The 57,529-nt window shown below is 61.5% G+C and carries 50 protein-coding genes and 1 tRNA gene (1 of these 51 cut by a window edge); 25 read left to right on the top strand and 26 right to left on the bottom strand.

The window, feature by feature from the left end:
* From HMPREF1155_RS01895 to HMPREF1155_RS01885, 3 genes are all read right to left on the bottom strand, one after another.
* On the bottom strand, positions 1–299 hold the 5' portion of the coding sequence (locus HMPREF1155_RS01895) for an energy-coupling factor transporter transmembrane component T (RefSeq protein WP_009076726.1). It extends 409 nt beyond the left edge of the window; the window shows 299 of its 708 coding nt (coding positions 1–299); it begins with the start codon at positions 297–299; its stop codon lies off the left edge, out of view.
* A gap of 19 nt (positions 300–318) precedes the next feature.
* Positions 319–966, bottom strand: coding sequence for an MptD family putative ECF transporter S component (locus tag HMPREF1155_RS01890; RefSeq protein ID WP_006362591.1), 648 nt, complete (start codon positions 964–966; stop codon positions 319–321).
* A gap of 112 nt (positions 967–1,078) precedes the next feature.
* Positions 1,079–1,573 (bottom strand): phosphatase PAP2 family protein, encoded by a 495-nt coding sequence (locus HMPREF1155_RS01885; RefSeq protein WP_009076715.1) that lies wholly within the window; start codon positions 1,571–1,573, stop codon positions 1,079–1,081.
* A 194-nt stretch (positions 1,574–1,767) separates the two neighbouring features.
* Between HMPREF1155_RS01885 and HMPREF1155_RS01880 the strand changes: the two genes are divergently transcribed.
* Positions 1,768–3,033: an SLC13 family permease gene (locus HMPREF1155_RS01880; protein WP_009076737.1), complete on the top strand. Its 1,266-nt coding sequence runs from the start codon at positions 1,768–1,770 to the stop codon at positions 3,031–3,033.
* Positions 3,034–3,084: 51 nt separating this feature from the next.
* Here the strand turns inward: HMPREF1155_RS01880 and HMPREF1155_RS01875 are convergent, their stop codons facing one another.
* Positions 3,085–4,119, bottom strand: coding sequence for a tyrosine-protein phosphatase (locus HMPREF1155_RS01875; RefSeq protein WP_009076710.1), 1,035 nt, complete (start codon positions 4,117–4,119; stop codon positions 3,085–3,087).
* A 309-nt stretch (positions 4,120–4,428) separates the two neighbouring features.
* On the opposite strand from HMPREF1155_RS01875, the gene HMPREF1155_RS01870 reads away from it, so the two are divergent.
* From HMPREF1155_RS01870 to HMPREF1155_RS01860, 3 genes are read left to right on the top strand one after another with little or no spacing between them, the layout of a single operon-like run.
* Entirely contained in the window at positions 4,429–6,030 is a 1,602-nt protein-coding gene (locus HMPREF1155_RS01870; protein WP_006362596.1) for a molybdopterin-dependent oxidoreductase, read from the top strand.
* Between the two features lie 11 nt (positions 6,031–6,041).
* On the top strand, positions 6,042–6,836 hold the full coding sequence (locus tag HMPREF1155_RS01865) for a molybdopterin-dependent oxidoreductase (protein ID WP_006362597.1): 795 nt from the start codon (positions 6,042–6,044) through the stop codon (positions 6,834–6,836).
* Entirely contained in the window at positions 6,833–7,126 is a 294-nt protein-coding gene (locus HMPREF1155_RS01860; RefSeq protein ID WP_006362598.1) for a hypothetical protein, read from the top strand. The genes HMPREF1155_RS01865 and HMPREF1155_RS01860 overlap by 4 nt, the downstream gene beginning before the upstream one ends.
* Before the next feature lie 195 nt (positions 7,127–7,321).
* On the opposite strand, the gene HMPREF1155_RS01855 is transcribed toward HMPREF1155_RS01860, so the two are convergent.
* Positions 7,322–8,209, bottom strand: coding sequence for a helix-turn-helix domain-containing protein (locus tag HMPREF1155_RS01855; protein WP_006362599.1), 888 nt, complete (start codon positions 8,207–8,209; stop codon positions 7,322–7,324).
* Positions 8,210–8,568: 359 nt separating this feature from the next.
* On the opposite strand from HMPREF1155_RS01855, the gene HMPREF1155_RS01850 reads away from it, so the two are divergent.
* The gene (locus tag HMPREF1155_RS01850; protein WP_009076697.1) at positions 8,569–9,840 is read left to right on the top strand and encodes an ATP-binding protein; all 1,272 of its coding nucleotides are present in this window, start codon (positions 8,569–8,571) and stop codon (positions 9,838–9,840) included.
* A 111-nt stretch (positions 9,841–9,951) separates the two neighbouring features.
* Here the strand turns inward: HMPREF1155_RS01850 and HMPREF1155_RS01845 are convergent, their stop codons facing one another.
* From HMPREF1155_RS01845 to HMPREF1155_RS01835, 3 genes are all read right to left on the bottom strand, one after another.
* Positions 9,952–10,752, bottom strand: a complete 801-nt coding sequence (locus tag HMPREF1155_RS01845) for a trimeric intracellular cation channel family protein (RefSeq protein WP_009076698.1) — start codon at positions 10,750–10,752, stop codon at positions 9,952–9,954.
* Between the two features lie 288 nt (positions 10,753–11,040).
* Positions 11,041–11,586 (bottom strand): 4Fe-4S dicluster domain-containing protein, encoded by a 546-nt coding sequence (locus tag HMPREF1155_RS01840; protein ID WP_009076728.1) that lies wholly within the window; start codon positions 11,584–11,586, stop codon positions 11,041–11,043.
* Positions 11,587–11,588: 2 nt separating this feature from the next.
* A complete protein-coding gene (locus tag HMPREF1155_RS01835; protein WP_369791713.1) occupies positions 11,589–13,871 on the bottom strand; it encodes a molybdopterin-dependent oxidoreductase in 2,283 nt (760 codons plus the stop codon).
* 843 nt (positions 13,872–14,714) lie between these two features.
* Here HMPREF1155_RS01835 and HMPREF1155_RS01830 point away from each other — a divergent pair.
* Positions 14,715–15,689: a hypothetical protein gene (locus tag HMPREF1155_RS01830; protein WP_238319054.1), complete on the top strand. Its 975-nt coding sequence runs from the start codon at positions 14,715–14,717 to the stop codon at positions 15,687–15,689.
* Positions 15,690–15,831: 142 nt separating this feature from the next.
* Here HMPREF1155_RS01830 and HMPREF1155_RS01825 read toward each other — a convergent pair whose 3' ends face one another.
* The 9 genes from HMPREF1155_RS01825 to HMPREF1155_RS01785 all read right to left on the bottom strand — a co-directional run bounded on the left by HMPREF1155_RS01825 (position 15,832) and on the right by HMPREF1155_RS01785 (position 24,983).
* Positions 15,832–16,341, bottom strand: coding sequence for a CarD family transcriptional regulator (locus tag HMPREF1155_RS01825; RefSeq protein ID WP_255344603.1), 510 nt, complete (start codon positions 16,339–16,341; stop codon positions 15,832–15,834).
* 282 nt (positions 16,342–16,623) lie between these two features.
* The gene (locus tag HMPREF1155_RS01820; protein WP_009076702.1) at positions 16,624–17,445 is read right to left on the bottom strand and encodes an acyl-[acyl-carrier-protein] thioesterase; all 822 of its coding nucleotides are present in this window, start codon (positions 17,443–17,445) and stop codon (positions 16,624–16,626) included.
* 18 nt (positions 17,446–17,463) lie between these two features.
* Complete coding sequence (gene leuB, locus HMPREF1155_RS01815; RefSeq protein ID WP_009076752.1) at positions 17,464–18,525, bottom strand: 3-isopropylmalate dehydrogenase; 1,062 nt, start codon at positions 18,523–18,525, stop codon at positions 17,464–17,466.
* Positions 18,526–18,534: 9 nt separating this feature from the next.
* Positions 18,535–19,044, bottom strand: coding sequence for a 3-isopropylmalate dehydratase small subunit (gene leuD / locus HMPREF1155_RS01810; RefSeq protein ID WP_006362610.1), 510 nt, complete (start codon positions 19,042–19,044; stop codon positions 18,535–18,537).
* A gap of 68 nt (positions 19,045–19,112) precedes the next feature.
* Positions 19,113–20,381 (bottom strand): 3-isopropylmalate dehydratase large subunit, encoded by a 1,269-nt coding sequence (gene leuC, locus HMPREF1155_RS01805; protein ID WP_009076717.1) that lies wholly within the window; start codon positions 20,379–20,381, stop codon positions 19,113–19,115.
* A 157-nt stretch (positions 20,382–20,538) separates the two neighbouring features.
* Positions 20,539–22,215 (bottom strand): 2-isopropylmalate synthase, encoded by a 1,677-nt coding sequence (locus HMPREF1155_RS01800; RefSeq protein ID WP_009076685.1) that lies wholly within the window; start codon positions 22,213–22,215, stop codon positions 20,539–20,541.
* Between the two features lie 231 nt (positions 22,216–22,446).
* A complete protein-coding gene (gene ilvA / locus HMPREF1155_RS01795; RefSeq protein WP_039993169.1) occupies positions 22,447–23,658 on the bottom strand; it encodes a threonine ammonia-lyase in 1,212 nt (403 codons plus the stop codon).
* A 152-nt stretch (positions 23,659–23,810) separates the two neighbouring features.
* The gene (locus HMPREF1155_RS01790) at positions 23,811–24,602 is read right to left on the bottom strand and encodes an ABC transporter ATP-binding protein (RefSeq protein ID WP_009076708.1); all 792 of its coding nucleotides are present in this window, start codon (positions 24,600–24,602) and stop codon (positions 23,811–23,813) included.
* Positions 24,603–24,605: 3 nt separating this feature from the next.
* The gene (locus HMPREF1155_RS01785) at positions 24,606–24,983 is read right to left on the bottom strand and encodes a Rid family detoxifying hydrolase (RefSeq protein WP_009076748.1); all 378 of its coding nucleotides are present in this window, start codon (positions 24,981–24,983) and stop codon (positions 24,606–24,608) included.
* 300 nt (positions 24,984–25,283) lie between these two features.
* On the opposite strand from HMPREF1155_RS01785, the gene HMPREF1155_RS01780 reads away from it, so the two are divergent.
* Complete coding sequence (locus HMPREF1155_RS01780; RefSeq protein ID WP_006362618.1) at positions 25,284–25,607, top strand: PadR family transcriptional regulator; 324 nt, start codon at positions 25,284–25,286, stop codon at positions 25,605–25,607.
* A 1-nt stretch (position 25,608) separates the two neighbouring features.
* Positions 25,609–26,166 carry a DUF2812 domain-containing protein gene (locus tag HMPREF1155_RS01775; protein ID WP_006362619.1) on the top strand — a complete coding sequence of 186 codons (558 nt, stop codon included), beginning with the start codon at positions 25,609–25,611 and terminating at the stop codon, positions 26,164–26,166.
* A 47-nt stretch (positions 26,167–26,213) separates the two neighbouring features.
* Here HMPREF1155_RS01775 and HMPREF1155_RS01770 read toward each other — a convergent pair whose 3' ends face one another.
* On the bottom strand, positions 26,214–27,536 hold the full coding sequence (locus HMPREF1155_RS01770) for a homoserine dehydrogenase (protein ID WP_009076712.1): 1,323 nt from the start codon (positions 27,534–27,536) through the stop codon (positions 26,214–26,216).
* A gap of 72 nt (positions 27,537–27,608) precedes the next feature.
* Entirely contained in the window at positions 27,609–28,730 is a 1,122-nt protein-coding gene (locus HMPREF1155_RS08775) for a DNA/RNA non-specific endonuclease (protein WP_009076701.1), read from the bottom strand.
* Between the two features lie 449 nt (positions 28,731–29,179).
* Here HMPREF1155_RS08775 and HMPREF1155_RS01760 point away from each other — a divergent pair, with 449 nt between their 5' ends.
* Positions 29,180–29,605 (top strand): flavodoxin, encoded by a 426-nt coding sequence (locus HMPREF1155_RS01760; RefSeq protein ID WP_009076707.1) that lies wholly within the window; start codon positions 29,180–29,182, stop codon positions 29,603–29,605.
* 245 nt (positions 29,606–29,850) lie between these two features.
* Here the strand turns inward: HMPREF1155_RS01760 and HMPREF1155_RS01755 are convergent, their stop codons facing one another.
* From HMPREF1155_RS01755 to HMPREF1155_RS01740, 4 genes are read right to left on the bottom strand one after another with little or no spacing between them, the layout of a single operon-like run.
* On the bottom strand, positions 29,851–33,606 hold the full coding sequence (locus tag HMPREF1155_RS01755; protein WP_155999102.1) for an ABC transporter ATP-binding protein: 3,756 nt from the start codon (positions 33,604–33,606) through the stop codon (positions 29,851–29,853).
* 23 nt (positions 33,607–33,629) lie between these two features.
* On the bottom strand, positions 33,630–34,235 hold the full coding sequence (locus tag HMPREF1155_RS01750; protein WP_006362626.1) for an MptD family putative ECF transporter S component: 606 nt from the start codon (positions 34,233–34,235) through the stop codon (positions 33,630–33,632).
* 60 nt (positions 34,236–34,295) lie between these two features.
* Entirely contained in the window at positions 34,296–35,714 is a 1,419-nt protein-coding gene (locus tag HMPREF1155_RS01745) for an ABC transporter ATP-binding protein (RefSeq protein ID WP_009076680.1), read from the bottom strand.
* Positions 35,711–36,448 carry an energy-coupling factor transporter transmembrane protein EcfT gene (locus HMPREF1155_RS01740; protein ID WP_009076759.1) on the bottom strand — a complete coding sequence of 246 codons (738 nt, stop codon included), beginning with the start codon at positions 36,446–36,448 and terminating at the stop codon, positions 35,711–35,713. Before HMPREF1155_RS01740 ends, HMPREF1155_RS01745 begins: the two co-directional genes overlap by 4 nt.
* 104 nt (positions 36,449–36,552) lie before the next feature.
* Here HMPREF1155_RS01740 and HMPREF1155_RS01735 point away from each other — a divergent pair, with 104 nt between their 5' ends.
* Positions 36,553–37,560 (top strand): helix-turn-helix domain-containing protein, encoded by a 1,008-nt coding sequence (locus tag HMPREF1155_RS01735; protein WP_039993175.1) that lies wholly within the window; start codon positions 36,553–36,555, stop codon positions 37,558–37,560.
* A gap of 183 nt (positions 37,561–37,743) precedes the next feature.
* Here HMPREF1155_RS01735 and HMPREF1155_RS01730 read toward each other — a convergent pair.
* Positions 37,744–37,830 (bottom strand) — tRNA-Leu (locus HMPREF1155_RS01730).
* A 233-nt stretch (positions 37,831–38,063) separates the two neighbouring features.
* On the opposite strand from HMPREF1155_RS01730, the gene HMPREF1155_RS01725 reads away from it, so the two are divergent.
* From HMPREF1155_RS01725 to HMPREF1155_RS01715, 3 genes are all read left to right on the top strand, one after another.
* Positions 38,064–38,948 carry a PfkB family carbohydrate kinase gene (locus tag HMPREF1155_RS01725; RefSeq protein ID WP_009076725.1) on the top strand — a complete coding sequence of 295 codons (885 nt, stop codon included), beginning with the start codon at positions 38,064–38,066 and terminating at the stop codon, positions 38,946–38,948.
* Between the two features lie 284 nt (positions 38,949–39,232).
* Positions 39,233–40,291, top strand: a complete 1,059-nt coding sequence (locus HMPREF1155_RS01720; protein ID WP_006362631.1) for an NAD(P)-dependent alcohol dehydrogenase — start codon at positions 39,233–39,235, stop codon at positions 40,289–40,291.
* Between the two features lie 81 nt (positions 40,292–40,372).
* Positions 40,373–41,368 (top strand): GTP-binding protein, encoded by a 996-nt coding sequence (locus HMPREF1155_RS01715; RefSeq protein ID WP_009076735.1) that lies wholly within the window; start codon positions 40,373–40,375, stop codon positions 41,366–41,368.
* A 120-nt stretch (positions 41,369–41,488) separates the two neighbouring features.
* Here the strand turns inward: HMPREF1155_RS01715 and HMPREF1155_RS01710 are convergent, their stop codons facing one another.
* The gene (locus HMPREF1155_RS01710) at positions 41,489–41,692 is read right to left on the bottom strand and encodes a DUF6724 family protein (RefSeq protein WP_009076724.1); all 204 of its coding nucleotides are present in this window, start codon (positions 41,690–41,692) and stop codon (positions 41,489–41,491) included.
* A gap of 322 nt (positions 41,693–42,014) precedes the next feature.
* Between HMPREF1155_RS01710 and serS the strand changes: the two genes are divergently transcribed.
* The 12 genes from serS to HMPREF1155_RS01650 all read left to right on the top strand — a co-directional run bounded on the left by serS (position 42,015) and on the right by HMPREF1155_RS01650 (position 56,087).
* The gene (serS, locus tag HMPREF1155_RS01705; protein ID WP_009076693.1) at positions 42,015–43,295 is read left to right on the top strand and encodes a serine--tRNA ligase; all 1,281 of its coding nucleotides are present in this window, start codon (positions 42,015–42,017) and stop codon (positions 43,293–43,295) included.
* Between the two features lie 11 nt (positions 43,296–43,306).
* On the top strand, positions 43,307–44,386 hold the full coding sequence (locus tag HMPREF1155_RS01700; protein WP_238319049.1) for a hypothetical protein: 1,080 nt from the start codon (positions 43,307–43,309) through the stop codon (positions 44,384–44,386).
* On the top strand, positions 44,379–44,831 hold the full coding sequence (locus HMPREF1155_RS01695; RefSeq protein WP_009076730.1) for a hypothetical protein: 453 nt from the start codon (positions 44,379–44,381) through the stop codon (positions 44,829–44,831). Before HMPREF1155_RS01700 ends, HMPREF1155_RS01695 begins: the two co-directional genes overlap by 8 nt.
* A gap of 150 nt (positions 44,832–44,981) precedes the next feature.
* Positions 44,982–45,530 carry a hypothetical protein gene (locus HMPREF1155_RS01690; RefSeq protein WP_009076683.1) on the top strand — a complete coding sequence of 183 codons (549 nt, stop codon included), beginning with the start codon at positions 44,982–44,984 and terminating at the stop codon, positions 45,528–45,530.
* Positions 45,531–45,609: 79 nt separating this feature from the next.
* A complete protein-coding gene (locus tag HMPREF1155_RS01685; protein ID WP_009076674.1) occupies positions 45,610–46,590 on the top strand; it encodes a hypothetical protein in 981 nt (326 codons plus the stop codon).
* Positions 46,587–47,426, top strand: a complete 840-nt coding sequence (locus HMPREF1155_RS01680; protein WP_009076670.1) for a TVP38/TMEM64 family protein — start codon at positions 46,587–46,589, stop codon at positions 47,424–47,426. The genes HMPREF1155_RS01685 and HMPREF1155_RS01680 overlap by 4 nt, the downstream gene beginning before the upstream one ends.
* A 118-nt stretch (positions 47,427–47,544) precedes the next feature.
* Entirely contained in the window at positions 47,545–48,339 is a 795-nt protein-coding gene (locus HMPREF1155_RS01675) for an exodeoxyribonuclease III (RefSeq protein ID WP_009076719.1), read from the top strand.
* A 197-nt stretch (positions 48,340–48,536) separates the two neighbouring features.
* Positions 48,537–50,060, top strand: a complete 1,524-nt coding sequence (locus tag HMPREF1155_RS01670; RefSeq protein ID WP_006362645.1) for a TrkH family potassium uptake protein — start codon at positions 48,537–48,539, stop codon at positions 50,058–50,060.
* Entirely contained in the window at positions 50,050–50,895 is an 846-nt protein-coding gene (locus HMPREF1155_RS01665) for a hypothetical protein (protein ID WP_009076691.1), read from the top strand. The genes HMPREF1155_RS01670 and HMPREF1155_RS01665 overlap by 11 nt, the downstream gene beginning before the upstream one ends.
* Positions 50,895–51,863: a ribosome small subunit-dependent GTPase A gene (gene rsgA, locus HMPREF1155_RS01660; protein WP_009076690.1), complete on the top strand. Its 969-nt coding sequence runs from the start codon at positions 50,895–50,897 to the stop codon at positions 51,861–51,863. The genes HMPREF1155_RS01665 and rsgA overlap by 1 nt, the downstream gene beginning before the upstream one ends.
* Positions 51,864–52,105: 242 nt before the next feature.
* Positions 52,106–55,234, top strand: coding sequence for a Cna B-type domain-containing protein (locus tag HMPREF1155_RS01655; RefSeq protein WP_009076676.1), 3,129 nt, complete (start codon positions 52,106–52,108; stop codon positions 55,232–55,234).
* 247 nt (positions 55,235–55,481) lie between these two features.
* The gene (locus HMPREF1155_RS01650) at positions 55,482–56,087 is read left to right on the top strand and encodes an HDIG domain-containing metalloprotein (RefSeq protein WP_006362653.1); all 606 of its coding nucleotides are present in this window, start codon (positions 55,482–55,484) and stop codon (positions 56,085–56,087) included.
* 122 nt (positions 56,088–56,209) lie between these two features.
* Here HMPREF1155_RS01650 and HMPREF1155_RS01645 read toward each other — a convergent pair whose 3' ends face one another.
* Positions 56,210–57,163: a peptidase gene (locus HMPREF1155_RS01645; RefSeq protein WP_009076688.1), complete on the bottom strand. Its 954-nt coding sequence runs from the start codon at positions 57,161–57,163 to the stop codon at positions 56,210–56,212.
* Positions 57,164–57,529: the final 366 nt, after the last annotated feature.

The following is a 57,529-nucleotide window of genomic DNA, read 5'->3' as shown; positions in this document are numbered from 1 at the left end:
ACGGCCCCCATCACGGAAAACACGCTCCACATCTGATTGATCTGTATGGGCGACAGGATGAAGGGACGCACGCCCCAGATCGTATAGGCAGCGTATACGGGGCCTATGACGGCGAGGTACGCGAGCATTCCGACGGCCATTCGTTTTTGGCGCGCCAAAACCATATAGGCGATCATGGAAAGGTTCAGCGCGAGCATCGGAAGGATCCTAAGATGTTGCGACGCCGTTGCGATGGCGAGCGCGAGCACGAGGACCTTCGTCGGAACGGAGAGCCCGGTGTCGCGGTCCGTGATATGCATGCGGCTTCCCTCGATCGTCCTAGAGCGCGCCGGCGCGCGAGAAATGCCTCTTCGTGAGGACGCGCCCGACGAGGCTTCCCAAGAACCCTGCGATCATCGTGATCACGAATATGGCGGCGATCCAGACGGGGTCGCTGTAGAAATGCAGGAACGTATCGACCCATGCCTGGTCGACGCCGCGATTCGCAACCGTCTGCTCTATATAGGCATCCATGCTGCCCAGGTAGGGCACGAGGGTCGAAAGCAGGTACAGACCGCTGAATACGGTCCAGGCTGCGGTGATCCACCAGGGATTCTGTCGCTGGGACCCGGTGCGCAGGAAGACGGCGTCGATCGCAATGCCGCCTGCGACGTAAAACGGGATCAGATAGAGGAAGTTGCCTGCGACGCAGAAGAGCAGCATGGCCATCAAGCAGAAGACGAGGGTGCTGCCGAATCTGTTGACGCGCATGGTCATGAGCATGAAGACCGGGGCGGCGAGGAATACCCCGCATGCTCCCGAGGCGACCATTTGGAAATTCGTGTCGAAAAGCGTGAGCATCGCGCCGACGAACATGATGACGATCGTGAGCGCGCTGAGAAGCACGGCCGTCACGACTTCGCGCACGCCCCACTTCTCGAAGATCGTGCGCCTGCCCCGTTCGAGATGCTCCTTCTCGTCTGCCATGGATGAGCTCCTTTTAAAAATTAGACATAGGTAACTTTTAAGGATACTACCTCATGGATATATGAGAATGAAGCATAGAACGATGTTATTTCGGTGTGGGGCCGTAGAGCGGCTAAGCTATCCAGAATCCTGCGATGCCGCAGATGACGGCGACGGCGATGCCTGCGATGACATCCTTCGGGTAATGCACGCCGCCGACGACGCGGACGGCCGCCATGAAGACGCTCGCGGCCAAGAGCGCGCTTCCGACCGCGGGCATCCACGCCATCCAGGTCATCGCGATCATCGCCATCGAGAATGCGTGCCTGCTGGGAAACGATCGGCCCTTCGTGTCCTTATTAATGATCGGATCGATGCCGTCTTTCTCGTAAGGGCGCGGTGCGTCCAGTACGCGGCGGAGAAGGCTTACGGCGACGAAGGCCGCGGCAGGAATGGCCACGGCCCGAACCAGAAGAGGGCTTCCCGTTGCGGCGAGCAGAATGACGAGCAGGGGATAGGCGATGTATCCTACTGCTGTGAGCAGGGAATTCGCATGAAGGACGAGGGATTTCGCCCGAGGATCGCGACGCAGCGGCTCGCTCATCCTTCGGTATTGCTCGGCGTACATGCGGCTCCCCTCCTTCACCTTCGTTGTATGGGCGGATCCTTATGCAGGCAATTACGGTTTTATACGATATGAAACGTATCTGAAACGCAAAGTGCCTGATGGCGGATATTATAGAATATCTTCGTATACATTCTTGACGCTTCGGCCCCGGGCGGGCCGCTGTGCGCGCCAAGAGCGGGGCAGAGGGACGAGCTATGGGATTCGAACAGCTTTTCGCAATCGTGGTCTTCGTGGTGGCCATGATCCTCATCATGTCCGAGAAGGTGCATCGTACGGTGGTCGCGCTTTCGGGCGCGATGCTGCTCATCATCTTCCATGTGATGGATTTCGATACCGCCATCGGGCATATCGATTACAACACGCTCGGCGTGCTGTTCGGCATGATGCTGTTCGTGGCCGTCGTGCGGCAATCGGGCCTGTTCGAATTCCTGGCCATCAAGACGGCGAAGATCGCGAAGGGCGATCCGTGGCGCATCATGCTGCTCTTCGCGCTTCTGACCGCCGTGCTTTCGGCGTTCCTCGACAACGTGACGACGGTGCTGCTCATTGGCCCGATGACGCTTACCATCTGCGAGATCCTCGAGATCGATCCGATCCCGTTCTTCTATATCGAGATCATGTCTTCGAACATCGGCGGCACAGCGACCCTTATCGGCGATCCTCCGAACATCATGCTCGGCAGCGCCGCCGGCTACACCTTCGCCGACTTCATCGCCTACGATGCACCGGTGGTGCTGGTCATCATGGCGGCCCTTATCGTGTCGTTCTACGTTATGTTCGGCCGCAAGATGAGCGTGTCCGCCGAGAAGGAACGCGAGGTCATGGAACTCGAACCGGCGTTCGAGGACGTGCACCTGATGAAGCTGTCGATCGGCATCCTCATGCTCGTCGTCGTCGGATTCATGGTGCATGGCCAGCTGGGCATCGAGTCGTCGGTCGTGGCCATCACGGCGGCCGCGCTGATCCTGCTTCTGTCGCGTTCCGATGTGACCAAGGCGCTGCATGGCGTCGAATGGACCACGCTCGCGTTCTTCGCAGGCCTGTTCATCATCGTCGGCGGCATGGTGGAGACGGGCACGATATCCGCGCTTGCCAACGGCCTGATCGACGTGACGGGCGGCAATGTGTTCCTGACCATGATCGTGCTGGTCTTCGCTTCGGCGGTCGTCTCCTCGTTCCTCGATAACATTCCGTTCGTGGCGACGATGATCCCCATCCTGCTTGCCATGGAAGGCACCGGCATGGACGTCACGCCGTTGTGGTGGGCGGTTTCGCTCGGCGCATGCCTCGGCGGCAACGGCACGCTCATCGGCGCGTCCGCGAATGTGGTGCTGTCCGATATCTCCGCGAAGCACGGGCATGCGATCACCTTCATGCAGTATTTGAAGATCGGGTTCCCGATGATGGTCATGTCCGTTGCGATTGCGGCGATCTACCTGGTCATGCGCTTCCCGGCATAAGGAGCGGGCGTTCGGTTCGCCTACCGGATGGCCGACGCGCGCCGGGTTCGCTTATCGCCTCGCCAGAAGCTCGCTTAGCCGTTCTTGATGGGCGGGCGTGAGCCTCAGCCCCGTCTCGATATATGCCTCGAGCGTGCCGAAGGTGCGTTCCGCCTCGTCGAAAAACGCGTCAAGATAGCCTTTGCGCGCCTCGAGGAACGAATCGAGGATTTCCGTTTCTTCGGGAGACATTCCCAGGGAAAGGCGATCCCGTTCGGCGGCGATTTCCCGGGCGTTCACCCGATTGGCATCGAGGTAGTCGGCGAGGATATCATCGTACGAAGCGCCGGCGACGTAGAGCGCGACGGCGCTGAGCACGCCCGTGCGGTCCTTCCCGTTCACGCAATGGACGAGAGCGGGCGTCCCTTCGGCGGCTATCGATCGCAGGGCATATCCGATCAGGGGATACTCACGTGCATAACGTCGGTAGTTCGCGCTCATGCGTTCTCCGGGCGCCCCGTACCGCCCGATCGTGCCGGCAATCAGGCGCTTGCCGGCATCTTTTCTCCGCGATTCCGACGGCTCGAGCGTGATAGACCGCACATGCACGATGCAGGGATCGGCGGACGACGCGACCTCGTGGACCGTGCGGATGTCGTAGATAGACCGTACGCCGAGGCGTTCGGATATGAAAATCGCGTCTTCGTGCGAAAGTCCGTCCAGCGCGGCGCTCCGGAAGAGCTTCGCGCCGTAGAGCGCGCCTCCGCCGACGGCTCTGAGGTGAAACGGTCCGTATTCGCGGATCAGCGTGCCGCGTTCGTGCACGGTGAACGCGAAGTTCGTGGTGACGAGGGAAGGCGTGCCGTTCGAGCCGACTCCGCGCGCCCTGAGCACGAACGTCCCTGCGCTTGTCGGCGTGTGCTCGAAGCTCCATCGCACGCCGCGATCCGGGTCGGTCCCGACTACCGGATAGGCCGTCCAGCTTTTCCCGTCGTCAAGGGAGAACTGCACGGCCGATACGCCGCGTTCCAGCTCGTCCACGTATCCGGAGAACACGATGGGCTCGTCGACGAAATAGAGCGCTGCATTGTCGGTGTATTCGGTCATGACGCGTGAGGTCCTCCTCGATCGCGGGCGCTGAATCGAACACGCATGCCGAGGCCCACGGCACGGGGCGTTCGCCCCCGACGGCCGCGTCCGGCGGTTGCGTCGTAGGCGGCGCTTGCGTTCCATGCATAGCAAGATACCAGTTCCCGACCGCTTCCGCGCATTCGGCCCATCCGAATCGTTACGAATGCGCGGTCGATGCAGATAGCGGCATGAATCAATTGCACCCTTTGTTTTTTCTTGACTTGACCTGGACGTCAAAGTTTATGGTGCTCGCGGGGAAAAGGGACGACGAATAAAGGAGGAATTATGGGAAAGCGATGGCGCATCGTTTCCGTTGCCGCTATCACCTGCGTCCTGTCCCTGTTGGTCGGATTGAGCGCATGCGGCTCGCCGAAACAGGGGGATGCGGAAACGCAGGGTACGGAGGCGAAGAGCACGACGGCTTTGATGGGGCAGAGCGGCGAGCTCGACGAGAACGGCTTTCCGAAGCCGGCGGTCAGGACGCTCGAAGGCGGCATCCAGATTCAACGCACGCCCGACGAGGCCTATCCGGGAACGCTTGATGGGAGCGTCCCGTACCACACGCCCGAGGTGTACGTTCCCTACAACACGTATTATCTGAAGGCGGACGAGAAGGGGTGCAACGCGTGCCATGCCGACCTGGCGAAGACTATCGATTCCATGCCGTACGACCATCCCGACCTAGAGAATCCGTTCGGCATACAGGTCACGGTTCAGATGTGCATCGACTGCCATACCTACGGAGCCGGCTATCTGACCAACAATAAATCGTTCGGCACGATGGTTCACGGCATCCATAACACATCCCAGAAGGCCGAGTGCTGGAACTGCCACGTGGGAACCGGTTCCGGCGACGGCATGCAGCTATGGGACATCGTCAAACACCAGCAGCTTCGCGGCATCAAGCCGGTCGAGAACGTGAAGGGCGATTTCAGCTTCGATCAGACCAAGACCATTTCCGCCGATGAGATGTTCGACTTCTCCTGGCTGAGCTACGACGGCGACTACGACCGCAAGGCAAAGACGGCTGCGGGCGTCCCGATCGACGAAGATCTGTTCAAGACCTGGACCATCACCTTCTCCGGCGCGGTGGGCAAGGAAGCCACCTACACGCTTCCCGAGCTTATCGAGAAATACGGCAGCGTGCAGGTTCCGCTCACGATGCACTGCACGATGAACCCGGTCGGCGGCCCTCTTATCGGCAATTGCACCTACACAGGCATTCCGCTCAGCAAGATCTTCGCCGACCTGGGCATCAATGACGGGGCTGTCGGATTCACGAGCCTTTCCCCCGACGGCAACGCTGCGAACGTCATGTTCGACGATTTCAAGGAAGGCTACCTGGTCTACGAGATCGACGGGAAGCCCCTTCCTTGGAAGCACGGCTATCCCGTGCAGATGGCCGTTCCCGGCTCCGGTGCTCCGGCGTGGAATAAGAGCGTGTCCGACATCATCGTCAATACCGAGGCGGAACGCGATTCGATGTACGAATGGAACGGATGGCCCAAGGAAGCGGGCGACGGAGAGACCTATACGCCCGCCGGCTGGCCCTACGTCACGAGCAACGGCTTCCTGAACAAGCCTAACGTCGGTATTTTCAACTTCAGCGAAGGCCAGGTCATCAAGACGGGGCAGCCCTATGAGTTCACCGGTTACGCCCATGGCTACGACCGTGAGATAACCGCGGTTGAATTCTCCATGGACGGCGGCGCCACGTGGACGCGCGGAGAGACTCCGGGCACGACGAAAGACAACTGGATCGTTTGGAAGTTCGCCTATACCCCCGAAGAAGACGGCGCAGGCGTGCTGACGGTGCGCTCGGTCGCCGACGACGGCACGGTCACGGATGAGCCCGTCGAGATGCTGTTCAACGCGAAGAGCGAATAGGAGGTAGAGTCATGAGCAAGACGATCAAGACCGTCATGGCGGTCGCCACCACCGGCGCCTTCATTGCTTCAGGCACGCTGACCAGCGCCGCTCTCGCCGATCAGCACATCGATGCCGTCGGCTCGGATTCCGGTATCGCGCAGGATGACGCATCCGCGCGGACCGGCTTCACGCGGGTGAATCGCGCGGTCGAGGGGACGTTTTCCTATAACCAGGACGTGACGTTCTCGAACGCAGAGCTGAGAAAGGCCGTGTTCGAAGGTTCCGACCACCTGTGCGGCTCTGCCGATCAAGAGGAGCTGTCTGCGCAGGAGATCAAGGATATACGCGTGCAGGGCGACGTCGAGCATGCGTTCACGGCGAACATAGCCGATTATGAGAAGAAGGCTCCTGCGAAGCGCGTCATGGGCTGCACCTGTGCAGGCAATCCGAACGACGGCCGCGCAAGCGCGAATGCCGAAGTCGAAGGATTCCTGCTCAAATCGCTGATCGCCGACGCAAAGCCCTCTGCCGACGCCAATACCATCACGTTGTATTCCGCCGATGGCTACAAGGTCGCGCTTCCTCTCAGCTACGTCACCCAGCGCTATTCGATCATCGTGACGGGGATAAACGGCGAAGCCGTTTCCTCGGCGGTGGGCTCGGGCAACCAGCTGTGGCTCGGCAGCGTGTCCGCCCGATACTTCGCGCGTGACATCGTGCGCATCGATATCACGGCGGAGAGCGAGGTCCCCGAGATTCCGCAGAGCCCTGCCGATGTCAACCAACCGAACGTGGGCGTGCTCAGCGCCGAGGTGGCGCAGTGATCGGGACCGTCCTCGGCATGGTGGGGAAGGAGGTCATCCTGAAAGGCTATGCCCAGGACTTCGATTCCGCCATCGATTCGATGCAGTTCTCGAGCGATCTCGGACAGACGTGGACGGAGTATCCTGTGAACCATGTCGATGAAGATTCGAATGTGAACTGGGAATATTCATTCGTTCCCGAGCAGGTCGGCCGATACGAGATTCTTATCCGTGCGGTCGATCGGAACGGCGCGGTGACGCCGGAGCCGGCGCATGCCTACGTGGATGTGCGGGAGGACGTCGAGTTGTGATCGAGGCGCGGTGCCGCGTGTCGGCGGCGCGCTGGAACCATAGAGGGCCCGATGAGAGTCGGGCCCTTTGATTTCACGGCATGTCCAAGGCTGCGGACGGAGTGCCGGCCGTCGCATTCCTGCTCGACCCGTCCCTGCATATGCAGGGACGGGCGCTCGCGAGAAGGAGACGGGCGCCTTCTCGCTTTCGGAATCCTACGCGGTTCGGCTCCGTACGGGAATCTGCAGCTTGTAGAACATCTCTCGGCCCTCGTACAGGAATGCCGGGGTGTCGGCGATGATCTCTCCGAAATAGTCGCCGACGATTTCCAGGTCGTTCTTCTCGGCGAAATCAAGCATTTCGATGATGCCTTGATACTCGCTGTTTTCTCCCTCGGGCGTTTTATAGGAATTCCGGTACATGGTCATGTACGTGTTCTCAGGGATGGTCTCAAGCTTCCCCCTGTAGGAGCCAGGCAATCCGGCGCTCGGAATGAGAATGAACGATTTGTCCACGGAGAAGCTTCCATCCAGGAGGCTTTCCTTTTTGATATGACCTCCTACCAGCGCGAACAACCATACCGGAAAGCCGCTTTCCTTCAGGTGCCGCTTCGTGAGCCGCAGGTTTATCTCCCAGTCCTGGATGACGCGGTCGGCATCGCCGTCGAGAACCCCGGCTCCCGGATGAAGAACCTCGAAGAACAGGGCCGTGCGCTCCTCGATATGTTCGAGGATCACGTGATCGCAGATGGGATGGTCTGCAAGGATGCTGTAGTTCTTCAACATCATTTCGGCGCTCTTCTGCGCCAGGGTCAACCGGTCGATCTCCTCCTGAACGTCGTCGATCCGTTCTCTAAGCGAGGTTTCCCATAGGGATCGGTCACGTTGATGCACCAGGTGCGCGATGTCATCGAGGGAAAAATCCAGACTCCGGAGATGGTGGATCATATCGATGGTCGCGCTTTGCTCGCAGCTGTAATAGCGGTAGCCGGTTTCCTGGTCGATGCGTGCGGGTTTCAGGATTCCCTTTTCATGGTAGATCCTGAGCGCTCGTTCGCTGATGCCGTTCAATTCGGCCATCCGACCGATACTGCATTCCTCCATCGGCGTTCCCCTTTGCCAAACGGAATGGGCTCTGTCCGAATTGCGCATGCTGTGCGAAGCGTTCGGCTTTCCGCATCCGAATCGGATTGCGCACCGAGCCTCCCCCGAGTTCGATCGCTTGCAGCGCCAATTCTCAGTTGATTATTCTACAGGGGCAGATTCGCTTTACGCGTTAAACCTTTCAGCCTGGATTCGTCGGATGGTAGCCATTCTTGCGACGGAGGGATTGCCGATCTTTTCAGTGAAAATATGCCAATCTTTGTAATGAAAAGTTACCAATCTTAGTAGTGAAAAAGCGCCAATCTTTGTAGTAAGATTTAGTTCAAATAATCTAGCAGGCATTATAAAAAGAGGTATCCATGCGGAACTACCGGAAGCGCGTATACGACCAGATTCTTGAAAAAAGGCTTGCAGCCAAGGGTGCGGTGCTTATCGAGGGTCTGAAATGGTGCGGCAAGACGACCACGGCCCAACAGCATGCCAAGAGCATTTTGTATCTGCAGGATCCTCGTGCCAGGGCGCAGAACCTTCGACTTGCGCAGCTTGATCCTAGCCGCCTTCTCGAAGGTTCGGCACCACGATTGATCGACGAATGGCAGGATGCGCCTCAACTCTGGGACGCTGTGCGGTTCGAGGTGGACGAAAGGGGAGAATTCGGTCAGTTCATCCTGACCGGATCGAGCGTCCCGGCGGACATGAGCGAAATGGCGCATTCAGGAACGGGGCGAATCGCCCGCATGCGCATGGGTACGATGTCTTTGTTCGAATCAGGAGAGTCGACGGGCGATGTTTCGCTCGGTCAGTTGTTTTCCGGAAGGGACATGCCTATTGCGTCATGTGAAGACGATCTTGGAGCCATGGCTTTTCTGACTTGTCGCGGCGGATGGCCCGAAAGTATTGACCGACCGTATGATGTGGCTCTTCAACAGGCATTCGATTATCTTGACGCACTGGCTGAAACGGACGTATCCCGCGTTGATGGAGTGAAGCGCAATCCTCTGACAGCCCGAGCGCTCATGCGTTCGTATGCACGCATGAGCGCTTCGCAGGGAACGAGCGTATCCATATTCCAAGATGTAACGGAGAGCGGGCATGACGTAAGTCCGAGCACTCTGAATCAATACCTCGAAGCTCTTTCGCGGCTGTTCGTGACAGACGATTTGCCTGCTTGGAATCCGAACCTCCGTTCCAAGACGGCTATACGAACGTCCGCTACGCGTCATTTCGCCGACCCGTCCATTGCGATCGCGGCGCTGGGAGCTACGCCCGCGGAGCTCTTGGACGATCTGAGTACGTTCGGCCTTATGTTCGAGACCCTCTGCGTTCGCGATCTCAGGGCATATGCTCAGGCTCTGGACGGTGAAGTGATGCATTATCGCGATCGATCGGGGCTTGAGGCGGACGCGGTCGTTCGTCTTCGCAATGGGAAGTATGGGCTTGTGGAAATCAAGCTTGGCGGCTCGGCTCTCATAGAGGAAGGTGCGAAGAGCCTCAAGGCGCTTGCGCAGAAGATAGATATTAAGAAGATGCGCGATCCTTCGTTCCTCATGGTTCTTACGGCTACGGGCGGCTTCAGCTATACGCGCGAAGACGGGGTGCTCGTTGTGCCCGTTCGGACGCTCGGGGTGTAGTCTGGAGCGTATGGCGGGCTGCGCAGCTGCGAGGTTGCGGATTCGCTTGGCATCGGGCTGCTGCCGTATAGCACGCATGACGATGCTGCTAAGCGCCCCCCACTCTTCGTTCTAGTCGGTCTTCCGGTCGCAGTCGCATTCCGCATCGCGGGAATGCCTCCTATCCCTTCGCTCTATCCTGCGCGTCGGGCGGGGAAGACGCCCGCGATGATAGAGCCCGCGCAGCGCGTGCCCTCCGCGTGCCAGATAGTCGGTCAGGTCGCGCGGATCGTCCGAGGTGCTCCAGTTGAACCAGATGCTCGCGTATCGCAGCGCCGTGGTCAGCACGACGCATACGGCCAGTGCGATAAAGTCGTTCATAGAGGCGAGCAGCACAAATGAGAACGAGCCTGCGACGCCCGCCATGCCGTAGAACGATCCTGCCTTGAAGATGGCGGGAACTTCGCCCACGAACACATCGCGCAAGGCGCCTCCTCCCACCGCCGTCACCGCGCCGAGGATGAACGAAACCACAGGTCCGCTGTCGCAGCCGAGCGCCTTGCTCGCGCCCGCTGCGGCGAACAGCCCGACCGAAAGCGTATCTAGGAGGAATACTGCAGGTTCGAGGTTGCGGAAGATGCGTCTGAAATAGAATGCCAGCACGCATACGACTATGCTCGCCAGCACGAGGTACGGATGCTGTGTGAAATAGACGCCTTGGTCTTGGAGGAGCATATCACGCAGGATGCCGCCTCCGAAGCCCGTGATGAGCCCGAGAGAAACGACGCCGATGATGTCGAGCTTGCGGTTGCACGCGAACGTCGCGCCGCCGATGACGCCGACGACCACCGCGAGATAGTCGATAACGGCAGGTGTCAGGCCTCCGTCCGTATCGACGAGCTCGGGAATCAAGGCGGCGAGGAAGTGCTCCAACCGGCGCTCCTTTCGCATGCAAGGCGGAAGTGATGACGATGCGGCGATGATAGCGCGAGTCTGCGCGTTTTTCGAGATGCGAATGCATGCGATTCGTCGTGCGGGCTGCTTCGTTTTCGACCAAGCGTCGACTGTATGCAATCTTGGTTCGATACAAACGCATGGCGTGCGGATCCGTCAGCGCCTCATTTCCCGCGAGGCTTCCGACAGGACATGTTTCGCTTCCGTATGCACGTTCCTTACGGAAGTGAAACGCATTTCACTTCCGTAAGATGTGCGGCAACGTTGCTATGCGAGCTTCGGATCAGGTGCGACGAGCAGATTCGGAGTCGTTATGCTCGGATCGGGCAAGACATTGGCGATGGCGTCGGTCGCATCGGGATGGGATGTTTTCAGGCCGTCGATTTCGCCGTATTCAAGGTTCGCTCCCGGGCATGCTTCAACGCATGCAGGCAGCTCCCCCCGATCGAGCCGATCGCGACAGAGGTCGCATTTACGGACCTTCTGTTCACGCTCGACGTAATGAGGCGCGCCATACGGGCATGCCTTCACGCAGGTCTGGCAGCCGATGCATGCATCGTGGTCTTGCACGACGATGCCGTTTTCAAGCTTCGTGTATGCGCCTACAGGGCAATTGGCAAGGCACTGAGGGTCATCGCAATGGTTGCATGCCATCGAGACGAACGCGAACGCCAACGTGTCGTCGGTCATGACCGTGCGAACTTCGCGCATGGATACGTCGTCGAATTCCGGCAGGTTCGTGGTTGCGCACGACATGGCGCACGTCTTGCATCCATAGCAGTGGGCATTGTTGAAGAAGAATCCGAGGGTCATCGCTATGCCTCCTTTCGAATCTCGACGAGCGTCTCATTACAGCAGTGCTCGGTCGCGATGGGCCCCGCCGCGTCGTTGGTGACATAGCTTGACGACCCTCCTTGTTGCTCCCACCAGCCGTTTTCAAGGCAAATGACGCCCTTCATGACGTGCGTGGTGACGATAGCCCGAGCCTTATGCTCTCCGCGGTCGTTATAGACGACGCACGCGTCACCGTCGGCGATTCCGCGCGCAGCGGCATCTTCGTCGTTCAACATCGCGCATGCGTAGTCGCGTGAAAGCGCTTCGATGCGGGTGAGACTTGCGAAGGTGGAATGCACGCTGCGGTTCAGTTTTCGTTGCACGGCGGCCAGAGGATACGTATCTTCGAGCCCGGACGAACCGCCGACGGTTTCCGGGCAGCGCATGTAGGTGACGACAGGCTTGAATCCTTTGGCGACCCAGTTCGACATGTATACCTCGGCCTTGCCTGTTTTCGTGTAGAAGTTGCCGTCCTCGTAGGGAATGAAGTCCGCGGGATATGCGTCGATGGCGTGCTCTTTCTGCAGCTGCTCATAGGTATAGTCGGTGCCTTCCAGGGCTTTCTGTATGAAGAAGGCGTTGTCGTGCTGGAAATCCTCGCCGAAGCCCATGCGCTCGGCCAGCTTCGTGAAGATCCATAGATCGTCATGCGCCTCTCCAGGCGCTTCGACGGCTTTCTGCGACAGCTGGATGAGGTGGCTGCGTCCATTAAGAAGAATATCCTCGGTTTCGAACACCGTGGTGCAGGGAAGGACCAGATCGGCATAGAGCGCCGTGGATGTCATGAGGGAGTCGATGACGACGACGAAGGGAATCTTGTGCAGGGCCTGCTTCACAAGCTCGGTATTGGGGAATTGGGTCATCGGGCTCTCACGGGCGGAGATGAAGACCTTGACCGGGTTCGGATCGTCGTCCATGACGTGCTGTGCGAACTGGACGCGCGGGATGGTGGGGAGTCCTTCTTTCGGTTTGGGATTCTCGAACATCGGGGAAAGCTTGATGATGTTGTTGATGCCGCCGGCATCGGCGACCCCGTCGCCCTTATGCCCGATGTGTCCCGTGAACAACGCGAGATTGTTCATGGCCTGGCATGCGTAATTTCCATAGGAGATACGCATGAAACCGCCCATGTTCTGGATGATCATGGCCCGTTCCGCCGAAGCGTACGCTCGGGCGATTTCGACAACCTTTTCAGCAGGGACCGAGGTCTCGGCCTCGACGGCCTCCGGGGTCCATTCTTGGAGCTCGTCGATAGTCAGGTCGTAGACGGTCGAATAGCGTCCCTCATGCTCCGTGCCTTTCATCGAAAGAAGCGGATCGACGCCTTCTGCATCATGACGCACAAGCTCGCCGGTATTGGAATCGATGACCATCATGGACGTCGGGTCGTCGTCGGATTCCATGACCGCAGCGCCGTCGGCATCTACGAGGGCGGGGAAGGTGGTGTGTTCTTTCAAGAACGACTCATCGGTCAAGCCTTCGTCGACGATGACCTTCAGCATGCCCATGGCGAGCGCGGTATCGGTGGTGGGTTTGATAGGAACCCATTCCGTGGACTTGGCAGCGGTTTCGGAGCATACGGGATCGATGGTGACGATCGTTCCGCCCTTGTCCATCACGTGCATGAAGCGGCTGAAGTAGCCGTTCATGGTCACCGCAGGATTATTGCCCCAAACCAGCATGTAGTCGGCGTTTTCGAATTGATTGCGCAGGTCCATGAATCGCTTGCCGAAGGAAACCTTCGTCGATTCGTTCATCGCGGCGCAGCACAGGGACCCGCTGAGGGTCATGGTTCCGCCGAGCCGCGCGACGAAGGCGGACATGGCTGATCCGGGAATCGCATTGAAGTTGCCGGCATGTCCATCGATGACGATGGCCTGGTTGCCGATCGTGTCGATGGCGTCTTCGAGCTTCTCGGCGATCAGGTCGAAGGCTTCATCCCAGGAAATTTCCTTCCAGGCGTTCTCGCCTTTTTCACCATCGCGCAGCAGCGGCATGGTGAGGCGGTCGGGGGAATTCAGCCACCCGATTCGGGACATGCCCATCATGCAGGGCTTGGATTCATTCGAGGCGCCGCAGTCTACCTTGACGACCTTGCCGTTCCTGACGAGGGCGCGAAGGTTGTGATGCTGGCATTCGGGCGGGCATGCGGCGAAGAATTCTTCGCAGTCTGCCCAAGGATCGACAGACTGCTCGTGAGATTCTGCGCCGTCAGACCCTTTGCCGAAGGTGCAGCCGGCCATGCCCGCAAGGCTTGCCGCCATGCCGACGGCAGCCCCTGTTTTCACGAAATTGCGACGCGAGACCCCATGTGCCTGTCGCCGCGCATGGCTCCCCTTTGATTTGGGCATACTGGTCGAAACATCCATTACATCCCCCTTTGTTTCGTCGAAAATGATTTCGATATGGAAAATTGTCTGAATTGGCGTATGGTTGCGCAAGGGCCGCCGCATCGACCTATCAGGAAACGATGAACAGGGGATCAGGCAGGACTTATCGGTATCGGAAAACGATAGGCGAGAGCAAAGGAATAGGGCGTTTCCGTTCGAAGAACTATGATCGAGAATCAGACGGCGCTTCAGGGGGCAAGGCGGTGATGTTCGATGGCGAAGGATCGGCAGGCTGCGCAGGAGCGGAGGGCCGTGGTCCAACGGATCGGGGGTGCGCTGGCAAGGCTTCGCCATACGAGCGAAGGCATTGCGGGTTCCCCAACGACTGCAAACGGCGTTCTCGGCTCGGATTGCGATGATGCCGAAAGGGTTGCCGGCGCTGTCGTGGACGAGATCCAACATGCAATGGGTTTCGGGCTTCCATTCTGCATGGACGGCGAAGACGTGGACAGCTCGAGAAGCTTCTACGTGCTGAACGGTTACGTCGCGAATCGGCTCATGCGTTGCGGGCAGGCCGCTGTCGGGAATGGGTGGGCGAGCCGCGAGGCGGAGATGCCCGAAGGGCGTCATCTTGCGATTTCCCGGATTATGGGGGAGGTGGTCGCCTGCGTTCGCCTGACAGGTTGGGATTCTGATCGAAAGCGCGTGCTCGACCTTTTTCTTGGAAGAATCGAGCCGAGGGATGATCGTGAGCGGGTGATCAGGAAATTCACACGAATGATGGTTTCTCAGGATCCGGTCGACCTAAGCGTTGACGCCGTGCTTTCCTCATACGAGGAGCTCTATTCGGATACCGAGCAATCGGAGTCTCCGTTCGTGGAAGAAAGAAACGACCGATGTCTTCGCGCCGTCCTCGAAGAGGTTATGAGCGTCGTTCTGCATTCCGATGACGACGCTCATCCACCTTTCATCAAGGCGTTGATCGCGTTCCAGGCCATTCTGTCGCTGCGCCCTTTTCATGTGGGGAACATCTACATGGCGCGCCTGCTGTTCGCATGGTCGATGCGCTTTTCCGGCTATCCGATAGCAGGCCATGCACCGATCGTCGAGTTTTTGAAGCGGTGGAAGGCCGATGCGATCTCGAGCGACGACCCCTTCGTGCCGCGCATGGCGTTCGAGGATTCCGTAAGGATGCGTGGACGGCTGAATGATTGGACGCCCTGGTTCGAAGAGGTTCTGGGATTCATGCGAAGCGATCTTGAGCGCACGGAGGAAATGCTTTTCCGCATGCTGCTCAGGAGAATGCGCTTGCAGGATCTTTTATCGAACGTCGGGTGGATGAACGGCCGGCAACGCATGATCTTGCTCGAAGCCATCCTGCACGTCGACGCAGAGTTCACGTATGGATCGGTAAAGAAGGATTTCGACGTCGCATATGCGTCTGCCTACGCCGATCTGACGGAGCTGAGAGACGCTGGCTTTCTGAAAGTCATGCCGGCCGGCACGACATCGGTGTTCGTGGCTGAACACGACATGCGCGAACGGGTGCACGACATGCTTCGCCAGCATGCACCCGAGGCATACGCGAAGGTCTATACGGTCGAAGGCGGTTTGACCGAGGAATATCTCGAAGTGCGCGAACGCGTGCTGCTGCGCATGAGAAGGAACATGCTTTCATTCGATGGGTCGGGGTTTTCCATTCCTCTGTACAACTTAGGCGAGGCGGGCTGGATGGCAGACGAGCCTTCGTAACGCGTCGTCTTTAGCCGCGTCAGCATCGGTCGTCGTCAAGGCTCATGGACGGCCAGTCGCCTTATGAGGCGTCGGGCATGCAGGGGATCGCGATGATTTCGGCTCGATAAAACGCGCGGTCGACCATCCTTGTCTGGAAGATTCACGCCATGCGGGCAAGGGCGTCGGGGTCGCTTTCGTGCATGATCCGCATCACTTCGTCTTCCGGCATGTCGAGCGCGGCGGAGAACTCGCTCAGAACGAGCCCTACGGCCTGGTCGTATAGGCGCGTGTACATGGACGAGGGAATATGCCGCTTCGATTCCTGTTCGGCGATGCGCTCGCGCATGGTCTTGGCCACGCGCATGGCCTGCAGGCAGTCGTTCTCGCGCAGCATCTGCTTGAAGTGGTCTTCCACGGTGTGGGAATTGCTGTCTTTGAAGTCGTCCGTCTCGATGAGAGGGAAACGGTCGACGAGATCGAGCACCGCGTTTCGGGAAAGGATGGGGCGCAGGAAATCCTCATGGTCCATGGGGACATAGACGGTGCCGCCGCGTTTACGCGTCGCTTCGAGCACGTAATACCGGCGATCGGCGCCGCCGAAGGAAAGGGGCTCGTTCGTCTTCGTCACGATGCACACGCCGTAATTCGCATACACGACCCGGTCATTCACGCTGTACACGACATCGCCCCCGAAAACGTCGATTTCTGAAATCAGGGCGCACCTGGTAAAACGCCCATAACGTTGTACCAGAATATCATGTACGGCAAAAAGAATCATGAAAGAGCAGGATTCTTGATAGAAGCAATGCAATAGAGCGGTATACTACAAAATTTTTGTTCGGTTCATATTATGCATGAACCGAACATGACGGCGCATTCTTAGCAAGGCGATACGCGCGAGAACGTTCCGCCGGCGTATTCCGCGCTCCGTCGTTCGTCGAGCGATCCGCCTTCATGCATAGGCTTCGCACGGCGCCAGCGTCGCGATGCCCTCGAAGCAATGCGCTCCGTTCTGATCGCCCGAGACGTACCAGGATCCGTCTTCGAGCCGAAGGCGCGTCAGGTCGAAATCGCTTCCATAGGGAATCTCGTGCTCGAACGAGATCGCGAGCGACTTCAGCGTGGCGTCGCGCATGGCATCATCGGGCAGGGCGTCGCATATGAGGTCGGCGTATCGCGTGTTGTTGACATGCCCGTTCGCGTCGCAGTACGAAAACCCTGCATGGACGCTGCGCACGTACGTTCCCTCAAGCTTGCGGGGGATGCGTACGCGCAGCTCGCGATCGATGCTCTCGTTGAACGCAACCCATCCGTACGATTCGGGAAGGTGCCGATAGATGCTGCGGTCCTCGGTGTTCACAAGCACCCAGCGCGCGTCCATGAGACCGATCTCGTCGCCGCGCGCATCGCGGAATTCGGTGATGCGCTTGCACATGCCGCGCCGATGGGCCTCGGGGCGCGTCGTGATCGTGAGCTCCTCGTCCGCATGCGGCACGCGTGTCCACGCCAACGCCGAGCGCACGACCACCCAAGCGGTGCGCGTACGCTCGTAGAAGTCGGCATCCATGCCGGCCGAGGTGCAGTGATCGGTTGCCATCTGCTGGGCGAGGCGCATGCCTCCCCGCGGCGTCAAGAGATGATTCATGTCGCAGTCGTTGTCGAAGATCCGGAAGGTTTCCGTATGGGAGGGGGAGAAGCGCCCGCGGTGCGCAGGCGCCTCCTTTGCAGCGGCGTCTTCGATGGCGCGCATGCGTGCGGTTTCGGACCCGGTCATGAGCGATGCTTCGTTTCCCTAGATGGCGGCAGCGATCAAATCGCCGATTTCGGAGCAGGAGAGCTTCTTCTCGCCCGGCTTCGCGATGTCGCCGGTTCGATGCCCTGCTTCCAACACGCGTTCGACGGCGGTTTCGACGGCGCGCGCCTCGTCCTCCAGCCCGAAGCTATAACGGAGCATCATCGCGGCGGACAGGATGGTCGCGATCGGATTGGCGATGTTCTGCCCCGCGATGTCGGGGGCGCTGCCATGGATGGGCTCGTACAGACCGCGGCTCGTCTCGCCGAGCGACGCGCTCGGAAGCATGCCGAGCGATCCGGTGATGCAGCTCGCTTCGTCGGAGAGGATGTCGCCGAACAGGTTTCCCGTCAGGATGACGTCGAACTGGCTCGGATTCGTGACCAGCTGCATTGCAGCGTTGTCCACATAGTAATAATCCACCGCGACGTCGGGGTATTCCTGCGCCACGCGTTCGACCGTCTCGCGCCACACGCGGCTCGTTTCCAGAACGTTCGCCTTGTCGACGCTGGTCACGTGATTGCGGCGCTGGCGTGCCATCTGGAAGGCGCGATGCGCGATGCGCTCGACCTCGGCCACGGAATAGTTCATGTCGTCATGTCCCGTGCCGTCTTCGTCGCGCGTCTTGGCGCCGAAATAGACATCGCCGGTCAATTCGCGGCAGACAACCAGATCAAGGCCGTCCTTGATGCGCTCGGGCTTGAGCGGGCAGGCATCGGCCAGGGGTGCGTAGAGCACGGCGGGGCGCAGGTTCGCGAAGAGCCCCATGGCCTTGCGGATGCCGAGCAGGCCGCGTTCAGGACGGTTGTCGGCCGGCTGGGCGTCCCACGTGGGACCACCTACGGCGCCGAGCAGAACGCTGTCGGACGCGAGGCACGCATCGATGGTCTTCTGCGGCAGCGGCACGCCGGTCTCATCGATGGCGGCACCGCCGATGAGGGCGTCGGTGCAGACGAATTCATGCCCGAACTTCCTGCCGACCGCGGCGAGCGCCTTGAGCGCCTCGTCGACGATCTCGGGTCCGATGCCATCGCCCTTGAGAACGGTGATCCGGTATTCCATAGAAGCCTCCTAGTCTTCGTCGGCGTCGGCCTGGGCGCGCGCCTTCAGGGCGTTAAACAGCCCGTCGTGGTCGATGATGTTCTGGATGAATTCGGGGAAGGGCAGGGCTTGGAACGTCGCGCCCGTGGTGAGGTCTTCGATGACGCCGGTCGAGAAATCGACCGCGACCTCGTCGCCAGCCTCGATAGCCTCGGCCGCCTCCGCGCATTCGAGGATCGGAAGACCGATGTTGATGGCGTTGCGGTAGAAGATGCGCGCGAAGCTCGATGCGATGACGCAGGCCACACCGTTGTCCTTGATGACGCGGGGCGCATGCTCGCGCGACGATCCGCAGCCGAAATTCTTGGTGGCGACGATGATGTCGCCCGGCTTCATGTTCTTGACGAAGTCGGCGTCGATATCCTCCATCGCATGCGTCGCGAGCTCTGCCGGATCGGCGATGTTGAGGTAGCGCGCCGGAATGATGACGTCGGTATCCACGTTGTCGCCGTATTTGAAAACGGTTCCTTGTGCCTTCATAGGGCATCCTTTCGAAACGGCGTCCGGTCGCATGCGGTGCGGCATCCGGCCGGACGCGGGCGGCGGTGTCAGAGTAGCTCGATATCGGCAGGGTCGGTGATGACGCCCGTGATGGCGGACGCCGCCGCGACGGCCGGGCTCGACAGATAGACCTCGCTGGTCACGTGCCCCATGCGGCCGACGAAGTTGCGGTTCGTCGTGGCGATGGAGCGCTCGCCTGCGGCGAGGATGCCCATGTGGCCGCCCAGACACGGGCCGCAGGTCGGCGTGCTGATGACGGCACCTGCCTCGATGAATATCTTGGCCAGGCCTTCTTCGATGCACTGCAGGTAGATATGCTGCGTCGCGGGCATCACGATGGTGCGCACGTGCGGGCTGACGGTATGGCCCGCCAGGAGCTTGGCGGCGATGCGCATGTCTTCGATCCGGCCGTTCGTGCAGCTGCCGATGACGCTCTGGTCAACGCGGATGCCGGCCAGTTCGGTGACGGGTTTCGTGTTCTCGGGCAGGTGCGGCGCCGCGACGGTAGGCGGGATGCTGCCCAGGTCGATGTCGAAGACGCGCTCGTATGCCGCATCCTCGTCGGCGGCGAAGATGCGCGGCTCGTGCTGCGCGCGGCCTTCCATGTAGGCGAGCGTCTTGTCGTCCACGGGAAAGATGCCGTTCTTGGCGCCTGCCTCGATCGCCATGTTGCAGATGCTGAAGCGGTCGTCCATGGACAGCTTCGCCACGCCCGGGCCGGTGAATTCCATGCTCTGGTACAGTGCGCCGTCCACGCCGATCATGCCGATGATATGCAGGATGACATCCTTGCCGGACACCCAAGGCGCCGGCGTGCCGGTCAGGTTGAACTTGAGGGCGGAAGGGACGCGGAACCACGCGCGCCCCGTGGCGATGCCGGCGGCCAGGTCGGTCGACCCGACGCCGGTCGAAAACGCACCCAAGGCACCGTAGGTGCAGGTGTGGCTATCGGCGCCGATGATGGCGTCGCCCGAGGCCACAAGCCCCTTCTCAGGCAGGAGCGCATGCTCGACGCCCATCGTGCCCACGTCGTAGAAGTTGACGATCCCGTGCTTGAGGGCGAACTCGCGCACTTCCTTGCACTGCTCGGCGCTCTTGATGTCCTTGTTGGGCGCGAAGTGGTCCATGACCAGCGCGACCTTGGTCTTGTCGAAGACCTGTTCGAAGTCCGCCTCGCGAAGCACGCGGATGGATACCGGGCCGGTGATGTCGTTGGCGAGCGCGAGGTCGATATCGGCCTCTATGAGCTGGCCCGGCACGACGGAGTCGAGGCCCGCGTGCGCGGCCAGAATTTTCTGCGTCATGGTCATTCCCATGAGGGTTCCCCTTTTGGTCGTGTCATCGGATGGCGCGCTTTGCGGCGTAGGCTCCCAGGCGAACGGCTGGACGACGTTCGGAAGCCTGCGTTCCAATCGTCCGCCGGCATTGCGCCTGCCGGCTGCCCGTCTGGGCAACCGCCTTCCGACGACGTGGCTACTTGCGGCGGTTGATGGCGCTTATCAGGCCCTTGATGGATGCGGTGATGATGTCGTGGTGCTCTCCGCATCCCCAGACGGTCTTCCCATCGTCGCCCGCGATGCCCACGTAGGCGGCCGCACGGCTGTCCGATCCCGCCTCAAGGGCATGTTCGCTATAGGTTTCCACATGGGCTTTCACGCCCACCTTGGCGAGCGCGTCGGTGACGGCATCCAGGCGTCCGTTGCCGTTGCCGATCGCATCCTGCTCGATGCCGTCGACCTTGACGGTGATGAAGGCCTTGAACGCCTTGTTGTTGTCGGCGTGGGCGAAGTGGAAGTCCATGAGCTCGATCGGGGCCGCGCGGTTGACGTATTCGTCATGGAAGATGCGGTTGACCTCGTCCGGCGTGAGCTCCTTATGCTCGTGGTCGGACACGTCCTTCGTGTGGTAGCTGAGTTCTTCGCGCATGACCTTGGGCAGCACGTAGCCGAAGTTCTGCTCCAGGATATAGCCGAGGCCTCCCTTGCCGGACTGGCTGTTGATGCGGATGACGTCGGTTTCGTAGCGGCGGCCCACATCGGTCGGATCGATGGGCAGATACGGCGTGGTCCAATGTTCGGGATCGTGCTCCGCGCGCCAGGCGAGGCCCTTGGCGATGGCGTCCTGGTGGCTTCCCGAGAAGGCGGCGAAGACGAGTTGGCCCGAATAGGGCTGGCGCGGGTTGACAATCATGCGGGTGACGCGCTCATACATCTCGGCGATGGACGGCATGTCGTGGAAGTCCAGTTCAGGATCTATGCCATGCGAGAACATATTCATCGCGAGCACGATGATGTCCACGTTGCCGGTGCGTTCCCCGTTGCCGAACAGCGTGCCTTCGACCCGGTCGGCGCCGGCGAGGACGCCCAGCTCGGCGCAGGCCACGCCGGTGCCGCGGTCGTTATGCGGATGCAGGCTCAGCTCGACGCCTTCACGGAAGGCCAGATGCTTATGCATGTATTCGACCTGCTGCGCGTAGACGTGCGGCGAGCTCATCTCGACGGTCGCGGGCAGATTGATGATGGCCTTGCGCTCGGCGGTCGGCTGCCACACATCGAGGACGGCGTTGCAGACTTCGAGCGCGTATTCAGGCTCGGTGCCGGTGAAGCTTTCGGGACTGTACTCGAACCGGTAGTTCTCGTGGCCCGCTTCGTCGGTCAGCATTTTGAGCAGCTTCGCGCCATCGGTCGCGATCTTCTCGATCTGATCTTTGTCCTTGCGGAAGACCTGTTCGCGCTGGGCAACGCTCGTGGAATTGTACACATGCACGATGACGGGGGTCGTGCAGCCCTCGAGCGCTTCGAAGGTGCGCTTGATGATATGCTCGCGCGCCTGGGTCAGCACTTGGATCGTCACGTCTTCGGGGATCATGTCGTTTTCGATCAGCGTGCGGCACAGCTCGTATTCGGTTTCGGAGGCCGCAGGGAAGCCGATCTCTATTTCCTTGAAGCCGATTTCCAGCAGCTTCTTGAAGAACTCCAGCTTCTCATCGAGGCTCATCGGCGTGATGAGGGCCTGGTTGCCGTCGCGCAGGTCGACGCTGCACCATTTCGGGGCACGTTCGATGGAATCCTTCCGCACCCAGTCGAAGCAGGGTTCGGGGGGCAGGAAGTATCCGCGCATGTACTTGGTGTGGGCTGGCATTCCGGACATAGGAGGTACCTTCTCTCTTCGTGTCGCTTGCGCGATCGTTCATGACCTGGGACGCACGCGCTTGCATGGTCGCCTCCGCGCGATGCGCCGGGTGCGTCGATGCATGTCCGTCATACGGATGCGGATCGAGAAGGTTCTCGGGGCCGCCGCGGGGATGCATCGTCCGTCTTCGGCGAAGTCTTATAAGGCGCAGACCCGAGTTCGATGTTTCGCCAGGGGCGAAAGGCCGTCCTACAGGTGCGCCTGAATAAGCTTGGGTCGGAAGCCCGCGTCTTCGAGCGCATCGACGATCTGCCGTTTGTGCTCGGGGCCGAAGGCTTCGATGGTGACGCGAAGCTCCACCGCCGCATTGCGGTTGGTGCTGACGAACTGGTTGTGATCGAGTCGGATGACGTTGCCGCGGTTATCGGCGATGATGGAGGCCACGCGTACGAGCTCGCCGGGTCGGTCGGGCAGCAGCGTGGACACGGTGAAGACGCGGTCGCGGGCGATCAGGCCGTGCTGGACGACCGACGCCATCGTGATGACGTCCATGTTGCCGCCGGACAGGATGGAGACGATCTTCTTGCCGCTGATATCCAGATGTTTGAGGGCCGCAACGGTGAGCAGGCCGGAATTCTCGACCACCATCTTGTGGTTTTCCACCATGTCGAGGAAGGAGACGATGAGTTCGTCGTCATCGACCGCGATGATGTCGTCGACGTTTTCATGCACATAGGGGAAGATCTCGTCGCCCGGTTCGAGCACCGCGGTGCCGTCGGCGATGGTGTTCGCGGCAGGCAGCTTGACTACATGTCCGGCCTCGAAGGACGCCTTCATGCAGGCCGCGCCCGAGGGTTCGACGCCGATGACCTTGATATGCGGGTTGAGCAGCTTGGCCAGCGTGGAGACGCCTGCGGCCAGCCCGCCGCCTCCGATGGGGACCAGGATGTAATCGACGAGCGGCAGATCCTGCACGATTTCCATGGCGATGGTTCCTTGGCCCGTGGCGACCGCCGGATCGTTGAACGGATGCACGAAGGTGTAGCCGTTCTCTTCGGCGAGCTTGGTCGCGTAGGCTGCCGACTCGTCGAAGACGTTGCCGTGCAGCACCACTTCGGCTCCGAGCGCGCGTGTGCGCTCGACCTTGATGAACGGGGTGGTTTCCGGCATGACGATGACGGCTTTCACGCCGTATCTCGACGCGGCGTAGGCAACGCCCTGCGCGTGGTTGCCGGCCGATGCGGTGATCAGGCCTCGCTCGCGTTCCTCGGGGGTCATGGTGGATATCTTGTAATAGGCGCCGCGTACCTTGTAGGCGCCCGTACGCTGCATGTTCTCAGGCTTGAAGTAGACCTTGTTGCCGGTCCGGTCGCTGAAGTACGGGCTGTAGACGAGCTTCGTCTCCTGCGTGACTTCCTTGACCTTCTCGGAAGCCTCTTCGAATGCGTTCAGAGTGAGCATGTCCACGACGTACCTCGTCCTTCGTACCCCTTTTCAATGGTAATTGGCCAGTATACGATTCATTTTTTGCCGTCAGGCCTCGATATGGCCGTACGGGGGATGAATTCACGCCGTCTGCGCATGGGGAGGGTTCGCGAGCCTTCGTCCAGGCTCTAGAACCTGCCGCGCAGGGCATACCACCCGTTCCGCTCGTCGACGTCGAGCGGAACATCGAAGAGCTCGGACATGGGCTCACTCCTGAGCAGCCGCTCCTTCGGACCGTCGGCGAAGATGCGCGCGTCTTTCATGAGCACGACGCGCTTCACGTCGGGCACGATGTCTTCGGGGTAGTGGGTCACGATGATGACGGAGCGCCCTTCGCGCGCGAGCGTGCTCATGGTTTTGCGCAGGTAGTACATCCCTTGAGGGTCGAGCCCGGTGCAGGGTTCATCGAAGATGAGGACGCTCGGGTCGTGGACGAGTTCGCGGGCGACCAGCACGCGGCGCGCTTCTCCCGATGAAAGCGTCATGATGTCCCGGTCGGCCACGTGCCCGACGCCGAGCTTCGCCAGCTGCGCCATGCCGAGGGCGCGCTGCGTTTCGGAGCAGGTCACATGACGGGGCAGGCCGAGCGTGCCGAACAGGCCGCCGCACACGATATCGATGGCGGGCAGATGCACGCGCGCTTGCTCATGCATCGTAGAGCTCACGATGCCCAGCGCGCCCTTGAGATCGGTCAGCAGCGGACGGTCCTGGCCGCGGAAGCGAACCGGCGGGTGTTCCTTGAACAGAGGGAACGCCTCGCGCGTCAGCAGATGCACGAAGGTCGACTTCCCCGCGCCGTTCGGGCCGAGAAGCGCGACGTGCTCGCCTTCTGCGAGGGAGAAGTCGTCCACGTGCAGGATGGGGCGGCCGGCGCGCATGACCGTCGCGTCATGGATCTCGAAGAGGGGAACGGCCGCCATCTGCTATCGAACCTCCGCAACGACCTCGACTTCGACAAGGGCGCCTTTAGGGAGCTTCTCGACGGCGACGGCCGAGCGTGCAGGAAGGGAGCCGGTGAAGGACTTGCCGTATTCCGCATTGAAGGCGGCGAAGTCGTCCATGTCGTTCAGGAAGCAGGTCGTTTTCACGACATGCCCGAAATCGGTACCGGCGGCGGCGAGCAGCGCGCCGATATTCTTCATGACCTGGGCGGTCTGCTCCTCGATAGTGGTGCCGACAAGAGTTCCGGTCGCAGGGTCGAGCGCGATTTGGCCCGAAGCGAAGAGCAGGCCGTTCACGATATTTCCCTGAGCATAGGGACCGATGGCCGCGGGCGCGTCGGGCGTTGCGATGGTTTTCATGATGTCTCCGATCCTGAGGTGATTCGTAGAAGGCCATCTTACGAGCGCGATGTTTCCATCCGATGCCGCGGACAGAATCGGCCGTTTTTTCATCTGAATGACACGCGGGGGCCTTCGGCACGGTGTCGTCCTTTCTCAGCTTCGAGCTCTCCGTTTCGAATCCCTCACGGCTTCGGTGCCCCCCATTTTCAAAATAGCCCGTGCATTTCCTTGACAACTATTACGTTAGTCGATATATTATGCACAACGATATAACGATATACGATATATCGTGAAGCGTAAGAAAAGGGAGGGAAGCCCATGGCAAAGGCCGAATCATCGGGAGCGCTCACTGAATCGACGTTTTACGTGCTCCTCTGCCTGCATGAACCCATGCATGGGTACGCGATCATGCAGAAGGTCAAGGATATGACGGGGGGTCGCGTGAACCTCGGCGCGGGGACGCTCTACGGAATCCTGAATGCGCTCGTCGAGAAAGATCTGATCGCAGAACTGAACGAACGCAGCTCAGGACGCAGGAAGGAATATGCGATCACCAACGAAGGCAGGCTTGCGTTCGCGGACGAGGTGAAACGCCTGGAAGCTCTCGTCAGAGATGCCCGTTCGATCCAAGGAGGGAACTAAGATGGCTGCCAGCACGATGATCAAGAAAACGTTCGCCGACACCATGAAGGAGCAGGACTGGATCAACGATATGAGCGCGCAGGGAAAGGCGCTCATCGGATATAGCGGCGGAACCTATGCGTTCGTCGACGACGAGCCCGGTTCGTGGCAGTATCTCGTCGAGATCATGGGCACCGGCAAGAAGGCCCAGGAAGATTACCTGTCGTTCCTCGAGGAGATGGGCGTCGAAGTCGTGGCCTCCTATGCCGGCCGCGCGTATCTGCGCAAGAAGAACGACGGGACGCCCTTCGACCTTCACAGCGATGGGGAATCCCGTCTCGATCAGGCGAAGAAGGCCGCAACGACATGGACCGCCATCCCGATCACCCAGGCGGTGACCGCCATTGCGATCATCTGCAACAGCCTGCTTACGACCGGGTCGTTCACGCTCGGCACGGGCATTGCGGTCGGCACGGGCATCGTGCTTCTCGTCGCAGCCGTCATCGAGTACGCCGTGCTCGGCGCGCCGGGCCGCAAGCGCGTGCGTGAGGCGCAGCGCGATCTGCAGGTGCACGAATAGGTGCGTGCGAAGAGGCCGTCGTGCCACCTGCGTGCAGGCTGCCGTGCCTAATTGTCCAGCACGCCGCTCGTCCATGCGTCGATGTCTTCGACGCGGATGATCGACCCGACGGCGCGCACCGCATCGTCGGCCTCGAGCGCCGCACGCGCCGTTTCCATATCCGCCTCAAGCGCGCGGTGCGTGACGAAGACGACCTGGCACGCGCCGTCGGTCGTGCCGGCTACCTGGCGAATCGTCGAGATGGAAACGCCGGATTCGGAAAAGATGCGCGTGATGGCCGAAAGGGTTCCGACCTGATCCTCTACGACAAGGCGGATGCAGTAGCGCGTATGCAGGTCCGCCATCGGACGGATGGGACGCACGCGGCCGAACGGACGGCTTTCCGCAAGCGGCTTCTGGCCTTGGGAAATCGGCTCTGCAAGCGCGAAGATGTCGCCGATCACGGCGCTTGCCGTCGGGAAAGACCCGGCACCTGCGCCGTAGAACATCGTCTCTCCCACGCCGTCGCCGACCACGTAGACGGCGTTCATCGCGCCGTCGACGCTGGCCAAGGGATGGTCGTTGGGGATCATCGTCGGGTGGACGCGTACGTCGATGCCCGTATCGGTGGCTCGCGCGATGGCGAGCAGCTTAATGGTCTTGCCCAGCTCCTCGGCGATTTCGATATCCGTCGCGGTGATGGAACGGATGCCCTGCATGTAGACGTCGTCGGTGGTGATGCGCGTGCGGAAGCCCATCGATCCGAGAATCGCGATCTTGGAGGCGGCGTCGAAGCCGTCGACGTCGGCCGTGGGATCGGCCTCGGCGTATCCGAGCGCCTGCGCATCGGCCAGCACCTCGTCGAACGAGGACCCCTCATGCTTCATGCGTGAAAGGATGTAGTTCGTGGTGCCGTTCATGATGCCGGCGACGGTGAGGATCTCGTTGCCGTTGAGCTCGTGCTCAAGCGCATGGACGACGGGAATGCCGCCCGCGGCAGCCGCCTCGCAGCGGAAGGCGACGCCGTGTTCCGCCGCGATCTCCGCGAGCTGCGCGGTATGGCGTCCGATCAGTGCCTTGTTGGCGGACACGACGTGCTTGCCTGCGCGGAACGATTCTTCGAAGATTTCGGTGGCGGGGTGCTCGCCGCCGATGAGCTCGACCACGATGTCGATGTCGGGGTCGGATACGACGTCGCGCCAATCGTCGGTGAAATGCTCGATAGGCAGGCCGATGCGGCGCGCTTCGTCAAGCCGTCGGGCGCATCCGCGTTTGATGACCAGGTCGATCCCGTAGTTCTTCACGTAGTCGTCGTGATGCTTGGCGATGAGGCGAGCCACGCCGCCCCCGACCGTTCCCAGGCCGATGAGGCCGATGTTGATGCTGCGCATGGCGCTCCTATCGTTCGTCGCTGCCGATGGCTAGCAGTGTAGCGGCTTTGCGGACGGGGAGGGGTTTCGCATCTAATATTCTATTTTGCAGGGTGTTTTGCCCTTCGATTCGGCCTCGCTCTGCCTTACTTCGATGATCTTGTTCGCGTTGTTCAAACCCGGACAATCGGGTGAAGCGTGGTAGCGTTTACCTGATTTGGTGATATAGACGATAGGATCGTCGGAGTCGTCGTCCTCGGCATCGGCTTCGGGATCGCTCGCTCCAGCGACGTTCGCCTCGGCCTCTCCGACCGAAGCTGCCGCAGCCGTGCTTGCAGATTCGTCAGTCTGAGCGGATGCTTCCCCGGTCGCGTAGTCGATAACGCATCCCTTGGCGGCGTTGTACACGATGTATTCCGAATCGATCGTTCCGTCCGACGACTTCATATCGACGAGCACGGCACGTGCCACGGGCTCGTCTCCCACATAGAGGGGCATGGCCGCGTAGTACAGCGCCCCATCCGCATGGCGGTCGAGCCAATCGCGTGCGATGGTCTCGCAATATCCCATGCCGCCTTCGCCGTCGTTCGCGCCGACGTTCTGGGTGCGCGTGCCCGTGATCATGTTCTCGACGCGCATCGCACCGCCGAGACTGTCGGCGATCAGGTGCGATCGGTTCCAGAGGTAGCCATGGTAGGTTTTCCCGTTGGGGAGGGATATGCCGAAGCGGTCGTTATGCCCCCAGCCGCTCGGCTTGATGCTGCTGTCCATATGCGTGCGTCCGCGTTTTTCCGCATAGGAACGGTCCTGGTGCGTGATGACGGCATAGGCTTCTTGGGTCCGCCCCAGGCTGTCCAGGTCGCTGTAGCGGTATTCGCCCGCGTCGGCGTCGTGGCGGACGACGGCGGCTCCGACCTCGTATACGTAATTCGGCGCGGCATCTTCCGACCATTCGTCCCAGCCGTCGGGAATGCCCGTGTTCGACGAGGCTTGGAAGGCATGGAACGCTTCTTTGGATTTTCCTAATGCCGCATCCGAAGGAGATGAGGAATCGGATTCCTGCGAGTCTTGCTGGGTTGCCTCGATGGTTTGATCGGAAGACGCGTCGCTCGATGCGGTGCCGTTTCCGCCTGCCGATCCGCACGAACTTACGAACAAGGTCGAGGCAAGAACGGCTGCGGCAAAGAGCCCTTCCCAGAACCTGGCTGATTTCATCGCTCCCCCTTGCGCAGATTCGATTCCCTTGCGCCCATGATAGGCGTTCACTTCTTTTCCGTGGATGTCTTCTTCAATGGGCAGCTCCGTTCATGCGGACATGCCATACCGGCACCCATACGCATACGGGTTGAGCGGGGCGGCTCCGTCCATGCGGACATGCCGTTCTTTATAGAGAGGCTTAAACGTAGGCAAGATTTGGGGAAGGAAACCGTTCGCGTTCATTCACGGGAATTCTTGTTGACACCTCAGGTTCCTATGGTTATATGTTAGCCGAATCTAACACGGGCATGCTTCATTTTCTGGATGCGAATGCTGATTGCGGTCTCATGAAGCCGCATATGCGCAGTTCAGAGACGTGAGATTCAAGTACGTGCTCGATCGTGGACGGCGAGGGCGCCGAAGCGAATCGTGCGGGCATGCGCACTCGAATAAGAAAGGAAATGAAAATGAGCAAGGTTGCTGTCGTGTATTGGAGCGGAACCGGCAATACCGAGGCCATGGCCGACTTGATCGCCGAAGGCGTGCGCGAGGCCGGCGGAACCGCCGACGTCATCGAATGCTCGCAGTTCGGTCCCGATCAGCTGGATGATTTCGATGCGTTCGCATTCGGCTGCCCGGCCATGGGCGACGAAGAGCTCGAAGACGGCGAGTTCCTCCCCATGTACGACGTGGTGGAGCCTCTGCTCTCGGGGCGTCGCGTCGTGCTGTTCGGGTCGTATGACTGGAACGACGGCGAGTGGATGGAGCTGTGGGAGCAGCGCGCGGAAGCCGCCGGTCTCGACCTCGTGGATTCCGTCATCGCCAAGGATTACCCCGACGACGACGCGTCTGCCGAATGTGCACGCGTCGGCATGGCCATCGCGAAGGGGTAGAAGCTTCGCCGGACTATACAAGGTCGCATCGACTCCCGGAAGAGGATCGGACGTGCAGTCCGGTCCTCTTCCGTATGTTCCGGCCGACGGAAAGCAGCCAAATGGCCGACGGATCCATTCATGATGCGGAACTCGCAGTCCGGATGGCTGGAATCGATGCAACCTCCGTCGTTCGTCCAAGGCACCCAGGCTCGCATCCGCCTCGAATGCCTGCGCCGGAGCCTCGTGCGCCTTTGCGGACCGCGTTAGCGCCTCTCGACGTTCCAGCCGGCGCTCTCGTGCTGCAGCTCCCACAGCCGGGCATAAAGGCCCTGCCGTTCGAGCAAAAGCCCATGGCTCCCTTCCTCGACAACGCGGCCGTCGTCGATCACCACGATATGGTCGGCCCCTGCCACCGTGCGCATGCGGTGGGCGATCACGATGACCGTCTTGCCGGCGCACAGGCGCCCCACGGCCTGCTGGACCAACGTCTCGCTCTCAGGGTCGAGCGAGGCCGTGGCCTCGTCGAGCAGGATGACCGGCGCGTCCTTGAGCAGGGCGCGGGCAATCGAGAGACGCTGGCGTTCGCCGCCCGAAAGCGCTGCTCCGTTTTCGCCCAGCATGGTGTCGAAGCCGTCGGGAAGCCTGTCGATGAACTCGGTGCAGCATGCCGTTTCCGCCGCGGCGCGCACCTCGTCATCGGTCGCGTCCTCGCGTCCGATGCGGATGTTGCCCGCCACCGTATCGTCGAAGAGCAGCACATCCTGGAACACCATCGAGACATGCGACAGCCACGATTCCTCGCGGAAACCCGCTATGTCGTGTCCGCCGCATGTCACGCGTCCCCCGCCAGGAATCCAGAATCGGGCCACGAGCTGGGCGCAGGTCGACTTGCCCGAGCCGGACGGCCCGACAAGCGCCGTCACCTGCCCCTCGCGCGCGATGAAGCTCACGCCGTGCAGCACTTCCTTTTCCTCGTAGGCGAAGCGCACGTCCTCGAAGGCGATCTGATGGCTGTTCACCAGGACTTCCGCGTCGCCGCATGCCTCGGGCTCGTCCATGATGGCCCTGAGACGCGCGGTCTTGGTCGAAAGGCTCAGCACGCTGGGCAGCTTGGAGACCAGCATGAGAATCGGCCCGTACACGCGCGAGGCGATGAGGAGGAACATGAGCAGCGTCATGAAGTCGACGCTGCCGCCCGCAAGCAGGGCGGTGCCGACGAACACCGTAAGCCCTACGCCCGAACGCAGGATGGCGTTGGCGAGCGATACCGATAGGTCGACTGCCAGCTCGACTTTCATGGTCATGCGCTTGAGCGATAGGAGCGCCTCGTTCATCTCGTGCGATTTCTCGCCGACCATATGGCAGGCGCGGATGTCTTTGAGACCCTCGAGATAATCCTGGATGCAGGCGAGCGATTCGATGCGTGCATCCTGCTGGCGCTCGAACAGGTGCTTCTCATGTCGATGGCTGGCAAGGACGATCAGCGCGGCGATCGGCAGCGTCACGAGCACGCAGAACGCAAGCATCCAGTTGAAGAACGCGAGCAGCGCGCAGATCGCGATCGTCGAGACGCACCCGGCCACGAGCTGCGGCACCGTGCTCGAAAGCATCGTTTCCTGCGCGGTCACATCGCTCATGATGCGGTCGGCGACATCGGCGGTCCCACGCCGGTTGAAGAAGCTCATGGGTAGCCGGCGCAGATGCTCGGCAAGGGATAGACGCATCGATTCCGATTCGGTGTAGGCGGCGACGTACGTCTTCCTGTAGTCGTTCTTCGCGGCGATGAAGGTGACGACGAGGCCCGCGATGCCGCAGGCGAACACCGCCCACAGCTTCCCGGCCTCGAATGTCTCGCCCGCGAGCGTTCCGATGAGGATGGAAAACGCGGCGACCGTGCACATAAACGGGATCATGAGCGACAGGTCGGTGAGGGTGCAGGCGACCGACGAGCGCGCCAAGTTCCTGTACCCCTCGTCCGAAAGGCTCAGAAGACGCTTGAGCCACGGCTGCTTCTTGCCCGGGGCGTCCCCGTCTCCATCGGCGCTTGCGGCGGCCGCTGATGCGGTTGCCGCGACGGCGGATCCTGCAGGCGCCGTCGCTTCGAGCGGAAGGGCTGCGGCAGGCGGCGCCGCAGCGATTCGCGCGCCGCCGTCGGAGCCGATGCCCCAAGCGAGCGACTGCTCGTAGCGCTCCCACATCCGTGCGTAGGTGCCGCCTGAAGCAAGCAGCTCGGCGTGCGTGCCCTCTTCCGCCACTTTGCCGTCGTCCATGACGACGATCTTGTCGGCACCGACCACCGTCGACAGCCGATGCGCGATCATCAGCACCGTCTTGCCGTCCATGAGCTTCTCGAACGCTTTCTGGATGAGCCGCTCGTTCTCGGGGTCGGCGAACGCGGTGGCCTCATCGAGCACCACGACAGGGGCATCCGAGAGGATCGCCCGCGCCAGGGCGATGCGCTGGCCCTCGCCGCCGGACAGATGGATGCCCGCGGCGCCCACGACGGTGTCGTATCCGGAGGGCAGCCGCTCGATGAAATCGTGCGCCTGGGCCGCCTGCGCCGCCGCGATCACATCGGCATCCGTGGCGCCGTCGCGGCCGCGGCGTATGTTGTCCGCGATGCTTTCGCGAAACAGGTGGAAGTCTTGGAACACCAGGCTCAGCTGTTCCATGAGCTCGTCGGATCCCATCGAGCGCACGTCGGCGCCGCCTATGCGGATGCAGCCGCGATCGACGTCCCAGAAACGCGCGAGGAGGTTCGCGAGCGTCGATTTGCCCGAGCCGGACGGCCCGACGACTGCGCACACGCTTCCGGCGGGCACGGTGAAGCTCACGTTCTCGAGCGCTTGCGGGCCGCTTTCCTCGTACGCGAAGCTCACGTCCTCGAACTGCACCGATGCATCGCGCGGGGCTTGCGCTTCGCCGGCGGAGGAAAGCTCGTCGAGCTTCAGCACCGAATCGATGCGGCCGATGCTCGCGCCGGCGATCATGGAATCCTCGCTCACATAGAGGATCTTCTGGAACACGCTCGAGATCGAATGCACGAACAGCAGGTAGAAGACGAGCGAGAGGACGAAGGCCGGCCAGTCGTCCGCGCCGGGGGCGAGCAGGATTCCTACCGGCAGGACGAACAGGTAGGCGCTGTTGAGCAGCGCGGTGAAGCCCGGCATGGAGTTCTGGAAGAAGAACGTGACGTCCAGCGCCAGCCCCGTGTAGTCCTTGACGGCCTCGGCGAGCTTCTTGAACGAGCGTGCGGTCTGCCCGAACGCCTTGACGACGCGCATGCCGCGCACGTATTCGACGGCGGCGTTGCCCATTTCCTCCTTGACCTGCTGGTAGCGCCCCATCTGGCTCATGAGGCGCTTGTCGGCGTAGCACGAGAACTGCACGATGCAGGCAACGGCGACCGCGACGATGGTCGCCACGCCGAAGCGCCAGTCGAACACGAAGAGCAGCACGATGAGCACGACGGGTGCGACGGCGGTGGCAGCCAAATCGGGGATCGAGTGCCCGATGAACTGCTCTATGCCGTCGACCGCCTCGTCCATGATCTTGGAGATGCGTCCCGTTCCCAGCCGGGCGACGTGCCCTAGCGGCACTTTGCCCAGATGGTCGACGATGCCGATCTTGATGCGGTACTGCGTGTCGAACGCAGCCGCATGCGAGCACAGCAGCGCGCACAGGTAGCACCCCACATCGGCGACGACTCCCGCCAGCGCCAGCATGCCGTAGCCCGAGAGCTGGCGCGCGTCGAGCGCAGACAGATCCGGATAGACGGACACGATCGCCGATATCGTCGCATAGATGGCGATGTAAGGTACGAACGACGCCGCCGAGGACAGCGCGGCCAGCAGCATCGACAGCACGATGAGGGGCTTGCGCGGTCCGGCGAACGCCATGCAGCGCGCGAACACTCCGGGCCGTTTGGGCTGCGTGCCCTTGCTGTCCGCGGATCCGGCCGAGATCTTGCCTGCGACCTCGGCCGCAGGTTCGACCTGCATGGCATCCTGCTCTTTCATGCGGCCCACTCCCTTCCTGCTCCTTATGCGATGCCGGCGCGCTCGAAGTGCTTCTTGAAGACCGCGCGCCCCAGGAAGGCGCCGATGAGCGCCCCGACGATGGTGACGGCGGCGATGGCGGCGAACGTCTGGGGCGTCACGAGCGAGAGCATCGATTCCATGTAGGACGGATCGATGTTGTTCGAGCCCATGAGGGCGCGGTAGTAGTCCTGATCCGCGAACATGGGGACGAAGATGCCGGCAGCCCAGCAGGTCTCGAACAGCGCGTAGCCGACGGCGATCCCCGAAAAGCGCCTGCGGCCGACCGCCCCACGCACCAATTCGGAGACGCCGCCGCCGATCAGGAGGCCCAGGGCGACCGGCCAGCCGCTGCCGACGGCGAACACGACGATGGCGAAGACGGCGGCCATGACGAGCGACGTGCCCGCACGCGGGATGCGCACGTGCATGTAGATCCAGATGATGCCCGCGGGGATGGCCGCGATGGCGCAGCAGCCGCAGTAGGCGAAGACGCTTATCGAGGTGATGCCGACGACGAGCATGCTTACGATCATGAAGAGCAGCGAGAAGGCGCCGAGCGCGATAAGATCCCTCGAGGTGAGCTTCCTCTCTTCAACGTTTGCTTCCATGTGCGATGTCCTTTCTGCTTGCAGGTTCAGGTTTCTCTTGACGAAGCGCGTCTGCGCAGGTCATCCAAGCGTCATAATTCGATCGCATGCCTCTGAGAGCAGTTCGGGATCGTGGGTTGCCACCACGACCGCTCGGCCTTCGCCCGCCAGCTCGCGCATGGTTCGCGCAAGCCGGCGCATGTTGTCCAGGTCAAGGCCGCTTGTGGGCTCGTCGAACAGCAGCGCGCGGGCGCCCGAGAGCGCAGCCAAGGCGCATGCGACGCGCTGCTTCTGACCGCCCGAAAGCGAGGCGGGATGGCGATCCGCAACCGAAGCCAGCCCGAATCGCTCGAGCATCGCGTCGGCGCGTGCAGGGTCGATGCCGCCCTCGACGCGGGGAAGCGTCATGAGCTCGTCGCGAACCGTCGGCCTGAACAGCTGATAGTCGGGGTCCTGCATTACCAGGAAGACATCGTCCGCGCGCTTCCTGGGAATCGTGACGGTCCCGTCGATGCGCACGTGCCCCAGCACCTCGGGGTGCACGCCGGCCAGGCATTTGAACAGCGTTGACTTGCCCGTCCCGTTCGGGGCGACGACGCCGGTGACGTGCCCGGCCTCGAAGCCCGCGGTCACGTTGCGCAGCACCTCGTCGTCGCGGTCGTACTCCGCGACGATGCCGCGCGCCTCAAGCGCCGGAAACGCCGACGTCGCACCGATGCGAAGCCGTGCGACGAGATCGGCCGTGCGCGGCGGTGCCGGCGAGCGCAGGCCCATACGGGTGCGTTCCGGGGCAGAGAGCGCTTTGAACTCGCTCGAGGTCCATGTGTGCGCGACTCGACCCTCTTCGATGAGGACGTACCTGTCGGCGGCATCTGAGAGGTAGGCCAGGCGATGCTCGGCGACAAGCACTGCGGAACTCGCGGCCTTCGCCTTGGCGATGAGTGCAGCGAGCCGATCCATACCGACGGGATCCAGGTTGCTCGACGGCTCGTCGAGCACGTAGGCCCTTGGCTCGCAGACCGAAACGCTTGCGAAGGCGATCGACTGCATCTGGCCGCCCGAGAGCTTGAAGACCGAGCGATCGAGCAGGTCGGTCGCGCCCAGCTCGTCTGCCACGCGTGCCACGCGCGCATGCATCTCGTCGCGCGGGACGCCCAGGTTCTCGAGGGCGAATGCGATCTCGCCTGTCGTGTCGAGGTTGAAGAACTGCGTGCGGGGGTTCTGAAACACGCTGCCTATATGCTCGGCGAGCCGCCATTCTTCGAGCTCGTCGACGTTTCGTCCTTCGACGCGCACCGCGCCTGCGCGCGTCCCTTCCCAAAAGCCGCCGGCCAGCCCGTTGGCAAGGCGGGTCAGGGTGGTCTTGCCGCAGCCCGAGCGCCCGCACAGGACCACGCATTCTCCTGCCTCGACGGTAAGCGAGACTTTCTGCACCGAGGCCTCGCCGGCGCCTGCATACGTGAACGATGCGTCCTCGAACTCGATGACCGGCGCGCTCATACGACCAGGCCGCCTTCGAAATACGTCTTGGCGGCGATGACGCCGGCGCACCAGGCGATAGTGCTCGCCATCACGGCGACGTCGGCCGCCGTGATGCGGATAGGGCTGTACGACGTGCGGAGGCCCGGCCGGTCGATACCGCGCGCCACCGCCGACGCCGCGAGCTCGTCGGCTATCTTCGCGCAGCGCAGCATGAGAGGTACCAGCAGCGATTCGAACGTGAGAACCGGGTGCGCGACGACGTTGCGCGGCGAAAGGCCCAGCCCGCGCAGATGCATCGAGGTGAGCACGGCGCCGGCCTCCTGGCCGAGCGTCGGAAAGAAACGGACGCACACCGCGAGCGGCACCACCAAAGCGCGCGGCAGGCGCAGGCTATACAGTGCCGCCGTGAGGTCTCCGATCTTGGTCGACGACACGAACGCTGCGGCGAACAGGAATACCGGCATGCACGTGCGCGCCAGCAGGACGGCCGAGCCTAGAGCGCCCGATACGCTCCGCGGCAAGAACAAGGTGGCCCAGAAGATGATCATGATGAGCGCATAGCTTGCCGCGAACGACAGCGCCATCTTCCTCCGCCCAATCGCGAAGGTCAGCATGCATGCGAAGGCGAAAACCATGCTGCCCCACGCGAAGTCTTTGACGAACGCGCCGGTGACGATGAGCGCAAGGAGCACCGCAAGCTTGGTGCGCACGTCGAGACGGCTGCATAGCCCGTTGTCGTCGGTCAAAGCCACGTGCCGTCCCTTCGCGCTCCTTGTGTCCGATCCGATGTATCCTATAGATGTTAGCTACTTCTAACTATGCGAAACGAGGATCGAAGGGAAAGGGCTCGATGCGTATGAATCGCGTCCGATCGCGAATATCCGACTCCGATGCCCCAGGCGGTTCCTGGGCCGAGTCGCTCTTCACCGCCCCTCTGGCGAATGTCGGGCTTGTCCCCTCGTGCGAGAATCCGCGAGACTGCGGCGTGTTCTTCATAGGCGACGGCGAGGTTTCAGAAGGCTGGTACCACGCGTGGTCGCTCGATCGGGACCTTGTCGTGGCAAGCTGCGACTTCAGGCTGCTCAAGCGGGTTCCGTTCGCATTCGATTTCACCAACTACTTCGCGATCCGCCATGAAACGGCGGGAATTCTCCCGCCCGCTCAGATCATGACGTTTCTGGAAACCAGGCCTCGCACCGGACGCGTCTTCATGCCGGCAGGCACGCACGTCGCCTATACCGAGATCGAGTACTATGACGGGTATTTCGAGAAAGCGTTCGGCAGCGGGTGCTCCGGGTCATTGTCCCGCCTTGCCGCATGTCTTGGTGCGATGCGCGGAAGGAGCATGTGGGATCCGCAGATCCCGCATCTGCTCGAAACGATCGGCAGCACCGAGGCGCACGGTAGGGCGGCCGAGCTGCTTTTCGCGGGCATAGCGAACGAGGTGATGGGGCGTTTGCTGATCATGGAGGAGCGTTTTTCCGAGGCGGTCGACGACGGGGACCGTCAGGCGATCGTGCTCGTGGCCGATCATATCCGAGCCAACATCGATGCCCCGCTTCGTCTCGAGGAGCTCGCCGATAGGGCGCAGATGGGCGCAACCAAGTTCAAACGGCTCTTCCGGCAGACGACCGGAACCACCACCACCGAGTTCATCGCGATCGAGCGCGTCGAACAGGCGAAGCGGCTGCTCGCCTCGAGCGAGTTGAGCATCGGCCAGATTGCGCGCATGTGCGGCTTCGCGCGTGCGACGAGCTTCTCGGCGCTGTTCTCGAAACGCGTCGGAATGCCCCCTCGCACGTTCCGAAAGCTCGCGCACGTCGCGTTTTCAGACGATCCGGTCCGGACCGTCGAGCTGTGTTAGCGTGCTGAGGCAAGCCGCGTTTCATTCGAGGCATCGCCGCCGCGATCCCGCCCTGGTCTTGCCGAACCGCTTCGTGCCGTCCTCGCAGCAAGGGCGTTTCGTTCCATGATCCCGCTTCGCTTGAGCGCTCGGCGCTTTAAAAGAAAGGGGCCGTAACTTCTGTTACGGCCCCGTGCATGTACGTGGTGCGGGCGAAAGGACTTGAACCTTCATGGGGTAACCCCCACATGGACCTGAACCATGCGCGTCTGCCAATTCCGCCACGCCCGCATGCCTGAATCGATGAACGATGTAAGCAGAAGAGCATACTAACGGAACGCATCACGCCCGACAAGGGGAGATTTCGAGAAAGTGCGGAATCCTTCGCTCGTGTTCGCAGCCCTGCCGTCGCGGCACCGAGGTCCTTCGTTTTCGCGTAATCTGTTCTTCAAGGGTCGCGTTCATGTGTCGGCCCCTGTATGATTATCGAAACGCTAAAAACTACTGGAAAGGTAGGTTTATCTATGAGCAAGGCCGAGGAAACCGTTCTGTACGAACGCCAGGGCGCCTACATCCCCCGTATCGCCGCCATCCACGATCTGTGCGGATACGGGAAGTGCTCGCTCGGCGTGGCCATTCCGGTCCTGTCTGCTGCGGGCTGCGATGTCTGTCCTGTTCCAACAGGACTTTTCTCAAGCCATACCGCATTTCCGGGATGGTACATGCATGACACCACCGATATTCTGAACGACTATCTCGACGCCTGGAAGGGCATCGGCGTCGATATCGATGCCGTGTATTCCGGTTTCCTCGGATCGGCCGAGCAGGTCGATATCATCCGCGGCGTCTATGCGTCCTATCCTGGCGCCCTCAAGGTGGTCGATCCCGTCATGGCCGATCACGGCAAGGTCTATCCCACGTACACGCCCGACCTTTGCGCCGCCATGGCCGATCTGGCGTCTTACGCCGATCTTCTGACGCCGAACCTGACGGAAGCCGCCATCATCCTGGGTGAGCCGATCGGCGATACGTGGGGCGGGGAGAACATCTCCGACGACGAGGCGCATCGCATCATCGACGCGCTGCTCGCGCGCGGCGCGAAGAACGTGGTCCTGAAGGGCATCCAGCGCGGCGATGGTCTCATCAGGAATTTCGTCGCAGGGGTAGATACCGGTTTCTTCGAGGTGAAGAACGAATTCGTGCCGTATATGCTCCACGGCACGGGCGATCTGTACGCAAGCGCGCTCCTGGCCGCTATCATGGCCGGCCGCACCCTCTCGGATGCCGTCTCGTTCGCCGGGCTGCTTACGCACGATGCGATGCTCGTTTCCGCCCAGCAGCCCGACTTCCAGAACCGCGGCGTGAGCTTCGAGCCGCTTTTGGGGAAGGTCGCGTCCCTGCTGGCATAGCGCGATCGATCCTTCGGCAACGGGATGCCTGCTACGGTCTCGCGCCTTCATGCGTGCAGCCAGGAATCCGCATAGACGCTCTTGCGATGCTGCTTCGATTTCGATCGAAGCAGCATCGGTATACGCCGTCCAGGCGGTTCAAACGGTCGTTCACGCCCCCCTTCGCACCCTCGATTCTCTTCGGATGCTACACTCGATAAAGCCGTCATACGTTTATGTTATTTGATGTATTTCGGCTGTTCAGAAGTGGAATTAGTGCTTTTTCAAGAGAAAGAGGGTGTTCCATGAAAGGTTACGCGATGCTCAGGATCGGCGAATCCGGCTGGATCGAGAAGGATACGCCTAAATGCGGTCCGCTCGATGCCATTGTCAAACCCCTTGCCGTCGCCATCTGCACGTCCGATGTCCATACGCTGTGGGAAGGCGCCATCGGCGATCGCCACGACATGATCCTCGGCCACGAGGCTTCCGGCGAAGTCGTCGAGGTCGGCTCCGAAGTCAAGGATTTCAAGCCCGGCGACCGCGTCCTCATCCCCGCCATCACGCCCGACTGGAATTCCCTCGAGGCTCAGGCCGGGTATTCCATGCATTCCGGCGGCATGCTGGCCGGCTGGAAGTTCTCCAACTTCAAAGACGGCGTCTTCTCCGAGTATTTCCATGTCAACGATGCCGACGGCAACCTCGCCCTCATGCCTGAGGGCATGGACCCCGCGGATGCCTGCATCCTTTCCGACATGGTTCCGACCGGCTTCCATGCCGTCGAGCTCGCCGACGTGCAGTTCGGCGACACCGTCCTCGTGGTCGGCATCGGCCCTGTCGGCCTTATGGCCGTCGCCGGCGCGGCTCTGCGCGGCGCGTCCCGCATCATCGCCGTAGGCACCCGCCCCGTCTGCGTCGAGGCTGCCAAGGGCTACGGCGCAACCGATTTCATCTCGTACAAGAACGGCCCCATCGACGAACAGGTGATGGAGCTCACCGGCGGCAAGGGCGTCGATCGCGTCTGCATCGCCGGCGGTACCGTTGCGACCTTCGAACCCGCCGTCAAGGCCCTCAAGGCCGGCGGCAAGATCGGCAACGTCAACTATCTTGGTTCCGGCGACTACATCAACATCCCGCGTGTCGAATGGGGCGTCGGCATGGGTCACAAGGATATCCGCGGCGGCCTCATGCCTGGCGGCCGTCTGCGCATGGAGAAGCTTGCGAGCCTCGTCTCTTCCGGTCGACTCGACCTGCATCCCGAAGTCACGCATCTGTTCCACGGCTGGGATCACATTGAGGAGGCGCTCTTCCTCATGAAGGACAAGCCCGCCGACCTCATCAAGCCGGTCGTCGTGATCGACTAGCGCCATCCGTCCATCAAGGGGCCATCGTCTGCAGCGGTGGCCCCTTCGGCATGCCGTCGGCACATCAAAGGGGGTCGTATCGTGAAGGTTCTTGTCGTCTCAGGATTTCTCGGCGCAGGGAAGACGACCTTTATCCAAGAGCTCGTGCGGCGCACGGGCAAGGACGTCGTCATCTACGAGAACGAATACGGCGAGGCCGATGTCGATGCCCGGCGTCTGCGCGCGGATTCCGATCTCAAGGTCTGGGAATCGGTAGAGAACTGCATCTGCTGTTCAGGCAAGCAGGACTTCGCCACATCGGTCCTCACGATCTCCAACACGCTCGATCCCGAATATCTCATCGTGGAACCCACGGGCGTGGCGAGGCTCGGCCGCGTGATGGACAACCTCGCGCAGGTGTCGTGGGTGCGCATCGAACTTCTGGCGCCCGTCGCCGTCGTGGATGCCGGCGCGTGGGAAGCCCAGCGCAGAAACGCTCCCGAGGTCTTCGACGACCAGGTGGAAAACGCCGCATCCATCGTCGTGTCCAAGCTCGGCGCCCTCGGTGCCGAGCAGGCTGTCGAACAGTTGGCGGCAAAGCTCAATCCCAAGGCGGAGCTTGTGATGGGCGCGTGGTCCGACCTGCCGGACGAATGGTGGTCATCTCTTCTGGAGCGACGCGTGGACGGTTCGTTCGACGGGGCCGCAGATGCCGAAGGGGGCTTCGAGCCGGACGAGCTGGAAACCATGATGCTCGATTATGCCGCCCTGCCGACGCCGAGCCATCTTCTGTGGCTTCTGGATGCCATGTCGGCGGGCGTGTTCGGACGCCTCGACCGCGCCAAAGGGGCGCTGCCTTGCGGCAATCAGTGGATTCGCTTCGATCTGGTGGAGCGTACGTGGGCGGTGACGGGGGCAGACGAGATAGAGGAGGATCGCTGCATCTTCATCGGTCACGACCTGTATCGCAACGGCCTGCGCGAGGCATTCGTCCCTGCGCTTCGGCGCGATGATACCGAAGCCCGTCACGGGCATCGGCACGGCCGCAACTGCGAGCATCACGCATATGAGCAGGGGGAGCACGAACAACGCACCTAGGGTTCCAGCTTGGCGCCATGTTGCAGACGATGCGTCGTGCGCCAGGCGTCCATGCGAGCGGAACGGTGCATACGCCTTATCGACGGCGCGTGCGTCGGATTTCGGGATGCCGTTTTCGGCCTACTTGCCCTCTTCCTCATCATCGTCGTCGAAGAAGCTCCAGTCGTCCTCTTCGTCCGCGGGTCCGCGATCGACGAACGTGCGGCGCGTGTTCCACTCCATGATGACGGCGACGATGATGCTGAGCACGAGCGCGCTCGCCACGAGCACGCCGATGCCTGCGTACGATTCGAACAAAAAGCTGTAGATGGCCTGAAGGTCCATGGAAGATCGCGTCTCTTTCCTGTCGCGCCCGCGCTCGGGGCGCCCGGTCCGCCGGATTCGGGAACGTGCGTTCGAAATACCCGTGCATTGTAGTAAACCCCTTTGCGGGCACGCAAGAAGCGCATCGAAAAACCGCCCGTCGCCTCTTCGTCGGAGGATCGCGGCCTTGCATGGGTGCGCTTCGGCAGCGCGGGCGGCACCCGTTCCGCGCCGTATGCATTTCGGCTTGCAAATAGGGTGTGACGCCCGATGCCCTTGGCGGCCGCGCGGAAGCGTGGGGTATACTAGGGCACCATCTTCGGAGGCGACGTGAGGAGCAAGCATGCTTGATATCAAGTTCGTGCGCGAACACCAAGATGTCGTGGCGCAGGCCATGAAGAACCGCAACGGTTCCTGGGATTCCGATGCGTTCAACGAGCTGGATGAATCGCGTCGCTCCTTCATCTCCGAGGAAGAAGGCCTTCAGGCCCGGCGCAATGCCGCGTCCAAGGAAATCGCGCGGCTGATGCGCGAGGGAAAGAACGAAGAGGCGGAAACGGCCAAGGAATCCGTCCGCGTCATCAACGAGAAGATCGCCGAGGCGTCCGCGAAGCGCGATGAAGCCGAACGCGCTCTGACCGAGCTTCTGAGCCACGTGCCCAACCTGCCTTCCGACACCACGCCGGTCGGCAAGGATGAAACGGAGAATCCCGAGATCCGCCGCTGGGGTACGCCGACCGAATTCGATTTCGAATGCAAGGCCCATTGGGATCTCGGTCCCGAGCTCGGCATCCTCGACTTCGAACGCGGCGTGAAGCTCGCCGGCACCCGGTTCGTGCTGCTCGGCGGCCTCGGCGCCCGTCTCGAACGCGCCCTCATCAACTTCATGATCGACACCCACATCTCGCGCGGCTACAAGGAATGGTGGCCGCCGGTCATGGCGAACGCCGCGACGCTGTTCGGCACCGGCCAGCTGCCTAAATTCGAAGACGACCTGTTCAAGACGCGTGAAGGCATGTATCTCATTCCGACCGCCGAGGTGCAGCTCACCAACATCCATGCGCAGGAAGTGCTCGACGCCTCCGATCTGCCCCTGAAATACTGCGCGTTCACGCCCTGCTTCCGCGAGGAAGCGGGCAGCGCGGGTCGCGACACGCGCGGCCTTATCCGCGTGCATCAATTCGACAAAGTCGAAATGGTGAAGTTCGCGACGCCCGAAGACGGCTTCAACCAGCTCGAACTCATGACGGCCGATGCCGAGAACATCCTGAAGCTGCTCGGCCTGCCGCATCGCGTCATCAGCCTGTGCACGGGCGATCTGGGATTCTCCGCGGCCAAGACATACGACTTGGAGGTCTGGCTGCCGAGCTACGACGGCTACAAGGAAATCAGCTCGTGCTCGTGTTGCACCGACTTCCAGGCGCGTCGCGCCGATATCAAGTATCGCGACGCCGCCTCGTTCAAGGGCACGCGCTACGCATACACGCTGAACGGTTCCGGCCTTGCGGTGGGGCGCACGATGGCCGCCGTCATCGAGAACTACCAGCAGCCCGACGGTTCCGTCAAAGTGCCCGACGTCCTCGTTCCCTACATGGGCGGCGTCGAGTGCATCAAGCCTGAATAGAAGCAGAGGGCATGAGCGAATCGCCAAGGCGTCCTTCGGTCAAGGGGAAGAGGCGGGCTTCCGCGCGTCGCACGGAGAAAAGCCCCGCCTCTTCTGCTGTGTCCGATTCCACGACGCGGATCGATCCTAAAAACGACGCACCTCGCGGGACGCGCGCTCCTGAGCGCGACGCTAAAGCTGCGGCTGCGGCATCGACGTCCGGCAAAACCGCCGCGCAGCCCGAGGCTCCTGCCGCGCATGCGCCGGCCGATACGCCGGACGCGAGCGTCGGAAAGGGAAATCCCGCTGGAGCGCGTCCGCCCGTGCAGAACCGTCGGAGCATCTCCAAAACGGGCGGGCTGGACGCGTCGTTCCTCGAATCCGACGAGGCGTTCTTCTCTCGCGCGCTTCCGACCGACCAGGCATCTGCCGCCGAATCGAAGGCCGCTGCCGCGAAGGAGGAAGGCGCGAAGCCCTCCGCTTCGTCGCTCGTACGCGAGACGAATTGGAAGAAGGTGACGCTCATCACGCTTGCCGTCCTGGCTTTCGTCGTGATCATCGCGGGCGCAGGCTTCGTATGGCAGACGTTCTTCCGCTATGACGATACCGCCGACATCCAGGGGGAATGGATCACCGACGACGGGTCCATGACCGTGGTCATCGACGATGGCTCGATCAATATGCCGAACAACCTGCCGTATGCCTACACGCTCGATACCTGGAACAAGACGATCTCGTTCGATTTCCAGGGGCTTTCGGGCTCGGGCACGTATACGTTCTCCGCCGATCGCCAGCACCTCGTCATCACCGAGCAGGACGGGGAGACCTCGGTCGCCACCAAGCTCTCGCGCCTGTCCGACGATTCGTCCGCGAAGGCGAAGATCGTGAACGGAGCGGCCACGCTTCCAAGCCCCCCTGAGGCCGAAGGGGAGGATTCGGGCGATGCCGCATCCTCGTCGGACGAGGGCGAAGGCGCAGGCTCGGAAGGCGCCGATTCCTCGCTCGATTCCATTGATTCGTCTGCGACGGTCACGTTGGCCGGGGGCGTGCGCAGCGCGTCGAACGGCGCGATGCTTCCGCCTTCGGGGGCGGGCGCGGAGGAGCATGAATAGCGCCGTTTCGCGTCCTCCGGTTTCGGTCGATCGCATCTCCATCGGAAGCGACCGCATCGTCGCGACCTTGAGCGTCGCGCACGCGCGGTTCGGGCTCACGTCGCCGCGTGTCATGGCGCGGGTTCTCGAGCGCCATCCGAATCTTCTTCACCACACATGCATCAACGACGAGGGCGATATGTTCGGAGCCGTCGCCGACCATACGTCCATTCCGCACCTCATCGAACATCTTGCAATAGATTCCCAGGTCAATAACGGATTGCACGAGAGGCGGGAATCGCCCGCGACCTTCGTCGGATCGTCCCGTTGGGGCGGCGTCAATCCGGACGGATCTCGAAACGCCCAGGTGGAGATTTCGTTTTCCGACGATCGTATTGCGATTCGCGCCCTGAACGAGGCGGTCGCCCTGGTCAATGGGATTCTCGCGAAGGATTCCGCTTCGTAGCCATTCGTGCATCGTTATGCGCACAATAAGGGCAGGCAGCAACCAAACGGCAACGTCGGGCGATACGAATCCCGCTACCGCGGCGGCACGCTCGTATAATGCTGCACATGCGTACAGACGCGCTTCGGCGCGACGTCCAAGGAGGAAGCCATGGGAACGTTCAAAACGCTGGTCGTTGGAAGCCTGGCAGGCGTAAGCGCCGTCGCCGCCTATAAGTACATGAACGATCCTGAGTTCCGTCAGACCGTCGTCGACACGCTGAACAAGGCGGCGGACGATTTGAACGCCAAGGCCGAGGAAATCCGCCGGAAGGGCGAAGGCTACGTCGCTGCCGCCGGTTTCGCGCCTGCGCCTGCCGCGGCCGGAGCTGCGGACGGCGATGGGGCCGCGCAGGCTCAGCGTACCTACGTGACCGTCGACAACGCGCGCAGGATCATCACGGACACCGCCGCGAAGGTCGCCGCCAAGGCTGAAGAAGTCGCAGGCAACGCCAAGGAAGCCATCGCAGGCGGCGCCGAGGCCTTCGGTTCCGACGACGAGCTGCGCGACAAGATCAACGAGGCGCGCGAGCGCATCGCCGCCCAGGTCGCCGCGAACGTCGCCGCATCCCAGGAAGAGGCCGCATCTTCGGATTCCGCCGGCATCGCGGACGAAGCGGCTCCGGCAAAGGCCGCCGACGAAGGGGCCGATCAGGCCTAGCGCAGAGTCGGGGCGACCGGATGGCATATGACCGCGAAGGCCGGTTTTCCGGCCTTCGTCTATATCGGAAGGCAAGGGCATGGCAAAGAAGGGGCTCATCACGACGTCCGATCTCGAGCGGATGCGCGTGCGGGGCGGCAAGAGCGGCCGCAAGAACATCGGCCGCGTGAATACGTGCGTCTTCCATCCCAAGGAAAAGCGCTGCATCGGCTTCATCGTGAAGCGCCCCGACCTGCTCTGGATGTTCCATCGCAAAGACGTCTTCGTCGCGCTCGATGAATTCGAGCTCGTCGACGGCCGCATCGTCGTCGCACCCGAATCCAAGATGTCGGGTCCTGCCGCCTGCAAGCGTATGTGCTTGAACTGGGATTCCTGCATCCTTTGGTCGGGGCTTCCGCTCATGGTGGACGAAGAGACGGCCATCGGCACCGTGGGAACGGTGACGTTTTCGCGCATCACGGGAGACATCGAGTCGGTCGTCGCGTCGAATGGCGTGACGTCGCGGTACCTGCTGGGCACGCTCGAGGTTCCGGCCGATTGCATTCTCGGGTTCCGCCGCGGCATGGGGGTCGATCTCTCTGCGGGCGACGCCGCCGCCGGATCCGAATCCGAGCAGACGTTCAAGGGCGCCATCCTCGTGTCCGACGATGTGTGGGAGCTTCAACCCGAAGGCGGCTGGGCGGAAGCCGCTGGGGAATTCACTGCGAAGGCCCAGGCCAAGATTCAGGAAGCCACCGATGCGGTGAAGCCGAAAGCCCAAGCCGCCGCTGCGGCGGCGGGCGACGCCATCAACAAGGGCGCATATGCCACCGGCAAGCAGATCGCTGCGAGCAAGGGCATGTTCTCGAGCTTCAAAGAGGAATATCGCCGCGCCCGCACGGGCGATGACGAGGCCCTTGCGGTTCCATCCGACGACGATGCGGACGGCGCGCTCGATGTCGACGAGTCCCGTCCGAAGACCTCCTCGAAGCCCGAGGGCGCCTCGGGATCCGGCTCGGCTCCGTCGATCGGCGGCATGTTCGCCGCATTCAAGGAAGAATACGACAAGGCATCCAAATGACGGTATCCGACACACGAAAGAAAGTCGCCGAACGCCTGGAGGCGCCTGTATCCGAAAGGCCCCGCCTTGCACGCCTGACCAAGGCCGACCTCATCAAGCTCATCGGTTTCGGCATCTTCATCGCCATCATCGTGGCGGCGACGGTCGCGCTCACGCCGCTGTTCGCCGGCATGGGAACCGAATCGGGGCGCGAGGAGCTGATCGCGAAGATCAAGGGCGCAGGTCCTCTGGGCGTGCTTATGCTTCTGGGCCTGCAGCTGCTCCAGGTCATCGTCGCCATCATTCCGGGCGAGGTCGTGCAGCTCGTCGCCGGCGCGATGTACGGCGTTGCAGGGGGCGCGGCCATCATCCTTATCGGATGCGTGATATCGAGCGCCATCCTCTTCGCGGTCGTGCATCGCCTGGGCGCGCCGTTCGTGCGCGACATGATTCCCGAGAAATGGCTGGACAAGGTCACCGATTTCGAGCAATCGGAAAAGCTCGACGTCATGGTGTTCGTGCTCTTCCTCATACCGGGCATGCCGAAAGACGTGCTCACGTATCTGGTTCCTTTGACCGACATGCCCATGCGCAAGTTCGTCATCATCTCGAACGTCGCCCGCGTACCCGGCGTGCTCATGTCCATGCTTGCGGCGGACGGCCTGCTCAACGGTGATTTCAAAGCTGTGGTCATCATCGCGGTCGCGGTCGGGGCCGTCGCGGCGGTCGGCATCATCTTCCGCGAGAAGATCATGGGCGCGTTCAAGTCCCGCAAGGCTTCCGGAAGGTCTCGGTCGGAACATGGTAAGGTCCTCGGCCGCACGTCGTCAGAGGACGGCGAGAACTTCGATAGGTAGGCGGCATAACGCCGCCGCCGGCCTTCGATCGGCGGCTGCACGATAGGCGGCCTTCGATCGGCGGCTGCACGATAGGCATACGAGAACGATAGGCAGACGATACGGAAAGGGTGCGCCGATGCGCCTCATCTCATGGAACGTGAACGGCTTGCGCGCCGTTGTGAAGAAGGGCTTCGACGAGGCGTTCGCCGCCCTCGACGCCGATGTGTTCGCCCTGCAGGAGACCAAGCTCCAGGAGGGCCAGATAGAGCTTGATCTGCCTGGATACGTGCAGAATTGGAGCTATGCCGAGAAGAAGGGCTATTCAGGCACCGCGGTCTTCTCGCGGGAAGAGCCGCTGCAGGTCGTGCATCATGTGGGCACGCCCGCCCTCGACACCGAAGGCCGCATATGCGCCTGCGAGTTCGAGAAGTTCTGGTTCGTGGACGTCTATACGCCCAATGCCCAGCCCGAGCTCGCACGCCTCGAGCATCGCATGGCCTGGGACGCCGCGTTCCGCGAATTCTGCAAGAACCTTGAGGCGGGCGTCGTGCCCGAGGGATTGGGATACGCTTCCGCCGAGCCCAAGCCCGTCATCATGTGCGGCGATTTCAACGTGGCGCACCAGGAGATCGACCTCAAGAACCCGCGTTCCAACCGGGGCAGTCCGGGCTTTTCCGACGAGGAGCGTTCGTCGTTCACGTCGCTGCTCGACGCCGGCTTCGCCGATACGTTCCGCATGCTGCACCCCGATCTCGAGGGTGCGTATTCATGGTGGAGCTACCGCTTCAATGCGCGCAAGAACAACGCGGGGTGGCGCATCGACTACTTCCTCGTGAGCGACGCGCTGCGCGGCGCCATCGAATCGGCGTCCATCTATGACGAAGTGATGGGCAGCGACCACTGCCCGGTCGGGCTCGATATCGCCCTATAGGCTATAATCGTACGATTCTGCGGCAAAAGGGAAGGCCACGGCGCAATTGTGCGAGACAGCGTGAAGACAAGGGCCCGCCTTCAGAAGGCGGTGAGAAACACGCTCCAGAGGGTGATGATCCTCGGGAGCGCGTTCTCGCTGTTCCTCCTCGGGCTCGTCGCCATCGTCGTCGTCGTCAAGGTTGTGATCGGATAGCCATGTGGCAGCGCTTCACATTCACCGATCTGCGCATCATCGCGCACTATCTGGGCGCTCTGACCATGTTCTTGGCCGTGGCCCTGTGCGTGCCGCTTGCCACTTCCGTTGTGATGCAGGAATGGAACGCGACCGAGCGGTATCTGTTCGGCATAGGCATCGCGCTGTTCATCGGGTCGGCCCTGCGCCTTGCCTACCTCGAGCCGCGCGCGCTCACCCAGCAGCAGGCCCTTGCCGTCACGGGGCTCGCGTGGCTTCTGCTCGCGCTGGTCGGCGCCATCCCCCTGTACATGTCGGGCCATTTCATTTCGTATCTCGACGCGTTCTTCGAGGGCATGAGCGCATGGACCACCACGGGCGCGTCCATGATCCAGGACCTCGAGCATCTGTCCGCGGCCGATAACATGTGGCGCTTCGTCATGCAGACGGTCGGGGGATTGGGCGTGGTCGTTATCGCCCTTTCGCTCGGCATCTTCGGCAGCTCGGGGGGCTCGTCGCTGTATGCGACCGAAGGCCGAAGCGAGCACGTCATTCCGAACATCATCCAGACGACGCAGTTCATCGTGCGCGTGGCCGCCGTCGCCATCCTGACGGGAACGGTCGTGCTGTTCCTGGCATGCCTGGCCATCGGCATGGAACCTTCGCGCGCCCTGCTTAACGGCCTCTGGCTTTCGACCGCCTCGTTCAATACCGGCGGCATGTCGTCGATGAGCCTGGGCATCAACTACTATCACTCTTGGGGTATCGAGATCATCGTGCTCATGCTCATGCTTTTCGGCACGGTGAACTTCACGCTGTACAACGAAATCTGGCGCGGCCGGATCGAACATTTCTTCAAAGATATCGAGGTGCGCACCTCGGCGGTCTGGCTTATCGTCGTCGTAGGCGTGGTCACGACCGCCATCTGCGTTTCCGGGCGTTTTTCCGACCTTCCGACGCTCGTTCGGCGCGGCGTCTTCACGATCGTCTCCGCGTTCACCACCGCGGGCTTCCAGCCCATCACGTCGAACCAGCTGACGACCATCGTATCGTCGGGCGCGCTCATCGTGCTCGTGTTCGTGATGATCGTCGGCGGGTCTGCCGGCAGCACTTCGGGCGGCATCAAGGTGCTGCGCGTGGGAATTCTGGGCAAGGAACTTGTCGCATACGTGAAAGACCTGCTGGCACCCGCATCCGCGCGTCAGGTGGTCACGTTCTACCATGTGGGCAAGCGTCCTCTCAGCACCGCGCTCGTCCGTGCGAACCTTGCGGTGTTCCTGCTGTTCTTGGCGGCGCTCATGCTGACCACGATCGTGACGGTCGCGTTCGGATACGAAGCGTCGCCTGCGCTCTTCGAATCGGCATCCATGGTGTCGAACATCGGCATGTCGGCCGGCATCGTGCAGCCTGGCATGCCCGACGTGCTCAAATACCTGTACATCTTCGATATGTGGGCCGGCCGTCTCGAATGGGTCACGCTTGTCGCGCTGCTCGTGTCGTTCTCGGCTTCGCTGAAGCCGAAGAAACGGGTGGGCCATGGGCGATAAATCCGTAATCACGCATCGCATCTGGGCGTTCATGGCCGCAGGGATCCTTGCGGCCTCGCTTGCGCTGCCCGCGGCCGCGTTCGCCGACGACGATGATGTGGCCTCGTCCGATTCCTCGTCCGCCCAAGACGTCTCCGCGGCGGGCGACGGCACCACGACCTCGGGCGCAGTCGTGCGCGCCGGCGGAGCCAAGTCGGGGACGAACGGCTCGCCGTCGGAGGATTCTTCGGGCGCGTCCGGCAACAGCAAGGCGGGATCGGGGGCTTCCTCGGGCATCCTCGAAGCAGCCGATACCGCAGGCAAGCCTGCCGTCGAGGCGGCCGACGAGGCTACGCCGCTCGAAGCGGAGGGGAACGTGATCGACGAGGGGCAGCTGGCCGACAACTCGTTTCTCTATGACGCGCAGATAGGCGACCTTGCATCCGCCGATTCTTATTACGATAGGCAGACGGTCCAGGTCACAGGCGAAGTCGTCGGAGATGCCGTGAATGTCGCCGGCGGAAAGCCCGGGCGCGTATGGATCGTCTTGCGCGATCCGAAGAGCGGCGCCACCGTTCCTGTCATCATTTCGAAGGAAGACGCCGAGAAGATCGACACCTTCGGGCGCTACGGCGCCGCGGGAACCACTTTGCGCATCAAGGGCACGTACTATCTGGACGATATCGAGCAGCAGGGGGAAAGCGACATCCATGCGACCAAGGTAGTGGTGGTTTCGGAAGGCGGACGGCATTCGGACCTGATCGTCGTCAGCGCGTTCAAGATGCCGCTCATCGCCATCGTGCTCGGCGCCGCGCTGACGTTCCTGCATTGGTATCTGCGCGAGAGGAACCGCTGATGCGCGGCCTGGTGGTGAAGCTCGACCGCGGATATCCTCTGGTGAAAGATGCGCAGGGGCGCGAAATCAGATGCGAGCACGCCACGACGCTGGTCAAAGGCTCCCGCGTGCGTGCGACGACCGGGGATGCGGTCGAGTTCTCCGTGCCCGAGGGGCACGATAAAGGCATCATCGATCAGGTGCTCGCGCGTCGGAACGCCTTCGTGCGCAAGGACCCGGCGGAACGTTCGCTTCCTCAGGTCCTGGCCGCCAACTTCGACAAGGTCTTCGTCGTTGAACCGCTGGTAAATCTCAATGTGCGCAGGCTTGAGCGTGAACTGGTCCTGGCGCACGAGAGCGGCGCGGACGTGCAGGTGCTGCTGACCAAGGCCGATCTTGCCGATGACGATGAGGCCCTTGAGTCCGCGAAGATGCTGGTCGAACGCGTGGCGCAGGGGACGGAGGTGCTCGTGGTGTCCGACCAGGATGCCGAGAGCGTCGAAGCCGTGCGTGCCGCCGTTCGTCCCGGCGAGGTGGCCGTGCTGCTCGGCAAGAGCGGCGTGGGGAAATCGAGTTTGGTGAATGTCCTTGTGGGCAAGGACATTCAGGCCACGGGCGCCGTGCGCGAACGCGATGGGCGCGGAAGGCATACGACGGTCTCGCGGGAGATGGTGGATATTCCCGGCGGCGGCCGCGTCATCGACATGCCGGGCGTCCGAGGCCTTGCGCTCTGGGATGCCGACGAAGGCATGGGCGCGGCGTTCGCCGATATCGAAGCGCTTGCGGAAACCTGCCGTTTCGGCGATTGCCGGCATGATGGCGAACCTGGCTGCGCGGTCGAGGCCGCCGTGGCGCGCGGGGATGTGGCTGCAGAGCGCCTGGAAAGCTATCGACGGCTCAAGGCCGAAACCGACGAGGCCAAACGCCGTCGTGAGGAATCCCGTCGCATCCGGTCGCGCAAAGGGCACCCCCGCCGCTGGCAGGGCTGAGCGCCGCTCTGGGTTTCTTCGGAGCGCTGCGCGACCGATTCGGTTTCCTTTCTATGGGATTAAACAGGTTTCATTTCTCGTCCGAGGTATTTGCCGCTGATCTCGTAATTTAACTATGGTTAAATTCGTAACGCCTACGCTTTTCCGCTGATGATTCCCCCAAAAAAGTCCTTGCAAAAGACCCCCCCCCCTTCTCCTAGCATTGGCCATATTACATAACAACTCTACAAAAGGGGCTGCGTATGGAATCGACATCAGCAGGAATTGGGAAGATGGGAAAAGGCAGGATAGCTGCGCTGGCGGTGGCGCTTTTGGCGACTCTGCTTCTCTTGGTGAGCGTGGATACGCGAAGCGCCTTTGCCCAAGAGCTCAGCTTGGATGACGTGACCATCCAGTCTTTCAAGATCATTGACACCACGCACGGCGACGCGGAGATCGAATACTCGCTGAGCTCCGAAGCCTCGCCTAAGACCGATCCAGCTGCGTTCAGCAATGCGATTTGCGAGGGCCAGAAGGTCTCGTCGCTTAAGCTCGAGGCGAAAGTTGCGTATGACGGCAGCGACGCCATCCAGGATGGGGATACGTTGACGATTCCAGCATCGGTTGGAAGAGGCCTGAATTTCGCCCCCCGTCCCTTGCTTGATGGCGACAATAATCAGTTGGGTACTTTTGAGTACACCGACGGTAAATTCGTGCTCAAGTTCAGCGGGGACTACCTCAAAAACCACAGTATAAAAAAATTCGAGATAACGCTTCAAACTGGCGGAATAACACACTATCGAGATGAACTAGGGCACACGCTGACACTGGGTGAGCGCGCTCTTTCTCAGGGAGTACTTGGTAAAGACACTCTCTATGCCGCCCATGAGAAATACTACGTTATTGCCAAAGCCGTCGGAGCGACAAATACCGCACTTTCCATTAGATCCGATCTAACCACCAATCAAAGCATGGATTGGGACATAAAGGTGTTCAATGATGCGCGTGCTATAGACGGATACCATTTCCGTATGCCCTATATGCTAGAGCACAATGGAGCCTATAGTCCTAATTCGCTTACCGGGGTCTATGTAGAGAGCACCTTCGCCGATTGCGCAGCCGAGCCGGAACTAGCCAGGAGTTGGTCTGAATTTTCAGGAATCAACGACCAAGGAGAAGTATTATCCGGTTGGTATGGGCAGTACCTTTCAGCGAACACCTTCCTCACCAAGGTTGACCAAGGGGCAAAGAGCAAGAGCGATGTCAAAGCCGCTTTGCAGAATGGCCAGTACTGCATGTATAACAACCACGACGGTAGCTATACCTTCATGCTGAAGTGGTGGGATATGAACGATCCTGCCGGACCTAAATACGACGATCTCGCTGGCGTTGCAGATGCAGGAGGCATGGGAAACCTTCTCAAGAATAACTATCCAGACATCTTCGGAAACGTTTCTTCTGCAACAATAGGAAAGATCAATCAAATATATGCGGGGAAGGCTCTGCAAAATATTTCCGTACGTGTTCGGGTCGTCCATCCGGTTGTAAACACGCCGACCGATAAGACGGGCACCGTTGAAATGACAAGCGATCAGGGTTCGAGTACGGCAACCGGTACGGCCACCCTGACCCCTTCGAGCGCCGCCATCGATGCGCCGGCAGATCCTCTGACTGTCAAGATGCTCAAGACCGACAAGGAAAGCGGTGCGGCTCTCTCCACCGGTTTCTCTTTCAAACTCCAGTCCTCGAATGATGGCGGAACGAGCTGGACAGACGTTGCAGTGGATGCTTCCATGCTCGACGTAGGCTCCCTCAACCCTGACGGCACTCTCACGCCCGATGCCAATGGCGCCATCCAAGTCAAAGGCCTCACCGGCGGCATGATGTACCGCTTCGTGGAGGTCTCGCACGCCAACGGGTATCCCGACGTGGCTGTCGACGAGGCGCATCCCAACGATGCCGATCATACGACCTCGGCAAACTCCGAGGCGGTCACGGTGACGAGCCAGGGTTCCGGGCAAGTCATCACCATGTACAACCAGAAGGCCAAGGTGGATGTCTCAGGCGTGAAGAACTGGGACGACGACAACGACCGCGACGGCGCGCGCCCTGCCTCCATTACCGTCAACTTGCTCCGGGACGGCACGCCGATCGATTCCAAGACGGTCACGCCCGATGCTTCGGGTACGTGGGCCTATAGCTTCTCGGGTCTCGCTCAGTACGATTCGGTGGACGGACACGAGTTCAGCTATCGAATCACGGAAAACGCCGTTGCCGACTATGCGACCGTGATCAATGGCTACGACATTACCAACTCTCACACGCCAGGCAAGACCTCGGTTACCGCTACCAAGGCATGGGACGACGGTGCGAATGCCGATGGAATTCGTCCGGCATCCGTCCAACTGCAGCTCTATGCCAACGGGGTTGCCTTGGGAGCGCCGGTTGCCGTGGACGCGGCGAGCGGTTGGACTCATACCTGGACGAATCTCAATGAAAAAGAGGCAGGTACGAACATCTCCTATACGGTAGAGGAAACGGATGTTCCTGCCGGATACACCTCGGCCACCGCAGGGGATGCCACGAACGGCTTCACCATCACCAACACGCATGTTCCCGAGACAATGGATATCTCAGGTACCAAGACGTGGGACGATGCCGACAATCAGGACGGCATGCGTCCGCAAAGCATCACCGTGAACCTTCTTGCCGATGGACAGAAGGTCGCCGAGAAGCAGGTGACGGAAGCCGACGGATGGGCCTACAGCTTCACCGGCATGACCAAGAACAAGGCCGGTCAGGCCATTGATTACACGGTCACCGAAGATGCGGTTGAGGGATATACGGCCACCGTCGCCGGCTTCGATATCACCAACACGCACGTACCGGGCACGGTCGATGTCACCGTCTCCAAGATCTGGAACGACGGCAATGACAAGGACGGAATCCGTCCGGCAAGCGTTATGGCGCAGCTCTATGCTGACGGCGTGGCGCAGGGAGGCGCGGTCGAGCTCTCCTCCGCCAACGGTTGGACGTCGACTTGGACGGGGCTTGCCGAGTACCAAGGAAGGCACAAGGTCTCCTACACGGTGGAAGAGGCCTCGGTACCCGACGGCTATACCTCTTCGGTCAAAGAGCAGGCTTCGGGCAATTTCGTCATCACCAACGCCCACACACCCAAGGTGAACCCCACGCCCGAACCGGGGCCTGCTCCTGATCCTTCCTCTCCGGGTTCCAAGCCTCCTGCCTCGGGACACCAGGGAAAGACGATGCCTGCGACCGGTGAAGGACCGGTGCTCCCCGGCATCCTGACGCTTGCGGCCGCGTCGCTCGTCGGCCTTGCATGGGCCGCAAAGAAGCGTATGCGCAACGAGGGCGGCATGCAATCGTAGAGCATCCAGCCGCATACCTGCGCAAGGATCGCTTTTCACGTGGGCTGAACCTCTAGCATCGGACCCGGGATGAACGTTCATCCCGGGTCTTGTTGCGTCAAGAGCCGATGAAGCGCAGGGGAGGGATCACGAGCGCTCTATTCGTGCTGCCGCCTGCTGGGAAAACATCTGCCGATGCCGCACGCTCCTTGCCGTTGCGGCAGTCGGGCGTATACTCGGGAAAACACCTGCGACGAAGGGGGTCGTCATGGCTAAGCTTTCTGCCGGCATTTCGCGCGAGGACGCATGTAACCTGCTTAAGGCTCACAACAAGGATGAATTCCATATCGAGCACGGCGAAACGGTCGAGAACACGATGCGCTACTTCGCACGTGAATTCGACCCCGAGAACGAGGAATTCTGGGGCATCGTCGGCTTGCTGCACGATCTGGACTGGGAAGAACACGACGACGATCCGGTGAACCATACGGTCTACGCCGCCGAAATCCTGCGCCCCTTGGGCGTATCCGACGAGCTCATCCATGCCATCCAGTCGCACAACCACGACTACAATCCCGCTCTGCCGAAGCCCGAGCTCTACATGGAGAAGATCCTGTTCGCCTCCGAGGAGCTGACCGGCCTCATCGGCGCGGCTATCGTTATGCGTCCCTCGAAGAGCGTCATGGATTTCGAGGTCAAGTCGCTCAAGAAGAAGTTCAAGGACAAGCGTTTCGCCGCGGGCGTGAGCCGCGACGTCATCCGCAGCGGCGCCGAGATGGTCGGTTGGGAGCTTGACGAGCTTTTCGAGCGCACCATCATGGCCATGCGCTCCTTCGCCCCTGATCGCGACACCTTCGTTTCGCCCGAATCGTAGGGCTCCGCATCGGAGGCACCGCGTTTCTCGTGCGGCGATGAACAGGAAGGCGCCGTCAGGCTGCGACCCGACGGCGCCTTCCTTGAATGCTGCCCGCCTATGTGCGATGCGCTTGCTTCTTTCTATTCGACGGGTTCGCCGCTGAAGTCCAGCCCGTGCGTGATCTTGCGGGCGCTCTCCAGGTCGAAGAATGAGTCGAATTCGGGGCTCTGGAACAGCTCGATGCTGGTTTGCGCCTTCCTCTGGGCTTCGGCATAGATGTCCCAGAAACCGACGGTGCTGACCTCGCCGGTGAAAGGATTGGCCCAGGATGCGTGCTCGTGGTTGTCGAACGCGCACAGAGACGATTCGTTGACGCGGTGCGCCATGGCGGCGTAGAAGGAGTGTCCGCGGCCTAGGATGCCGCGTTCGATGGCGTTGAACGTCTTGTGCCCGGTCTGTTCGGGCGAATACATCAGCCGCTGCACCAGGCGGAACCCATGCACCGCGCGGCTGAAGATCACATCGGGGACCGAAAGCCGATAGGCACGCAGGCAGACGAAGACGTACATCTTCCCGATGATGCGCAGCACATCCTCGGACGCATTGAGCACCTCTTTATAGGGCCGGTATTCGCGAATCGTGAGATTCATCTTATTGACCAGCACGACCTCGTCGATCGTGCGTTCGATTTCCGCGTGCACGTCGTTGCCGTCGGCGCGGGTGATGCCGTCGAGCCCGGCGTCGCAGATGGCGAACTGCTGCGCGTATATGAACGGATGCGCGCTGCTGTCGAGCGTGTAATGGCACAGAAAGCCTGCCGCATACGCTTCTCCGATCAGGCGCTCGCTATCCGTGAGGGCTTCGAGGCTTTCACGGATGGCGGCGATGAGCGCGGTGGGGCGGTCATGGTGCATGTTCGACCCGAGTGACGTGAATGCTTTCATGTCGGGTGCTGCAACCAGGTAGAACAGCGGATCGGGGCCTTGGTTGCCCAGCAGGAACGCATCGCGGGCATCGGGGCTTTCGCCTATGAGCGCATTGTTCGCGGCATAGAAATCCCTGCCGAAGAAATCATGGGTCAGGATAGCGGGCATGACCTATCTCCTGTCTGTTGCGGGTGCGCGGTCGTCGGCGGGCATCGCTCCGCATGCAGGAGGCGGCCGTCGAATCAGGCCGCACGATGGAGCCTGAGCGCGTTGCATTCCCATCCTACCATCGTGCCGCCGCGAAGGAGCAGCACAGGCTTCGCGGGGAGGCTTGCAGCGAGGCCTGGTCGCATTTTGTGGCGAAAAACCATCGAATCGGCCAAGAATTCCATTGATACATGCCGTTGATTAGGTGAAAATGACTTCCGTATATTGGAATGCCGCCCTGGGACAAGCTCGGCGGGCATTCCGCATGTGCAGGATTTTGCAGGGAGGAACACAATGCATCAGAACCGTACGACGGGCGGGGCCTCC

The organism is Slackia sp. CM382 (assembly GCF_000293015.1).
GTDB classification, from domain to species: domain Bacteria; phylum Actinomycetota; class Coriobacteriia; order Coriobacteriales; family Eggerthellaceae; genus Slackia; species Slackia exigua.
This window is presented reverse-complemented; position numbering and strand designations above follow the sequence as displayed.

Coding starts and splice junctions, on each gene's coding strand:
- HMPREF1155_RS01890 (WP_006362591.1), bottom strand. CDS start 966: ATGGCAGACGAGAAGGAGCATCTCGAACGGGGCAGGCGCACGATCTTC.
- HMPREF1155_RS01885 (WP_009076715.1), bottom strand. CDS start 1,573: ATGTACGCCGAGCAATACCGAAGGATGAGCGAGCCGCTGCGTCGCGAT.
- HMPREF1155_RS01880 (WP_009076737.1), top strand. CDS start 1,768: ATGGGATTCGAACAGCTTTTCGCAATCGTGGTCTTCGTGGTGGCCATG.
- HMPREF1155_RS01875 (WP_009076710.1), bottom strand. CDS start 4,119: ATGACCGAATACACCGACAATGCAGCGCTCTATTTCGTCGACGAGCCC.
- HMPREF1155_RS01870 (WP_006362596.1), top strand. CDS start 4,429: ATGGGAAAGCGATGGCGCATCGTTTCCGTTGCCGCTATCACCTGCGTC.
- HMPREF1155_RS01865 (WP_006362597.1), top strand. CDS start 6,042: ATGAGCAAGACGATCAAGACCGTCATGGCGGTCGCCACCACCGGCGCC.
- HMPREF1155_RS01855 (WP_006362599.1), bottom strand. CDS start 8,209: ATGGAGGAATGCAGTATCGGTCGGATGGCCGAATTGAACGGCATCAGC.
- HMPREF1155_RS01850 (WP_009076697.1), top strand. CDS start 8,569: ATGCGGAACTACCGGAAGCGCGTATACGACCAGATTCTTGAAAAAAGG.
- HMPREF1155_RS01840 (WP_009076728.1), bottom strand. CDS start 11,586: ATGACCCTCGGATTCTTCTTCAACAATGCCCACTGCTATGGATGCAAG.
- HMPREF1155_RS01835 (WP_369791713.1), bottom strand. CDS start 13,871: ATGGCGGCAAGCCTTGCGGGCATGGCCGGCTGCACCTTCGGCAAAGGG.
- HMPREF1155_RS01830 (WP_238319054.1), top strand. CDS start 14,715: ATGATGGTTTCTCAGGATCCGGTCGACCTAAGCGTTGACGCCGTGCTT.
- HMPREF1155_RS01820 (WP_009076702.1), bottom strand. CDS start 17,445: ATGACCGGGTCCGAAACCGCACGCATGCGCGCCATCGAAGACGCCGCT.
- leuB (WP_009076752.1), bottom strand. CDS start 18,525: ATGGAATACCGGATCACCGTTCTCAAGGGCGATGGCATCGGACCCGAG.
- leuD (WP_006362610.1), bottom strand. CDS start 19,044: ATGAAGGCACAAGGAACCGTTTTCAAATACGGCGACAACGTGGATACC.
- leuC (WP_009076717.1), bottom strand. CDS start 20,381: ATGGGAATGACCATGACGCAGAAAATTCTGGCCGCGCACGCGGGCCTC.
- HMPREF1155_RS01800 (WP_009076685.1), bottom strand. CDS start 22,215: ATGTCCGGAATGCCAGCCCACACCAAGTACATGCGCGGATACTTCCTG.
- ilvA (WP_039993169.1), bottom strand. CDS start 23,658: ATGCTCACTCTGAACGCATTCGAAGAGGCTTCCGAGAAGGTCAAGGAA.
- HMPREF1155_RS01790 (WP_009076708.1), bottom strand. CDS start 24,602: ATGGCGGCCGTTCCCCTCTTCGAGATCCATGACGCGACGGTCATGCGC.
- HMPREF1155_RS01785 (WP_009076748.1), bottom strand. CDS start 24,983: ATGAAAACCATCGCAACGCCCGACGCGCCCGCGGCCATCGGTCCCTAT.
- HMPREF1155_RS01780 (WP_006362618.1), top strand. CDS start 25,284: ATGGCAAAGGCCGAATCATCGGGAGCGCTCACTGAATCGACGTTTTAC.
- HMPREF1155_RS01775 (WP_006362619.1), top strand. CDS start 25,609: ATGGCTGCCAGCACGATGATCAAGAAAACGTTCGCCGACACCATGAAG.
- HMPREF1155_RS01770 (WP_009076712.1), bottom strand. CDS start 27,536: ATGCGCAGCATCAACATCGGCCTCATCGGCCTGGGAACGGTCGGGGGC.
- HMPREF1155_RS08775 (WP_009076701.1), bottom strand. CDS start 28,730: ATGAAATCAGCCAGGTTCTGGGAAGGGCTCTTTGCCGCAGCCGTTCTT.
- HMPREF1155_RS01760 (WP_009076707.1), top strand. CDS start 29,180: ATGAGCAAGGTTGCTGTCGTGTATTGGAGCGGAACCGGCAATACCGAG.
- HMPREF1155_RS01755 (WP_155999102.1), bottom strand. CDS start 33,606: ATGAAAGAGCAGGATGCCATGCAGGTCGAACCTGCGGCCGAGGTCGCA.
- HMPREF1155_RS01750 (WP_006362626.1), bottom strand. CDS start 34,235: ATGGAAGCAAACGTTGAAGAGAGGAAGCTCACCTCGAGGGATCTTATC.
- HMPREF1155_RS01745 (WP_009076680.1), bottom strand. CDS start 35,714: ATGAGCGCGCCGGTCATCGAGTTCGAGGACGCATCGTTCACGTATGCA.
- HMPREF1155_RS01735 (WP_039993175.1), top strand. CDS start 36,553: ATGAATCGCGTCCGATCGCGAATATCCGACTCCGATGCCCCAGGCGGT.
- HMPREF1155_RS01725 (WP_009076725.1), top strand. CDS start 38,064: ATGAGCAAGGCCGAGGAAACCGTTCTGTACGAACGCCAGGGCGCCTAC.
- HMPREF1155_RS01720 (WP_006362631.1), top strand. CDS start 39,233: ATGAAAGGTTACGCGATGCTCAGGATCGGCGAATCCGGCTGGATCGAG.
- HMPREF1155_RS01710 (WP_009076724.1), bottom strand. CDS start 41,692: ATGGACCTTCAGGCCATCTACAGCTTTTTGTTCGAATCGTACGCAGGC.
- serS (WP_009076693.1), top strand. CDS start 42,015: ATGCTTGATATCAAGTTCGTGCGCGAACACCAAGATGTCGTGGCGCAG.
- HMPREF1155_RS01700 (WP_238319049.1), top strand. CDS start 43,307: ATGAGCGAATCGCCAAGGCGTCCTTCGGTCAAGGGGAAGAGGCGGGCT.
- HMPREF1155_RS01695 (WP_009076730.1), top strand. CDS start 44,379: ATGAATAGCGCCGTTTCGCGTCCTCCGGTTTCGGTCGATCGCATCTCC.
- HMPREF1155_RS01690 (WP_009076683.1), top strand. CDS start 44,982: ATGGGAACGTTCAAAACGCTGGTCGTTGGAAGCCTGGCAGGCGTAAGC.
- HMPREF1155_RS01685 (WP_009076674.1), top strand. CDS start 45,610: ATGGCAAAGAAGGGGCTCATCACGACGTCCGATCTCGAGCGGATGCGC.
- HMPREF1155_RS01680 (WP_009076670.1), top strand. CDS start 46,587: ATGACGGTATCCGACACACGAAAGAAAGTCGCCGAACGCCTGGAGGCG.
- HMPREF1155_RS01675 (WP_009076719.1), top strand. CDS start 47,545: ATGCGCCTCATCTCATGGAACGTGAACGGCTTGCGCGCCGTTGTGAAG.
- HMPREF1155_RS01670 (WP_006362645.1), top strand. CDS start 48,537: ATGTGGCAGCGCTTCACATTCACCGATCTGCGCATCATCGCGCACTAT.
- HMPREF1155_RS01665 (WP_009076691.1), top strand. CDS start 50,050: ATGGGCGATAAATCCGTAATCACGCATCGCATCTGGGCGTTCATGGCC.
- rsgA (WP_009076690.1), top strand. CDS start 50,895: ATGCGCGGCCTGGTGGTGAAGCTCGACCGCGGATATCCTCTGGTGAAA.
- HMPREF1155_RS01655 (WP_009076676.1), top strand. CDS start 52,106: ATGGAATCGACATCAGCAGGAATTGGGAAGATGGGAAAAGGCAGGATA.
- HMPREF1155_RS01650 (WP_006362653.1), top strand. CDS start 55,482: ATGGCTAAGCTTTCTGCCGGCATTTCGCGCGAGGACGCATGTAACCTG.
- HMPREF1155_RS01645 (WP_009076688.1), bottom strand. CDS start 57,163: ATGCCCGCTATCCTGACCCATGATTTCTTCGGCAGGGATTTCTATGCC.